The following is a 53,090-nucleotide window of genomic DNA, read 5'->3' as shown; positions in this document are numbered from 1 at the left end:
TTCGGAGTTTCTGCTTCTTGAGGCGGGCCAGTTCCAGGGAATCCGCCGACGGGTGCTTCTTGACCTCGTCGATTTGTGTATCCAGACGCGTATGTTTGGCGTCGAGCTCACGGATGCGGGCTTCGATGGGCATGGAGACGTCTCCTCTTGTGAAGTGGAACATTCGATTGAAACAGGTTCCTGCATTATGTCTACTCACGAAACGTTTCGAGGATAAGATATGATGAAACCGGACCGGATGATTGTCGGCGTCTCGGGCGCCTCCGGGATCATCTACGGGATCCGAGCGCTGGAGGCGTTGAAGACGCTGGGCATCGAGTCCCATCTGGTCGCCTCGAAAGCGGCCGAAATGACGCTTGGTTATGAAACAGACGTTTCGATCAAGGATTTCCGGGCCCGGGCGGACCATGTCTACAAGATGCCCGATGTCGGCGCCCCGATCGCGTCCGGCTCGTTCGCCACGCGCGGCATGCTGATTGCGCCGTGCTCGGTGAAGACCATGTCCGAGATCGCCACCGGCGTGACCTCCAGCTTGTTGACCCGCGCCGCAGACGTGGTGCTCAAGGAGCGTCGGCGCCTGGTGTTGATGGTGCGCGAGACACCGTTTCATCTCGGCCATCTGCGCACAATGGAGGCGTTGACCGAAATGGGCGCCGTCATCTGTCCGCCCCTGCCGGCCTTCTACGCCAAGCCGAAATCCATCGATGACCTGGTCGACCAGTCGGTCGGGCGGGCGCTCGACCTGTTCGACCTGGACTGGGACGGCACCCGGCGCTGGGGTGAAGACCTGGAAGGCGGGCGACGCTAGCGGGGCGGCTATTCGCACCTGCAGCGTGATCGGCAATTTATTTGACCGGCGAATGCCGCTACTCTATGCGCAGCGCCACGCAGATTTGTGCGCGGACCTGGAAGGCGACACCAGACCGGTTTCGGCCCGGATGATCGGCGCGAGTGGGTCCCGGTCACAACAGGACCAGATCAGAAAGAGACGGCTGAGGAATGGACGGAGAATTCCTGGACCAGCAGACGCTGACCGAAACGATCGAGGGTCTGCGCGAGCAGCATGTGGCCCTCAATCACGAGGTTGACGCGCTGACCGAAAACGGGGTGATCGACCAACTCAAATATGCGCGTCTGAAAAAGGAAAAGTTGCGGATCAAGGATGCGATCTCGCATCTGGAAGACCAGCTGACACCCGACATCATCGCCTGAACGGCCTCCGGCCGGGCAACAGGTCGTCAGGCCTGTTTGCGCTCGGCGTCGGACCTTTGCGCCTGCTTGCATGCATACATCGCCGCGTCGGCACTCGCCATCACATCCTCGGCCTTGCCGCCAGCCTGAAGGGGCTGACAGCCCCAGGCCGTGCCGACCGTCAGTTGGCGTCCGGCATAGTCGAAGGGTGTCGTCGAAATCCGGTCCGCCAACTCCTGGGCTTTCACTTGAGCGCCGTCGGGGCCGGTTAGCGTCAGCACAACGGCAAATTCATCGCCCCCCAGGCGCCCGACCGCGTCGGTCTCGCGGATATGGGCCGTGAGCAGGTTTGAGACATGGTGCAGCGCGGCGTCGCCGGCGGCATGACCGTACTGGTCATTGATCGCCTTGAAGCCGTTGAGGTCGAAATAGACCAGGGCGGACGGTGCGTTGTGGCGTTCGGCCAGCGCCAGCGCGCGGCTGACTTCGCGCAGGAAGGCGCGGCGGTTCAGCACCGGCAGCATGACGTCGTGATCGGCCAGGGATTCCAGTTCACGGACGCGGCCGCGCAGGCGTTCGGTTTCCTTGCGGAGCTGGTCGACTTCGCCCATCAGTGACAGCAGGGCGCGTTGGACATTCGGTGTCAGCTCGGCTTCCGGCACGCCCATGATGGAGGCTGCGTCCGACGGCGCGGCACTCGCGCGTGTCTCGCTGCCAGGTCGGGCTTTGTCGGTCTTGCCGGGACGGGAGATGTTCCCGGTCGGGGAGGTCGGTCCGATGCGCATGGCACGTTCCAATTCGATTCTGTTCACGCTCAGGCTCGCCAAGTGTGGTTAAGAAACGGTCAAACCCGGCCCGATTTGCCCCCGATTGGCCCGGTTTCGCGGGATCATCTTGACCTTCACGCGGGCAGAGCTATGGTCGCGCGCTTCCTTTTCCCGCGCAGGAAGCGTCATGAGCGAAGTTTCGCCCCAGTCTCCGAATTCTCCCGCAGCTCCATCCGCAGCCATCGTCGATGTCGCCATCATCATGGGCTCACGCTCGGATTGGCCGACGATGAAGAAGGCTGCCCATGTGCTGGACGATCTGGGGATCGGCTATGAGAAGCAGGTCGTATCCGCCCATCGCACGCCGGACCGGCTGGTCGAATTTTCCAAGGCCGCTCGCGGTCGTGGAATCAAGGTGGTGATTGCTGGCGCCGGCGGCGCGGCGCACTTGCCGGGCATGGTCGCATCGATGACCAGCCTGCCCGTGCTTGGTGTTCCGGTGAAGTCCAAGACCCTGAACGGTCAGGACAGCCTGCTCTCCATCGTCCAGATGCCGGGCGGCGTGCCGGTTGGCACGCTGGCCATCGGCGATGCGGGGGCCAAGAATGCCGGACTTCTGGCCGCCTCCATCCTGTCGCTGATGGATGCCGACGTGGCCGAACGGCTCGACGCCTGGCGCCAGGCCCAGACCGACAGCGTTCCGGTGACGGTCGAGGACTGACATCATGAGCGATGCACCACTGGCCCCGGGCAGTGTGATCGGAATTCTCGGCGGCGGTCAGCTTGGCCGCATGCTGGCCACGGCCGGTGCCGCGCTCGGCTTTGACGTCCACATCTATGATCCCGAGCCAGATTGCCCGGCCAGCCGCGTCGCCGCACGCAGTTATTGCGCGCCGTGGGATGATGCCGGCGCGGTGGCCAATTTCGCCAATCGCTGTGACGCCATCACCTATGAATTCGAGAATGTCCCGGTCGAAACCGTGGCCATCGCTGCTGCGGCCGCACCCCTGCGCCCGGGCGCCAAGTCGCTGGAACTGACCCAGGACCGTTTCATCGAGAAGCACTTCATCAATCAGCAGGGCGTGAAAACAGTCCCCTTCGCCCAGGTCGACGATATCGACGGCCTGGAAGCAGCGATCGAGGATATCGGCCTGCCCGCCCTGCTGAAGACGCGACGCTTCGGCTATGACGGCAAGGGTCAGGCCTGGATCCGCACCGAGGCCGATGCCCGCAGCGCCTGGGAAGCGATCGGCCAGCAGCCGGCCATCCTCGAGGGCGCGGCGGCGTTCCGGCGTGAACTCTCGGTCGTGGCCGCCCGCTCGCTGAGCGGCGAAGTGCGGGCCTATCCGCTGGCCGAGAATGTCCATGGCGATGGCATCCTCAAGACCACCACGGCCCCGGCTCCCGGCATTGACAGAACGACCCAGGACCGCGCTCTGGCGATAGCCCGCGCCCTGGGCGATGGTCTGGGACATGTCGGCGTGTTCGCGGTCGAGCTGTTCGATCTCGGCGGCGGCGAGTTGATCGTCAACGAGATCGCGCCGCGCGTTCACAATACCGGCCACTGGACCATGGATGGCTGTGGCTGCGACCAGTTCGAGCAACACATGCGCGCCGTCGCCGGTTGGCCGCTGGGTGACCCATCGGCCCACTCGGCCTGCGTGATGACCAATCTGATCGGTCATGACGCCGATGCCTGGCCCGAACTCGCCGCCGATCCGCAGGCCCGCCTCCATCTCTATGGCAAGCGCACCACGCGGGATGGCCGAAAGATGGGGCATGTGAACCGGTTGTCGCCGCTCTGACCCCGCTTCCAAAACGCGCCGGGCGCCTTATGTTGGTTGCATGATCCGGACGCCCCCCGACCCGCGCGCCTTCATTGATGATAGCGGCCCGTTCGACTTGATCGGCGATATTCACGGCTGTTTTGACGAGCTGGTGAGCCTTCTCGCACGCTTGGGCTATGACCGGCGGGACGTGCATGACTGGCACCATCCGAAGGGGCGCCGGCTCGTCTTTCTTGGCGACCTGGTTGATCGCGGCCCGGACAGTCCCGCTGTATTGCGCACCGTAATGTCGACGCTGGCAGGTGGGCGCGGCCATTGCGTGGTTGGCAATCATGACGACAAGTTCCGGCGCTGGCTGGCCGGCCGGGATGTGAAGCTGACGCATGGACTGTCGGAAACCGTCGAGCAGGTGCAGGCGGAGCCGGTGGACTTCCGGCGTGAACTGCTCGCCTTCATCGACACATTGCCGCATCACCTCATCCTGGATCAGGGCCGTTTGATTGTTGCCCATGCTGGCGTGCAGGCTGACATGCATGGCGAAGACTCAAAACGCGTTCGGGCCTTTGCCATGTTTGGCGAAGTGACGGGTGAGCGTGATGCGCATGGCCTGCCGGTCCGCCTCGACTGGGCCCGCAATTATGCCGGCGAGGCGACGGTCGTCCACGGCCATATCGCCGAGCCGGATGTGCGCGAGCGTAACAATGTCATCTGTGTGGATACCGGCTGCGTCTTCGGTGGCCACCTGACCGCCCTGCGCTGGCCTGAACGCGAGCGCGTGCAGGTTCCGGCACAGCAGACCTATTACCATTCGCCCCGCTGGGCGGATGATGTGGCTGACGACTAGGCCGTCTGGGCGCGCGGCTTGCGGCCGAGCTGGTCGGCGAAGTCGTGATTGACATCGCGGTGCCCGGCCTCGTCGGCGCGGACGGCGATGACGACTTCGCGCAAGCGGGCATTGGCCGGCAGATTCCAGTAATCGATGGCGATCTGCGGCGCGGCGACATTCTCGTGGCGGCCCGCGTCGATGCCTTCCAGATACTGCGTGTAGCTGATCACCGCCTCCTCCTCGAAATAGCCGACCACGCGGTGCGCCGTGCGAGGGGCGAAGAGGTAGAGGAAGAAATAGCAATTATAGAAGATCGCCTGCACGACCATGATCACGATCCGCTCGAACAGGGTCGGTTTTGCGATTTCGATGAAGGTCATCAGGTGCATGCGCTCATTCTCCGCCTCGTCCAGCAGGGTGCGGATCCAGCCTTCGTCATCGCGGATACGTCGGATCGCCTTGAGGTGCTGCAGCAGTCCGCCGACCATTCCGGGCACGGCGGCGACGGTTTCCAGCACGACGGCCCGGTGCCCATAACGCTTGGCAAAGAAGGTGTCGGCGATGAAGCGCAGGAATTTCACAAAGCCGAAGGCAATGTGATCGCCCAGGCCTTCCGGCTTGCGGTGCTGGTCAAGGATGATGTGGTCCGTCGTCGGCATGTCGGTCTCCCGTAAAGGACGGTGCATGCCGGTGACGATGCGCCCGTAAGAGGGGCAACGGAAGGTGGCACGGCGCCGCGCGTCGAAAAATCTCGCAATCGGGATATGGGTATTGACGCGGCCGTATGTAACCAGCCGTTCGGATCAGACCCGCGGGCCCGGCCCGTGGCGCAGCTTGCCGAGCAGGCCGGCGAGGTCGGGCAGGTCGGCGGTGAGCTTGGCGATATTGGCCTTGGTTTTCTCGAAATCCATCACATTCTGGATGCGGCGGTCGAGGAAGGCCTGGGCTTCCGTCTTTTCCAGATCGGCCTCGTTCAGCCAGCTCGACAGGGTCGACCCATAGACGCCGGCCAGTATCGTGCGCTTGGAGTAGAAGTTCACATCGGTCGAGGTGTCGCCGATGGCGCGCCAGATCGTGTCGGCGGTGGCCCACAGGAGTTGCGGCGCCTCGCTGGCGGCATCCGGCAGCATCAGGCGAGAACGGGCGCGACGGGCGGCTTCCTCGTGCGGGCCGATGGCTTCCAGCCGAGCCATCACACCGAATCGGACCCGTTCGCGGATCTTCATCGCCTTGATGTCGGCCTCGCGGACAGCGGCGACAATGGCGAGGTCCAGCTGGCGCGACCAGCGCACGATCAGATCGAGCGCGCCACGCGGGCAGGCCAGCAGGGCCTGACCCCGATCGATGCCGGAATCGGTGACAGCCTGGTCGAAACTGTCATTGGTCCAGCCATCAAAGGCCGCCAACGGTAGAATCGACTCTAAAAGCGCGTCGCGTGTGCTATCCTTCACGGAGCGGGGCAGGGTTTCGGCTTCCATCATGTCGAACTGTCTAGACCAGTGCAGTGACTTCGTCACCTCGCCCGTGTGTGCTGACAGTGTGGACACGTGGTCGCAGGCCTGCTAGTAGCCCCGCCTCTGGCGAACTAGTGGCGTGAGGAATGGCCCTCGCGTCCAACCTAATGGAGAGAGAGCCATCGTACAGATCGTTGTGCGCGACAATAACGTGGAGCAAGCGCTCCGTGCGCTGAAAAAGAAGATGCAGCGGGAAGGTACTTTCCGCGAAATGAAGCGTCGTAATCATTACGAGAAGCCCTCGGAGAAAAAGGCTCGCCAGAAGGCTGAAGCCATTCGCCGGGCGCGCAAGCTGGCCCGCAAGCGGGCGCAGCGCGAAGGGCTTATCGCCAAGCGTGGTGGTACCACCCGCCGCTAGGGTCGCCAGGCCTCATTGCGAGTAAAGTGAAACCGTCGTGTCCGCTCGGGCACGGCGGTTTCCTTTTGCCCGGGATTCAGATGAGTTCCGGATCCGGCTTGCCCGGAAATCAGGGCGCGGCGATGACGCGTTCAATCTCGTCCAGCGTGTTCTTGCCGAAATAGAGCTCGCCCTTGACGAAGAAGGACGGAATGCCGAAGGCACCGCGGGCCACGGCGTCCTCCGTGTTGGCGATCAGCTTCGATTTGACGTCCGGCGTTCCGGCCGCGGCCAGCAGTGCTTCGACATCCAGGCCGCTGTCCGCCAGTGCATCGGCAATGATCGTGGCATCGGTCATGTTTTTCGGGTCTTCCCACATGTGATGGAAACCGGCCTCGATGAAGGCGGGCAGCACACCGTCCTGTTCGGCGGCGACCGCCATGCGCATCAACAAGAGCGTGTTGACCGGGAAGTGCGGATTGAACTGGAAGCCGGTGATGCCGTGCCGCTCGATGAAGCGTTCGAATTCACGGCCCTCATAGGCCAGCTTGTTGGGGATGTCGGCATAGGCAATCATCGGTGCCTGGTTGCCGGTCAGCTTGAACAGGCCGCCCAGCAGGACCGGCGTGTAGCGGACGGTGGCCCCGGTCCGCTCCAGAAGCCCGGGCAGGGCCTTGTGGGCCAGCCAGGCGTTGGGGCTGGCAAAGTCGATCAGGTATTCGATTTCGGCCATCACCAGGTCTCTCCATGGGGTCGAAGGTCCATCTCGAATGTCCAGGCATCCGGGGTCTGTTGATGCAGGGCCCAATAGGCGTTCGCGATGGAGGCGGGTTGGGTCAGGGCACCCTCGGGCAGGTTGGCCTCTGCCTCGGCGCCATGCGCCTCACGGATGCGCTCGCGGACAAAGGCGGTATCGACGCCGGCATCGATCACCAAATGGGCGACATGGATGTTTTTCGGACCCAGCTCGCGCGCCATCGCCTGGGCCATCATGCGCAGGCCGGCCTTGGCGCTGGCAAAGGCAGCATAGCCGGACCCGCCGCGCAGGCTGGCGGTCGCGCCGGTGAAGAAGATCGATCCGCCACGGCCGTTCTCCAGCATGATCCGCGCCGCCTCGCGACCGCTCAGGAAGCCGGCCTTGCAGGCCAGTTCCCAGACCTTGGTGAAGATGCGGTCGGTGGTTTCCAGGAGCGGGACATTGACATTGGCACCCGGGTTGGAAATCACCACTTCCAGCGGGGCATCGGCATTGGCGGCCTCGAGGAAGGCCTTCACGCTGTCTTCCTGGCGGGCGTCGAGTTGGTGAGGCACGCAGCGCCCACCGGCTGCGGCGATCTCGGCGCATAGCGGCTCCAGCCTGTCGGCATTTCGCCGCCCGACATGGACCGTATAGCCCTCGCCGGCGAACTTCCGGGCGATCGCGGCCCCGATATAGTCGCCGGCCCCGATGATCGCGCAACTTGCGTTCCGTGTGGCCATCTTGGTCTCCACCCCTGTTCCATGTCACCTAAGTCTTGAAACAAGACTGAGTCAATGGCATAGCATCGGCATGCGCTGGAACGAATTGTCAGACGAGACATGTTCACTGGCCCGCACCCTGGCGGTGATCGGCGATCGCTGGACCTTGATGGTTCTGCGGGAGGCTTTCCTGAAAGTGCGCCGCTTTGACGATTTCCAGAGCCGCCTGGGAATTGCCCGGCGGGTTCTGACCGAGCGTCTCTCGCATCTGGTCGAACACGGTGTTCTGGAAAAGCAGGCCTATCAGACACGGCCGCTGCGGCACGAATACCGGCTGACGGCAAAAGGGCGGGATCTCTATCCCGCCCTCCTGTCGCTGGTGCATTGGGGTGACCGGCACTATGCCGGCTCGGATGGCCCGCCGGTCGTCCACACCCACATCAGCTGTGGCCACGACTTCCGCAGCGTCTTGAGCTGTTCCGAGTGCGGTGAGCCGGTCGAGGCCCGGGCGGTTACCGTCCGACCCGGGCCCGGAGCCCGCTAGCTCAGCCCTCCGCCGGCTTCTTCTTGCCGCCAAGGCTGAACCAGCCCTTCACCGTGTCCTGGTTGGCCTGGTTGAGCGCACCCATGCGGAACAGCACGCCAGAGCCCCAGATCACGAAGGCGGCAAAGGCGAACATTGCGGCCGTGGTGCCCAGGATTTCGACCATGCCGACCTCATGCGGCAGGCGCGCCAGCATGATGAAGGGCGTCCACAGCGGCACCCAGCTGGCAATCGCCACGACCGGTGAGTCCGGGGACTCGAAGGCCATCATGACCAGGAAGATCGGGACCATCATGATCAGCATCATCGGGGTCATCAGGGTCTGGGCGTCCTGTAGCGTTTCGCACAGCGAGCCGATGGCCAGGAAAAGCGCGCCATACATCAAATAGCCGATGATGAAATAACCCAGGGCCGGCAACAGCAGGCCCGGATTGAGCACGGCCGCCAGAATTTCCGCAATCGGCATGTCGGCCGAGGCTGCGACCTGTTGCATGCCGACCGTTCCCAGCAGGCCCATCCCGCCCCAGACAACCAGCAGGGTTGCTGAAACCGCAGCCACGCCAAGCAGCTTGCCGGTGAGGATTTCATGATGCCGGGTCGACGCCAGCATCATTTCCAGGATCTTGTTGCCCTTCTCCTCGATCATGGCGCTCAGCAGCATGTTGACCACCGAGAAGATGATGACCCAGAGGCCAAGAGCCGTGAACAAGCTCACGAACAGCGGGATCTTGTCCGCGTCGGTCACTTCAGCCGTGTCGCCGGTACGCCCGGCATTGAGTTCGCGCACCGTGGGCGAGAGATCATTGGCGGTCTCGATCAATTGCGGGTTCACACCGGCATCGACGAGAAACTGGGTCCGCATATGGCCGCGCAGGGAGTTACGTATCTGGGACCGCAGATTACTGTCCGAGAGGTTGGTGCTCCAGTAATCGACCTCAATCGCCCCATCCGCGCCCTGGCGCAGGAAGATGGCAGCGAACAGGCCGTGCTCGCCATCGGCCGCTGTAAAGCTGGCGCCGCCGGTCAGATAGGGCCGAAGCGCCTCCAGCTCGGTCTCGCCGACATCGACCCGCAGATAGCGTTCGTCAGAAAATTGCGGCTGGGAGGCCAAGGCGGCTTCGATCTGCGGGTTGTTCCCGAACATCTCCCGGGCCGCCTCGCGCGCCCTCTCCAGCGCTTCGGCCCGACTGGCCTCGGCCTGGGCTTCCAGCGCCGCTTCCAGCGTGCCGCCGGTCTCGTCGACGAGGACGTAATAGCGGGTGGGTTGGGAATTCTCGATCAGGATCGGCATGCCGATGCCCAGCGCCATGAACATCGGCACAGAGGCGAGCGACAGCCAGAAGCCCCAGGTGGCGACATAGGAGAGGAATTCGCGGCGGGCGATGAGATAGATGGCGCGCATCACACGGTCTCCGTTTCGGCGTTGGCAGTGGCGCTGGCGCCGACAAGATGGACAAAGGCGTCGTGCAGATGGGCCCGAACCGGCTCGAAGCGGGCCAGCTTCACACCGCTGTCGACGCAGGCCTTGAGCACGTCCTGGGCGTCGGTGCCGCTGGCGAGATCGACCGTCCAGACGGCATTTCCGTCCACGGGTTCGCCGCGGGCAATCTCGCCCTTGCCGGCAAGAAGTTGAGACAGGTCGTGTTCCGACGTGACCTCTACGGTCACCCGTCGCGGCACTTCGCCCAATGCGTCCTTGACGCTGCCGTCAAAGACCTTGCGGCCCTTGGCGACCAGCACGATCTGGTCACACAGCCGCTCGGCATGCTCCATGACATGGGTCGAGAACAGTACGGTCCGCCCGGCTTCGGCCTGGCGGCGGACGATCTGTTCCAGGGCGTTCTGGTTGACCGGGTCGAGACCGGAGAAGGGTTCATCGAGGATGATGAATTCCGGCTCGTGGACCAGGGTCGAAATGATCTGGACCTTCTGGGCCATGCCCTTGGACAGGGTCTTCACCTTGCTTTCGGCGACACCGGGGAGCTCAAACTCCTCCAACATGGCAAGGCCGCGCTTTCGGGCCTCGGCCGCACCGACACCCTTGAGACGGGCGAAGAAGGTGATCACGTCGATAACCTTCATCTTGCGGTAAATGCCGCGTTCTTCCGGCAGGAAGCCGACCCTGTCCAGAGCCGCCGGTCGCGGCTTGCCGCCAAACAGGCTGACCGAGCCGCTGTCGGGCGTCAGGATGCCCAGCGACATGCGCAGGCTGGTCGTCTTTCCGGCGCCATTGGGACCGAGAAAGCCGGTGATCCTGCCGCGCTGGACGCCAAAACTGACATCGCGCACTGCAGGCTTGCCGGCGAAGGTCTTCGATACGTTGGAAAGTTCGAGAATGGTCTCGGACATGATGCCCCCTATCATATATTCCGCGGAGCCTAGTCAGGCCGGTGGCAACAGGCCACCGGCATTGGGCAGTTCAGCGTCCCCCCTTCAAGAAACCGGATCAGTCAGACTAGATCCAGGGCGAAATAGGGCAGGTCCAGTGGTGGCGGCTCCGCCATGCCCAGCTGGCCCAGCTGGTGATGCGCCTGCCCGCGATGATGGGTAGCGTGGTTGAACATGTGGGTGAGAATGATCCGGCGCGGCAGGGTGCGCGCTGTGCCGGACATGTCCTTGTAATCGAAGTTCTCGGCGATCGCCGCATCGGTCAGGCCGGCGATGAAGCCGCGTGTGGCGTCGTCCTGCTCCTGCCGCGCTGTCCACAGGGCGTCAAAATCCGCTGTCGGCGTCTCGTCCAGCCGCTTGTGCGGCGCGGGCTGTGACCTCAGGCGGGCCAGCCACAAATGGTCAGCGACGAGGATATGGGTCAGCGTGCCCTGCAGGGAACCGAAATAGGCGCCAATGTCGCGGTTTCTGGCATCTTCGCCCACCTCCCGCGCGGCACCATAGATCCGCCGATTGGCCCAGGCGTTGTAGTCGGCAAGCTGGAGAAAATGGTCGCGCATCGTTCAGGCTCCGCTGGCTGCAGGACTGGTGTTCAATCGGCTGGTCGCCGGTCAGGTTCAGGCAGATACTGCCCGGGATGCAAAAGCACACAAGGGTGAACACGCATGAGCAGTGAAGACGCCCGAACCAAGCTGATGGCCCTGCGCCAGGAATTGCTTGATCTGTCAGATGCCGCGCGTGACGACCGCAAGCCCGTTGAACTCGATCAGCAATCGGTGGGTCGCCTGTCGCGGCTCGATTCGATGCAGGTGCAGGAGATGGCCAAGGCGGCCAATGCCCGCCGCACGGTCGAGGTCCGCCGCATTGAAGCGGCGCTGGCCCGGGTCGATGAGGATGATTATGGCTGGTGCGTGGAGTGCGGCGAGGTCATCGAGCCCGCTCGTCTGGCGCTGGACCCTGCCGTTCCACGCTGCGCCGGCTGCGCCTGATACGGGCAATTGCTGATCGGTCACTTCAATCCGGCGCCACCTTCTGGGACACTGCTCGCGAGGGAGAGGCCGTGAATGTTTGATCTGTCCGCACAATCGCTCGCTGATGCGCATGAGGCGCTGGGGCAGTCCACGCGCTGCCAACTGCCTCAGGCCCTGGCTGCCAACGCCCATGCAGACGTGCTGCAGGCGGTCAAATTCGTGCCACGCTGGACACTCGTCACCCGCCTCGGCGACCGACATCTAGATCTTGATGCCGCGGCGATGGACGCCATGCCGGCCGCTCAGAGAATCGAGTTTGACCGCCGCGTGAAAGCGGGCGCGGCGGACGGTTTTCAATATCTCTACGAGACCTATCCGCTCTACGACAAATGGCATGGCGGTGTGCTGACCGACGAGGCGCCTGTGTTGGCAGACCTTTACGCAGCGCTCAACAGTCCGGGCTTTCTCGATCCGATGCGGGAAATCCTGAACGCGCCGGAGATCAGTTTCGCCGACGCCCAGTTGACGCGGTACCGGGCCGGACATTTCCTGACCACCCATGATGATGGCAATCCGGGCAAGAACCGGGTCGCGGCCTTCGTCCTGACGCTGAGCGAGGACTGGCAGGACGATTGGGGCGGTGTGCTGCAGTTCGAGACTGCCCTGGGTGATGTCACCGGACGCTTTGTCCCGCGCGGCAATACACTGTCCCTGTTCAAGGTTCCGCAACCGCACCAGGTCACGCCGGTGGCGGCTGGCGTGCAGGCTCACCGCGTGTCGGTGACCGGATGGTTGCGCACAGGCGATGATCCCGGACCGGTCAGTCGCCCGGGTTAGCGCAGTGCGTAGCCAGCCTGGCTGATCAGGGTTCGCAAGGCCGAGTCGCCGGGTGAGGCGAGCTTGAGCAGTTCGACAAAGGGGTCACCACCCAGGCTGAGACAGCGGGCAAAGGCCTGCTCGGTCTTCAACCCATCCGCTTTGGCCTGGCGCACATCCAGACGCAGCCTTTCCTCCGCGAGACCGAGCAGGCGGTGTTCGGCCAGCCAGTGGACATAGCTCTCATGGGTCTCGACCGGGCGTTCGCGGCCGAAAATCTCCACCGGGACACTTTCGATCTCCAGCCTGGCGATGATCGAGGCTTCACCGGCATGCTGGTTGTCGCTGACAGTCGCGCCCGGCCAGGCGGCGGCAAATCCGGTCAGCGCAGCCTTGAATGCCGGCAGTCCGTCCGTCGCACAGCAGGCGATGTCGATATCGGCGCCCGGTCCGTGAATATTGAGCGGGATCGAGCCGACCCAGCGCGGTGTGAAGGCCGCCAGCCGACGCAGCAGCCCGTGGCGGGCGATGATCTGGCGGGCTTGCGAACAGGGCAGGACGGTCTCGGTCATGCCTCGCCCTTTCGCGCACGGCCAAGCGACTGTCAATGTGGCCCGTGACGGTCTGACAACTTCGTGCATGGACAGGATCGGGTGTTGGGGTGAGTGTCGGGTCCAGTCCGAGGGAGGTCCCGCATGGGGTTTTACAGCGAGCGCATCCTGCCCAATCTCATCGCCTGTGCCTGCGGCAGCAAACCGGTCGCCAACCACCGCAAGATCATGGTGCCGGAAGCCAGTGGCCGGGTGCTGGAAGTCGGTATGGGGTCGGGACCAAACCTACCTTACTACGACGCGAGCCGGGTCAGCCAGATCATCGGGGTCGAGCCGTCAAAGGGCATGCGGATCAAGGCGCGGCGGGCGATTGATGCCCAGTCGATCCCGGTCGAGCTGGTCGACGCGCCCGGCGAGGCCCTTCCGGTCGAAGACCATTCGATCGATACGGTCCTGCTGGCCTTCACCCTGTGCACAATCCCCGACTATGAGGCCGCTCTCGCCGAGATGCGGCGCGTGCTCAAGCCGGACGGACGCCTTGTCTTCATGGAGCATGGCCTGGCGCCGGACGAAAGCGTGGTGAAATGGCAGCGGCGACTGGAACCGGTCTGGAAGATCACCGGCGGCGGCTGTCACCTGACCCGCCCGATGGACCGCCTGATCGGCGAGGGCGGCTTCCGGATCGACCGGCTGGAGGCGGATTACGAGCCGCGCACGCCGAAATTTGCGGGCTATATCTATCGCGGGCTGGCGGGGGTGCGGTGAGGGCCGCTGGGACCTTGCCTTTACCCATGTAACGTCTCAACCAATCAACATCGTCATCCCACGGTGACCGCGAAGCGGGCATCCGGGGGACCTTTGCGTCTCTGTCGACAGGGTGGACGAGGTCCCCCGGATCGCGGCGGTGCCGCGACCGTGGGATGACGGGTAAATGGAGAGTGCTCGACCCATCCCCTCACGGCATCCCGGGAAAACTCGACACGTATTCGATCTTGATGTCCGGGAAGCTGGTCACGAACTGGATGGTGAAATCCGGGAAGCTGTCGACGAATTCCCACTCCCCGCAATCATCCGCGAAGGATGTGACGGTCTTGACCTTGAGATCGGGGAAGCTGGTAACAAGCTGCACCCGTATGTCCGGAAAACTCTCCACGATCCCGACACGACCGTGCAGCGGGATGCCGTTGAAAGTGCAATCTTCGGCGACCGGGCCGGACAGGGCGGCGGCGGTGAGGGCGAGTGTGGCCAGCATGGGGGCCATCCTGTCTCAGCAAGGCTGAACAGGAGCTGACCGCGTTGCGGTCAACGGCGGCTGCCTGCCAGATAGGCGAAAGCCATCGCCAGGACCAGGATTCCCGGTGAATACGCATAGGCATTCAGCTGCGCAAAGGGCTCTGTCGCGCCCGCCAGCGGTCCGGGCAGATAGGCCATGATGCCCCGCACCGCAAAAATCAGGGCCAGCCCGGCAAGGGGCAGGCGGACCCAAAGCCCCGACTGCCAGCCAAGGACGCCGCGGACGAAAGCGAAACCGCTGGCGACGAGGAGCGCGGCCGCGACCGCCAGAGTCAGATCGCGTGGCGGCATGGCCTGGGCATGCGTTATACCGACCACCGTGTTGACGAGAGCTGGCTCGGACTGCGCCGGCCACAGCCCGCCAAACGCCCAGTAGGCATGGATCAAGGCGAGGGCGACCAAGGCAAGGGCGGTGACGACCCCGACGGTAAGCGGTCTCAATATCGACAGCACCCGTAGTCCACCCTAGTCCAGCGCCTTCAAAATGCTCTCCGTCATCTTCTTCGCATCGCCCAGCAGCATCATCGTGTTGTCACGGAAGAAGAGCGGGTTCTCGACGCCGGCATAGCCGGAGCCCAGCGAGCGCTTGATGAAGAAGACGGTGCGCGCCTTCCAGACCTGCAGCACCGGCATGCCATAGATCGGCGAAGCGGGATCATCCTCGGCGGCCGGGTTGGTGACGTCATTGGCGCCGATCACGAAGGCCACGTCGGCATTGGAGAAGTCGGAATTGATGTCTTCCAGCTCGAAGACCTCGTCATAGGGGACATTGGCTTCGGCCAGCAGGACATTCATGTGGCCCGGCATCCGTCCGGCGACCGGGTGGATGGCATAGGCGACGTCGACGCCCTCGGCTTTGAGCATGTCGCCCATCTCGCGCAGCGCATGCTGGGCCTGGGCGACGGCCATGCCATAGCCCGGCACGATGATGACCTTGCCGGCATTCTTCATCACGAAGGCGGCGTCCTCGGCCGAGCCCTGCTTGGCATTGCCCTGCGGACCGGCGGCCGCCGCGGCGTCACCGCTCTCGCCAAACCCGCCCAGGATGACCGAGATGAAGGAGCGGTTCATGCCCTTGCACATGATGTAGGACAGGATCGCCCCGGACGAGCCGACCAGTGCGCCGGTGACCAGCAGGGCGGTGTTCTCCAGCGTGAAGCCGAGCGCAGCCGCGGCCCAGCCGGAATAGGAGTTCAGCATCGACACCACGACCGGCATGTCGGCGCCGCCGATCGGGATGATCAGGGTCACGCCGAGCATGAAGGCGGCCAGGGTGATCAGCCAGAAGGCCGTCTTGGCGTCGCCGCCCGACGCCATCAGGAAGGCCACCATGACGACGATGAAGGCGCCGATGACGATATTGATCAGGTGCCGGGCCGGCAGCAGGATCGGCGCGCCGGACATGTTGCCGTTCAGCTTGGCAAAGGCGATCACCGAGCCGGAGAAGGTGATGGCACCGATGGCGGACCCGATCGACAGCTCGAACAGGGAGAGCGGTTTCAACCCACCCATGGCGTCGGCAATGTGGAAGGCTTCCGGGGCAAACAGCGCCGCGGCGGCGACCAGCACGGCAGCCAGTCCGACCAGCGAGTGGAAGGCGGCGACCAGCTGCGGCATGGCGGTCATCGGGATGCGGCGGGCGATGATCGCGCCGATCCCGCCACCGATCATGACCCCGCCAATGATCAGGGCAATCGAGGCCCCGTCCAGATTGACGGCCAGAAGGGTGGTGACAATGGCAATCGCCATGCCGGCCATGCCGAAGAAATTGCCCTGGCGTGCGGTTTCCGGATTGGACAGGCCCCGCAGCGCGAAGATGAACAGGATCCCCGAGGCGAGGTAGAGAAGGGCTGCAAGATTCGCGGACATGCCTAGCGCTCCTTCTTCTTGTACATGGCGAGCATGCGCTGGGTGACCAGGAAGCCGCCGAATATGTTCACGCTGGCGAGGATGATGGCGACAAAGCCCAGCCCGCGCGAGAAGCCGGCACCGCCGGCGGCCTCGGCCGTCGCTGCGGCATCACCACCACCGGTCGCGGTCGCCGTGGCGGCCAGAAGGGCGCCCACGATGATGACCGAGGAAATGGCATTGGTAACGGCCATCAGCGGCGTGTGCAGGGCCGGGGTCACCGACCAGACGACGTAATAGCCCACGAAGACCGCCAGCACGAAAATCGCCAGGCGGAAAATGACGGGATCAACGGCTTCCATGATCAGGATTCCTTCTTCGTCAGGGTCGGATGCACGACGGCACCATCCTTGGTCAGCGCCATGCCCTGGATGACTTCATCATCCCAGTGCGGGGCGAGGCCGCCTTCCTCATTGACGAGGAGCGGCAGGAGATTGGCGAGATTCTTGGCGTAGAGCGCCGAGGCGTCGGCGGCGAGGCGGCCGGCGAGATTGCCATAGCCGGCGATCTTGACGCCCTTGTGCTCGACGACTTCATCGACCTTGGTCAGTTCGCAATTGCCGCCATTGGGGGCGGCGAGGTCAATGATCACCGAGCCCGGCTTCATGCTTTCGACCATGGCCTTGGAGACCAGGGTCGGGGCCGGGCGGCCCGGGATGAGGGCGGTGGTGATGACAATGTCCTGCTTGGCGATATGGCTGGCCACCAGCTCGGCCTGTTTGGCCTGGTATTCCGGCGACATCTGCTTGGCATATCCGCCCGCAGTCTCGGCCTGCTTGAACTCGTCATCCTCGACAGCAACGAATTTCGCGCCCAGGGACGCGACCTGTTCCTTCACCGCGGGACGGACATCGGTGGCGGTGACGATGGCGCCGAGGCGGCGCGCGGTGGCAATCGCCTGCAGGCCGGCGACACCAACCCCCATCACGAAGGTCTTCGCGGGTGCGACCGTGCCGGCGGCGGTCATCATCATCGGGAAAGCGCGGCCATAAAGTTCGGCGCTTTCAATCACGGCGCGATAGCCGGCGAGATTGGCTTGGGAGGACAGGGCGTCCATGGCCTGGGCCCGGGTGATGCGCGGCACGAATTCCATGGCGAGGGCGTCGATACCGGCCTTGGCCAGGCCTTCCGCCATCTTGGTATTGCCGTGCGGGCTGAGATGGGAGACCAGCAGGACGCCCTTCAGCTTGGCCAGGGTCGCCTCGTCGGGGCTGCGCACAGCGAACAGCGCATCGGCGCCCTTCAGTGTTGCAGCTGCGGTGCCGATCTTCGCACCTGCGTCAGCGAAAGCCTCATCGGTCACGGCGGCGGTCAGGCCCGCGCCCTTCTCGATGGCGACGTCATGGCCGGCGGCCACGAATTTCTTGACGGTTTCAGGGGTGGCTGCCACGCGGGTCTCGCCCGCATGTCGTTCTTTCAGAATGGCAATTCGCATTTCGTCCCGCCGCTCATGGCTCGAAGCGGCGAGGATGCGCGAATTCTCCCGCAAGGGGAAGACCCCACCGGGAAATTTCTAGACCGAAATCGGGAAAAATTGTGCAGTGCGAAGTTCCGGCGAGGAAATCAGCCGCCGAAAGCCATACCGAACAATTGAACAAGGCCGCCACAGACAAGGCCGAAGACGAAAAGTCCGCCCAGGGTGACATACCATGACGTCTTCATGCCGAGCGCCAGGCCGAGCACGCCGCCGACAATTGCAGTGGCAATCAGTGACACCAGCCAGTCCATGCCCACGGCAAAGGCGAGGGTGAGGTAGAGCACGCTGACGACGGTCAGCAGGCTGCCCCACACGGAGACCGCGATGAAACCGTCAAACGTGGATTTCTGGTGGGCGATGTCCATTTCGCCGCGAACATAATCAGACGCCATCGGTTGCGTGCCTCCGTCAATTTGGATTTTGAGCGGATAGCACGCGTTGAATGTCCCGCCAAGATGCCAGCGCCATATGCCGCAGGTGACACCTGTCATGTCCGATCGGTGACGCCTGCCACTGCCGCCGCTGTCGGGGTCGGGGGAATGTGCTGGCAGACAAGACAGGCAAGGAGCCAGGGCATGACCGATCTTTCAACGCAATTCCTCAATGAGCGCCGCCGCTATAGTGCGGCTGCCGGCGGCGGCGTGTCGCTGCCCGTTGCAGGCGCCGTCTACTGGGCTGGGCTCGCTATTGCCGGCCTTTATATGGACCCGACCCAATGGGCGTACATGGCGGCCATGTTCTCCGGTGCGATCTTCCCGCTCGGCATCCTTTTGCAGGGCGTGTTCAAATCGCCCTTCATGAAGGCCAAGTCGCCGGTATCGGGTGTGACGACGGCCGCAATCGTCGCCATCAACCTGCTCTGGCCAATCCACATGATTGTCATCTGGACGGCGCCGCAGGCCGCGCCCCTGACCCTTGCCATCGGCATGGCGCTGCATTGGCCGATCATTGGCTGGGGCTATGCCAGCCGGGTCTGCATGATCCATGCGATCGTACGGGTTGCGGCGGTGACGGCGATCTTTTTCGGCCTGCCCGAGATCAGCCTGGTCGCCATCCCGGTAGTGGTCAGCGGACTTTACCTTCTGGCGGCTGCCGGGCTTTCTTGGGAATCGAACCGCTTCCGCCGCATGCTGGCGATGCCGGGCCAGGTCCCGGGCTGAGGAAGGTGACGACCGTGATTTCCCTACGCGAGCTGACATCGCCGAACCGGCCCTGGATCCATCTCCTCTATCTGGGCATGTTCTTCTTCGGGTGGTTTTACGCGCCACCCGAGCCGGTCGAGGCGGCGGTCTCGCTGGCGGCGATGGCGGGCTTCATCGCGGTCTACATCTTCGCCATGCGGCGGCTGGACTGGACCATCTACCCCGCCGCCCTGGTGGCCGTGCTGCTCGGCCTGGTTCTCCTGCCGCAGACCCCGGGGGCCGGCGTCTACCTGGTCTTCGCCGGAGCCATGCTGGGGCGGTTGCGTTTCACGCCGCTGGTCTGGTTGGCCCTCGTGGCGGTATCGGCATCCGGCGCCACAGCCATGATGATGTTCGCCCCGACACCGCTGATGACGCTCGGATTTCTGGGCCTTGTCGCGATGGCGACCGGGGGCTCGGTCATAGCCTCGCGCAATGAAAGACAGGCGGCGCAGGCCAGCCAGACCCAGGCGCGAGCCGCCCATGTCGCCGCCGAGGCCGAGCGTCAACGGATCGCCCGTGACCTGCATGACCTGCTCGGGCACACCCTGTCCGTGGTCACGCTGAAGGCGGAGATTGCCGAGAAACTCATCGATCAGGACCGCGATCGGGCGCGGAGGGAATTGCGGGCCATCCAGTCCATCTCCCGCGAAGCCATGGCCGAAGTCCGTGAAGCCGTGATCGGCTTGCGCGGCCGGTCACTGGCGGATGCCCTTGCTGACGCTGTCCAGCGCCTGCGCGATGCCGGCATCGCTGCGCGCGTCGGTCGTGCGGAAGAAACGGAGGGGCTGTCGGCCGAAGCCTCGACCGCCCTGGCGATGGCGGTGCGCGAAGGGGTCACCAACATCCTGCGGCATGCCGAGGCCGGATCGGTGTCGCTGACTTTCCGCCGTGATGGTGACCACGCCCGTCTTGAAATAGTGGATGACGGCGTCGGTGGGGCCGACGCTGCTGGCGGCGGGCTATCGGGACTGGCTTCACGTTTGGCTGCCCTGGATGGCACGCTGTCTGTCGGGGCCGGCCCGTCGGGTTCGGGGACCCGCCTCGAGGCGTCCCTGCCCTGGACGGGAGGTGGTCATGATTGAGGTGGTGATCGCGGAAGACCAGACGCTGTTGCGGGACGCGCTGGCGACCCTTTTGGGTCTGGAAAGCGACATCGCGGTGGTCGGTCTCGCCGCCGATGGCCGTGAGGCCCATGCGCTGGTGCGCCGCCACAAGCCCGATGTGTTGCTGACCGATATCGAAATGCCGGACATGACCGGTCTCGAACTGGCGGCGCTGATGCGGCGCGAGGACATGGCTACCCGCGTCCTGATCGTCACCACCTTCGACCGACCCGGATATCTGCGTCGGGCGATGGAGGCGGGAGTGGCCGGATTTGTACTCAAGGATGGACCGTCAGCCGATCTGGCGGGGGCCATCCGCCGCATTGCTGGCGGCGAGCGGGTGATCGCGCCGGAACTGGCGGCCCGTGCCTGGGACGAGGCTGATCCGCTCAGCGATGCCGAGCGTCGCCTTTTGCGCCTGGCTGAAGCCGGTCTCGACAGCAATGCCATCGCCGAGGCGTCCGGCCTCGCCCGCGGCACGGTGCGCAATTATCTGCACAGCGCCATCGGCAAGCTGGGCGCGACAAACCGGATCGAGGCGGCCCGGATCGCGCGACAAAAGGGGTGGTTGTAGGAATCCACCTGTCCTAGACTGGCTGCGCTGCAACGAGTTCGGAGTGTCGCATGCGGATCCCCTTCGCCCTTTGGTCAGGCGCCATCGCCCTCATGGTCTTTGCCGGCCTTGCTGCGCGGGAATATCTCAATTTCGGCGCTCTGGAATTCGCGCATCTATGGCCGACCGGGCTGAAAGTGGCCGGTGTCTGGATCATTCTGGTCGTATTGGCAGCAATCGTCTCCGGCTTTCGCAAGGCGACCACGCCGCCGCCGGACGAGCTGCCTGACGATGTAGCGCGGGAAATCCGGCGCCACCCCGAGAGCTGAAGCATCAGCCTTGTCGGTCGGGATGCCGGCTCAGCCCCAACCCGGACCGGTCAGCACTTCCAGCGCCGCGGCGACCGCGATCGGTTGATCGAGGATCAGGTGATGCTCGGCCTGCGGGATCGAGACCATGGTCGTCTCCGGCCCGAATGTCTCGCGCATGAAAGTCCAGACTTCATCCGTCACCAGGCGTGAATTGGCGCCGCGGAACAGCGCGATCCGCGTCTTCAGCGCGCCGACAATATCGGCCGGTGGCGGGCGGTTATAGTCCAGCTTGTCCCAGAGTTTCGGGTCAAACTTCCAGGTCCAGCCGGGCGTGCCGTCGGGCCGGGCGATCTGTTTCAGCGACTGCCGTGCGATGTGGTCCAGCAGGAAGGCGTTGTCGCAATCCTGTTCCGGCAGCAGGCGGAAGCGGGCCAGCGCGGCCTCGAAGGAGTTGTAGATCATGCCACCGCGCGAGGGCGGGGAGGAGCGGCGCTGTTCGTCACTCGGCCGGATCGGGCTGTCGAGGACGGCAATGCCGGCAAGGCGTTCGCCATGCTCCATGGCCGTCGCGAGCGACACAAAACCGCCGAAGGAATGGCCAACCACAAAAGGTTTACCGGCCTCGAAGGCACCGCCGGCCTCGCCTGCCGCGAGGACTTCCAGTGCATAGGTCTCCATGCGGTAGCGGTCGCGATGATCGCTGTCGCCCATGCCCGACAGGTCCAGTGCGACGACACGGCGAGTATCGGCGAGGAAGGGCGCGATACTGTCCCACCAGTCCTTGTGGGCGACACCGCCATGCACAAGGATCAGCCCGGGCGCCCCGCGTGTGCCCCAGGCTTTCCAGCAGATGGTCGCGTTCTCGACGGATACGGTGCCGGTTTCGGTGGGCACGGCGAGGGCCTTGGCAAACCAGTCCGGTGCCGGCGGGCGGTCACCATTGAACTGGACAAGCGGGGCAGGCGGGCGGGGGGAGGACGCGGCTTTTTGGCTCATCAACTAGCGCTAGCCCCGGGGCGGGGCGCCGTCAATTGCCACCGGCCGCCGGAGCCAGCGAGATCAGGTAGGGAACGGCGAATACGGCCCATGCATTATTGGCGACATGGCCGAGGATCGGTGCCGCCAGACGGCCGGTCCACACCCGGGCTGCGCCCAGTGCCAGCGCCAGAAAGAAAGTCGAGGTCATGACCAACAGGCCTTGGGTAATGTGGACGAGACCGAAGGCCAGGGCCGAAATGATGATCGCGAAGATGGGCGGGACGCCGCGGGCCATCATCATGGGCAGCATCCAGCCGCGAAACAGGATCTCCTCGACGATCGGCGCGGCAATCAGCGTCAGGCCGATGACCAGCCACAGGCTGGCACCCGCGCCGGCGAAGTCATCCACATTGGACAGATCGTCCCGCGACGCACCACCGGACAGGGTCATGTCGGGGTTGCTCATGGCGAATTCGTGGAAGCTGAGGGTAAGCGGGCTGGCGATCAGCACCATGAAGACAATGGTCAGCGCCGCTGCGACAAAATCGGTGAGACGCAGGGGAAAGATGCTGAAAACCGGCCTGTGCACCTTGTAGCGCTTCATCCAGACCCACATGACAATGGCCAGACCGGCATAGCCAAGGATGATGCCGAGGAATGTGGCACCGCCTTCACTCAGGCCGGTTGCCGGTCCACCGGCCATGGCCCAGCCGATAATGATGGCCAGCTGCGCACCATAGATCAGGGCGAACATCAAAGCCGGCCAGACAATCATGCCCGGCAGCGAACGGATCACGCGCATGCGATGGGGTTCCGCCAGTCCGGCGAAGACGTCATGGCGGGCAAATGGCCAGCGGGTCTGTGATCCTTGCGAGACAGCCATGTCGTTGGCGAATGCCACTCCCGTTCCGAAGGTTAAGCAGGTCTTGAGCCTTATGCTTAACCGCTCGTTGCCGTCTCTTAAACGTCAAATTTAGACAAGTGTCCCATAACGGTTCGCATAGACGCCCCGCTCGCAAGGGTGGTGAGGCCAAAAGGTCCGGCGGAATAACAAGGCGACCGAAAAGGCGTGGGTGATGGTGAAATCAGTTCTGATCGTGGATGACGATCCGACGCAACGCCGCCTCCTTCAGGCGGTGATCGAGAAGCAGGGGTACCGGGCCGAGACCGCGGAAAGCGGCGAGGCGGCACTTGATCGCGTGGCCGAGCCGGGGATCGACGTCATGCTCCTCGACCTGATCATGCCGGGCATGGACGGGATGGAAACGCTGGAAGCGCTGAAGCGCAAACAGCCGGACCTCCCGGTTATCGTCCTGACGGCCAGCGGTGGAATCGAAACGGTTGTGGCCGCAATGCGCGCCGGAGCCGTCGATTTCTTTGTAAAGCCGGCCAGCCCGGAACGCATCACGGTGTCGATCCGCAATGCGCTCAAGGTCCAGAACCTGTCGGGTGAAGTGAAGCGTCTCAGCCGCAAGGCCGAAGGCACGCTGGGCTTTGCCGACATGATTGCCGGCGCGCCGACCATGCGTCAGGTGGTGCGACTGGGTGAGCGCGCCGCCCAATCCGACATTCCGATCCTGATCACGGGTGAAAGCGGCGTCGGCAAGGAGCTGGTGGCCGGATCGATCATGGCCGCGTCCAAGCGCGCCGGTGGTCCTTTCGTTGCCGTGAACTGCGGTGCCATCCCGGAAAATCTCGTAGAATCGACCCTGTTCGGTCACGAGAAGGGCGCCTTCACCGGTGCCGTCGGCAAGCATATGGGCAAGTTCCAGGAGGCCGATGGCGGCACCCTGTTCCTGGACGAGATCGGCGAACTGCCACTGGACATGCAGGTCAAGCTGCTGCGTGCGCTCCAGGAAGGCGAAGTCGACCCGGTCGGTGGCAAGCGCCCCGTGAAGGTCAATGTCCGCATCATTTCGGCGACCAATCGTGATCTCGCCGAACAGGTCGCTGCCGGAGCTTTCCGCGAAGACTTGTTCTATCGCCTCAACGTGTTTCCGATCGAGGTCCCGTCCCTGCGCTCGCGCAAGGATGACATTCCGGCCCTGGTCCGCCATTTCATCGGCCGGTTCAATGCCCAGGAGAACAAGTCGATCCAGGACGCGGCTCCGGAAACGCATGCGCTCCTCTCGACCTATGACTGGCCGGGCAATGTGCGTCAGCTCGAGAATGCGGTCTTCCGTGCCGTGGTGCTGTCAGATGATGACCATCTGAAGCCGGAGGATTTCCCGCAGATTTCGGGCCTGACGCCGCAGATCGGCGAGATGCCCGATACCGGTGCGCTTGCGGAGATCGCCAATTCGGTCGCGGCCCGGGACAGTTCGGCTGCCGAGGATCTGGGTCCCGTCGACATCATGGACGAGGGCGGACATCTGCGCTCGCTCGAGGAGATCGAACGCGACCTGATCGAGTTTGCGATCGAGACCTATGCCGGTCGGATGAGCGAAGTGGCACGCCGTCTCGGTGTCGGCCGTTCGACGCTTTACCGCAAGGTTCGTGAATACGAGCTCGATGTGGACGGCGTCCGCGCCGCCGGCTGATCAAACGAAAAAAGCCTCCCCGCCACGGGAGGAGGCCTGCCCTGCGGGGCGGGGGACGGAACGGGCCGGCGCTGCCATGCGTGTCGGCCCGTTTTCATGACCGGATCCGGAATTGGCCCTCAGGGCCAGATGCGGTCGAAGCGGTGGAAGATGGCGTCCTGTCCGGTGTTGAAAGCATAGCCTTCGCGAGCGGCTTCGCGGGTCCAGTAGGTGATGTGGGCGTCCATCCACCAGGACAGGCTGCGATCCCCTTCGCCCTCAGCCCAGGCAAATTCTTCGGTGGTGTCCTTGATGGGATGGCGATCAACCCGGCTTGTCCTGATGATGCAAGCCGGTTTACCGCGGCCGTCGAGCACCAGGGCGAGGTCGCCGGGCCTGGGCAGCGGTTCCTCGCCGAGTTCATGCCACCGGCTGTGCGAGGCCGTCGCCTTCTTGCGGTCAGCCAGGACGAGCGCCAGCAACTCATCGGCAAGCCCGGGGCTGTCGCCGAAGGCAAACACATCCTCGGGCGGACGATCATGACCGGTCGCCTCGCAGAATGCCTGCCAGTAGCTGGATTGTTCGGGTGTCATGTCCGGCCTCGTTTCTGAAGCCGGGTCTGGTGCGCGATGGAACCGGTCAGGTCAAGACCGGACCGGTCAGGTCAAGACCGGACCGGTCAGGTCAAGACCGGACCGGGCCGATCAGAGCGCGGCTTCAGTCAGGTTGGCCGAGCGATCAAGCCAGCCCGCATAGACGGGAATGAGGACCGCCTCGCGCCGGAACCGGGCCCGCAGCTGGCGGACCAGTCGCAAAAGCGAGGCGTCGAGATCCGCGTGATTTTCGCTGGCAGACATCAAACCGAGTTCGATATGGGTCCGCAGGATATCGATCCGTCCCGAGACCCCGTGGATCTGCCCGTCCAGCCGCGAAATGTAGTCGCGGGTCAGTGGATCGGCGGCGAGTGGTGAATAGAGGCGTTCTTCGCGATCCTCGACCAATTGGTCGAGTGCGGCCATGGCGCGATGATAGGCACTGCGCCCGGTCGGGCTGGCGAGCCCGTCCTGGAGGGCTGTATCGAGGGCCGAGAACAAGGCCTGCTCATCGTGATCGAACGCGTCTACATCCTGGAACATCGTATCCATCCTGTTCACTCAAGATGCACACGATAGCCGGTGGCCTCGCCGAACGCGCGTGGAAGCCGGGTTAATCCTGAACGAATTACTAATCTTCGCCGTCGGCGGCACCGCCCTCGATCACCCGGAAACCGGCGCGTCGCGCTTCCGCAGCGGCGGTCGGGGGCGAAGTGTCAGGTGGCGGAGTGTCGGACGTTTCACCCGGTGTTTCGAGGTCGTCATGGATGTCGCGGCTGCGCGGTGCTGCCTTGCCGGCCTTGCGCTTGAACCCGTTGCCACGGGACATCGGCTTGCGCGCCTTGCCCTTGGCCTTTTTTTCGATTTCCCGGAGTTTCAGGGCCTGGCGGGCCGACAGGGCATCGTCGGTATTGCCCTTGTCGGGGTCATTGAAGGCCGAGCCGAATTTCTCGAGACGTTCTTCCAGGGAGCCGAGAAACTCGCCCTCCCATTCCGACAGGTCTGGCGTGTCGGCACCGGAATCGACAGCGGCCTTGCGGGCTCTTTCGAGCCGTCGCAGGGCACGCCGTGTCTTCTTCTCGTCGATCTTGCGAACCAAGCGAGCCTCCGGTTGAGGCCGGCAGTCTAGCTCTCGACGGCGCCGAGATACAGTTCCAGCAGCGCTTCGGTTTCCTGACGCTCATGGCGGTCGATCTTGCGCAGTGCGATCACCTTGCGGAGAATCTTGGTGTCATAGCCGGAGGACTTGGCCTCGGCATAGACTTCCTTCATGTCGGCCATGACGTTGGCCTTGTCTTCCTCGAGGCGTTCGATGCGGGCCACGAAGGCTTTCAGTTGCTCGCGGGCCGCGCCGCCTATGGCGTCGGACTGGTCATTGTGGGTCTCGTTCGCAGGATCGATGAATGCCATGGGGAAAGCCTTTCAGGTGGACGGAGCGGGAGACTAGTTCCAGCCCCGGCCAGCCTCAAGCGGCGGGGCCAGTCATTGCGGCATTTGGTGAAGCTTGTGCGGCCAGGCGGCGGACCTCGGTTACGGCGTCATGCACGGCGGCGGGGTGATGGTGGTGCAGATTGTGCCCGGCGCCGGATATCCAGCGCATGGTGGCGCGCGGCATCCGCTCTGCCACCATGCCGCCATGGCGGTGCGACCAAAGGACCGTATCCGCCTTTCCGGCGAGGACAATGGTCGGCTGGGTGATGTCTTCGTAACGGTCTTCCTGCGCCTCGAGGTGGTAATTCACCTGCATCATGTCGCGGGAATTGGCCTTCCAGTTGTCGGGGCGCAGCAGCAGGGGCAGGGCCGAGGCCTCGACATAGCCATCGGGCAAGGGTTCGGGGTGGAAGGCCTTCGCCGCGCCGCTGCTGGCCTGACGCTCGCCGGACAGGGGCACGACCAGCCGGGTGATGAGCGGGCCGAGAACCGGCCAGAAGCTGGCGGCATTGAACCAGGCGGCATCCCCGATCCAGGCGGACAGGGCCGGCGCTATCAGCACAATCCCGTCCACATGGTCCGGGTGGTCCATCGCGAGGCGCATCGTGATTGCGCCGCCCCAGGAGTGACCGATCACGGTAACAGGCCCTGTTTCCAGGGTTTCGAGAAGTCGGGCGATCAGGCGGGCTTCGCGTTCCGGGTCCCAGTCGCCGGCTGGGCGGGCGCTCCACCCAAGTCCCGGACGGTCCAGCCAGATGACACGGTCGTCGGCCAGGGCGTTCGAAAGTGCGAGGAAGGGTTCTTCCAGATTCGATGCGGCCCCGTGCAGGACCAGAACGGCCGGGCCGCTTGCCGGACCCGTCTGGCGCACATGGAGTCGGTTGCCCTCCACCGTGACGAATTCGGCGCGTGGTGGAAAGCGGGCCTCTATCCGGGCGACAGCCTGGCGCGCCCTCCACAATGCAAATCCGATCAGTCCGAGCAGGCCGATAGCCGCGATGCCGAGAAATGCGAGGACAGGCGACACCGGCTAGAGCGCCCGGCCAGCCTGCAGGGCAAGCAACCGGTCCCGTGCCTCGATGGCGCCGGAGTGGGCCGGGAAGATCTCCAGGGCGTCCTGATAGGCCTCCAGAGCGGCATCCAGCTCGTTGGCCCGTTCCAGAAGGCGGGCAATGGTCAGATAGGCGTCATAGCGACGCGGCTCCAGGGTCAGTGCGGTGTTCAGCGTTTCCAGGGCATAGGCCCAATCCTCGACCTGGGCTGCCATCCGGCCTGCGGCGAGCCATCCTTCCGCGAAGTCAGGCGCGAGCTGGGTGACATGGTCATACATGCGAGCCGCGATCTCGGCGCTCTCGGCCTGTTCCGCAATTCGTCCGCGATCCATCAACAGGGAAACGGTATCACTGCCGGAATGCGCCCAAAGGGCGTGGATTTCATCGATCAGCTGTGGCGCTTCGCGTGGCCCGGCACTGGCCAGCGCATCGAGACGCTCAGCGAGGCGAACTTCCGGGGTCTGGAATTCGACCTGCGGGGCCAGTTGCACATCGGCAGGCGGTGCGTCTTGCACGCCAGCCAGCAGAAGGATTCCGGAGAAGAGAAAAGCTGTCATGCCTGAACAATAGACGGCCTCCCGGCCGCGTCCAGATGGTCGGTCCACAAAGTGGACGAGAATTAAGCCGTGATCAGTGTGGCGCTGGATTTTGCGACGGCAGGACGGCGGTCGCAAACCAGAAATTTTCGACCGCCTCGACGATTTCCTCATACCCGAGCGCGTCGAACGGCTTTGTCAGATAGGCGTTCGCGTGCAGCGAATAGCAACCTGTGACGTCCGATTGCGCCGAGGACGTGGTCAGGACGAGCACCGGAATACTGGCGAGGGCCTTGTCGGTCTTGACGGATTTCAGGACATCACGTCCGTCAATCTTGGGCAGGTTGAGGTCCAGCAGGATGAGATCCGGTGCCTGTTTTTCAGAATGTTCGCCCAGCCCCCGCAAGCGGTCCAGAGCCGCCTCGCCGTCTCGGACGACTTCAAGCTGGTGCCGCGCGCGTCCGCGTTCAAAGGCATCACGCACCAGAAATTCGTCGCCGGAATTGTCTTCCACAAGCAAAATTCTGGCAGGTCGGGGCATGTTCATGGGTCTACTGTTTCCGATGGGGTTCCGACCTCGCCCGACTCTGTCGGGAGGGCTTTTGGCAGAGTGAAACGGAAGATGCTTCCGGTCGGGATATTGTCGACTATCGTTAGCATGCCTCCATGGGATTGGACAATTTTTCGACAGATCGCCAGGCCCATTCCGCTGCCGGGATAGGTGTCGGGTGAATGCAAGCGTTTGAAGGGTTTGAAAATCTGTTCGCGGTAGTCAGGTTTGATGCCGATCCCGTTGTCGGCGACCTCGATCTCCCAGCTCTTTCCCAGATCTCGCGCCGAAATACGAACCTCGGCTTGTTGGCCGGCCCGCTGGAATTTGACGGCATTGCCGATCAGGTTTTGCATCAGCTGGCCCAGGCGTGCCGGATTGCCCCGAACGACCGGTAACGATCCAATCTCGATATGATCCCGCGCCGCTTGAACAGCCGGTCCCAGCGTGTCGAGGGTGCTGGACACCAGAGCGGTGAGGTCGACATCGGTATTCATGGCGTCAGCATCGGAATTCAGTCGGCCATAAGCGAGCAGGTCAGTGATCAGCGTCTGCATACGGGCCGTCGCATCGAGCGTGTGACGCAAATAGGTAAGGCCGCTTTCATCAAGCTTGTCGCCATGCCGGCTGGCCAACAGGCCGGTGAAATTGGAAATCAGGCGCAAGGGTTCCTGCAAGTCATGGCTGGCCGCGAAGGCAAATCGCTCAAGCTCTTCATTGGCCCGGGTCAGTTGTTCGATGAAGCGCTCGCGATCGGCCTCCTCCTCCATCCGGGCCGTGATGTCACGCAGGATGGTAACAGCGCCGACAGTGGTCCCGTCGGGCGAAATGATGATTTCCGTCGAGAATTCGGCGAAGAAATCGCTGCCGTCCTTGCGGCGGAACCGCTCGATGCCGCTATGTCGGGACTGGTCTGGGCTTCCCTGGAAGACCGGGCATTCGGTACGGTTGTGCGGTCGTCCCTGCAGGTCGACCGGATGGATGAGTTCGTGGATCATTTCGCCGGTGAGTGCGTCCAGCTCATAGCCCAGCATGTGTGCCGCAGCCGGATTGACCAGTACACCACGGCCATTGCCATCAACACTCAAGATCGCGTCAGCCGCGTGTTCCAGCACCAGGGACAGATTGTTCGACAGGGCGAGGGCTTCCGCGGACTTCTCGTCAACTAGGCGCTGGACGAGATCGGTCCGGGCTGTCGACATCAGGGCCAGTGCATTGAGCATGGTGATGAAAATCAGGCCGATCACGATCACCGCCCAGGACAGCCAGTCCTGTTTCTCTGCCAGAAACCTGTCAGTCGCGGCGAATTCGATCAGCCAGGTCTCGTCGCCGATGGCCAGGGGAAGCGATGTCGTCAGCCGACTGTCAGCGTCGAGCGTTCCAAAACTCCAGGGCGCTACGCCGTCGGATCCAATGCCGCTCACCCGGAAACTATAATCGTCACCTTCGTGTGTGAAGGCTCTGGATATGATCGTGCTGATGTCGAATGTCCCGACAGCGATGCCGCGAAAATCCCTGCGCCTGTCGTTCACCGTGGCCGGAATTGTGTTGCCGGCGAAGGCGGGCAAGGCCAAACCGATCCACGCTTCATCGCCCTCGCCGAACAGGGGGGTGCCTGACAGCATGCCGGTCAGCAGGGTCGTTTCGACGAGGTTGGGCAGGCCTTCGAAATAATGGTCTGTCACAACGCGGCGGTCTGAGGTGACGAGGATCGCGCGCGCCTGGGTCGCGACCAATTCTGCCGGCGGATCCAGCAAGGCATGCTGTGAAAGTTGCCCGCCGTCTTCCGTGACCAGCCAGTGGACAGATGTTGCGCTGTCGAACTGCCCGAAGGCGATGGCGACATAGGTCGCGAATTCCTGGTCGGTGACGGTTTCCGATGCCGCGAACAGGGCGTGTAGCGATTCCAGGCGACGGCGGGCGCCATTGATCCGCTCCTGCAAGGCGATGTGATCTTCGGTGATCAGCGTTGCGAAGGCCTCCCGGCGTTGTTCGATGGCATTGAAACGCGTCGTCGCAAACGTCGCGAGGCCGATCACGGAGAGAATGGCGAACACCAGGGCGACATTGCGCTTGCGCCGCCGGCTGACCCGCTCTTTCGCGAACAATAGGAGGATGACCGGGCTGACTGCGGCCGCGCCGACGGCATTGCCTGCCCAGTTCCTGGCGAAGGCTGTCCAGAAGTCCAGGTCGGGTGGCGCGAAGCCGCCGATTGTCAGCCAGGCTGATGCCAGGGCAGCTCCGCACAGGCTTGCGAAGATCGCGCCGACGGCAATCAGTCGGGCAAGTTGCGGCCCGGTTTCGAGTGACATCGCACTGACCGTGCCGGGATGGATGAGGCGTTTCGCGATTACAGCCTGCAGGGCCGCCGCGAGCGCCAGTCCGGCACTGCCTGCCAGGGAGGAGACCGGTCCCGCTTCAAGGACGAACAGCCCATACGGGAGGGTGAGCAGTATCGCTCCGATGACAATAGCGGGCAGGGCGCGATATCCGACCAGCAGGACGGCGGCGAGGCCGATGGCGCCTGGCAACCAGACCGGCGCAATGAAGCCAGGCGGTATGGCCATCAGGAAGGACCCGATGCCCGCCAGCAAATATGCAATCAGGATGATCGCGTTCGCCTTGAGGTCACGCATGCGCGCTAATACCCCGCCCATCGACGCCGGGAGAGCTGTCCCGAACGTCGATTGAAGCGCAATTCTGTCGCTACGACAATTGTTTGCGTGGAGGGGGTGACGGGCCGACCCTTTCGCCGGCCCGTCACTTGTCCGCTCAGGCCGGTTCGGAAATATCCGACAGGGCCATGGCCGTGCGCAGCTGGTCCTCGGTGTCTCCCAACTGGTGGTCAATCATGATCAGGCGTTTGGCATAATGGGAACCGGCATATTCCCAGGTCATGCCGATGCCGCCATGCATCTGCACGGCTTCCTCGGCGACCAGCTTGCTGGCGCGGCCGATCAGGTTTTTGGCCTGGGCAACGGCCAGGGCGCGGGCCTTGGCATCCTCGGAGTCCAGCCTGGCCGCTGCATGGATAGTGATCGACCGGGCTTGTTCGATCTCGATAGAGAAATCGACCAAACGGTGCTGCAGGGCCTGAAAGAGCGCAATCGGTCGACCGAATTGCTGGCGCTGCATGAGGTAGTCCTTGGTCATCACCTTGAGGACATCCATTGCGCCAACCGCTTCGGCACACAGCGCAACGCGACCAGCGTCGAGAGCGGCCTCGATCGCCGCGCGGGCATCCTCGGCCAGGCAGCGCGCCTTGGCCTTGTCGAGAATGATTTCGGCAGCGCCGGCCCCGTCAATCATGGCGTAGGGCAGGACTTCCGCATCGCTGGCGGCGACCTCGTAAAGGCCCAGCGCACCGCTTGCCGACTTGGCGGCGATGAGCAGGAAATCAGCACTATTGCCGCCATAGACAACGGTCTTGCGGCCGGTCAGCGTGTCGCCGTCTGCGGTGGTGGTGATTTCGTCGAGATCGCCATAGGCGTCACTTTCGTCGAAGCCGAAAGCAGCGCGTTCGGCACCGGCGATGATCGCCTCGACGCGTTCGGATTCGCCAAGGGCGGCATAGAGGCGCAGGGCCATGAGATTGCCCAGCATGGGCTCGGCACAGATTGCCCGGCCCATCTCCTCGAACACGGTCGTGATGTCGAACCCGGCTCCGCCGAATCCGCCATCATCCTCGGTGACCAGCGCCCCCAGAATGCCCAGCTCGGCCAGCTCGGCCCATTTGGCCGGGTCGTGGAAGACGCCCTCATAGGCGACCTTGTTGCGGTGCTCGATCGGATATTGTTCGGCCAGATAGCGACGCAGGCTATCGCCGATCATGCGGCGGTCTTCAGTCGGCGTGAAATCCATGATCAGGCTCCGAAGGTTTCTTTGGCGATGATATTGCGCTGGATCTCGTTCGATCCGCCAAAGATCGAGAGTTTGCGATTGTTGAAGTAGTTGGCCGCGTTGGAGGCCGCTTCCGCCGGTGCGATGGCGTAATTGCCGATCACATCTTCCGACGGGAAGGGAGCTGCCGTGGCGCCCAGCGCGCGGCGAGACAGGTCATTGATGGCCTGCCGGATCACCGTGCCCTTGATCTTCAACATCGACGATACCGAGCCCTGGGCATCGGCGACGCCGGACAGCATGCGCAGATTGGTCATCCGCATGGCTTCCAGATCAATTTCGACTTCGGCGATCTTGGCCGCGAAGATCGGATCCTGGGCCAGTGGCTTGCCCTTGCGTTTGACTTTGCGGGCCAGGGCCTTGAGCTGGCTGAGCGCCTCGCTGGAAGCGCCGACACCGGCAATATTGGTGCGCTCGTGGCCCAGCAGGTATTTGGCGATGGTCCAGCCCATGTTTTCTTCGCCAACCATGTTGGCGGCGGGCACGCGGACATCTGTGAAGAAGACTTCGTTCACCTCAAACCCGCCTTCGATCAGCTTGATCGGCCGCATTTCAATGCCCGGCGTGTCGAGATCGACGAGGATAAAGGAAATGCCTTCCTGGCGCTTGCCCTCGGTCGAGGTGCGCACCAGGCAGAAGATCTTGTCAGCGAACTGACCGAGCGTGGTCCAGGTTTTCTGGCCATTGATGATGTAATCATCGCCATCGCGGATGGCGCGGGTCTTCAGACTGGCCAGGTCGGAACCGGCACCCGGTTCGGAATAGCCCTGGCACCACCAATCCTCGCCCGACAGGATGCGCGGCAGGATCGTGGCCTTTTGTTCTTCGGTGCCGAACTTGATCAATACCGGACCCAGCATGCCGAGGCCGAAGGGAACGGTGCGTGGCGCATTGGCGCGGGCACACTCTTCTTCGAAGATGTGCATGTGGACCGCGTCCCAGGTCGTGCCGCCATGCTCGACGGGCCAGCCCGGTGCCAGCCAGCCGCGACTGTTCAGGGTCGCGTGCCAGCCTTCCAGATCGGCCTTGTTCAGGTCGCGACCATTGCGCACCTTGGTGGCCAGTTCCTCGGACAGGTTGTCCTTGAGAAAGGCTTGGACTTCTTCGCGGAAGGCCTCTTCCTCGGGGGTGTAATTCAGATCCATGACTGTCTCTCCTCGCGCCCTTTTTTCGACCGTATTGGTGACGAAGACGGGGCCCGATCTTGCGCCGGGCCTGTCCGCTTTCGATGACTGGGTATGTATGTAATTCAAAACCTGCCCACATGAATAGTGCGCACCTGCAACATTTGGTGCGGCGCTGCGGCGCAGGTCGGGTTGACGTAAGGGGAAGTTCGGGATGTGCGGGCCGGTGCGGCCGGCAGGGTCAGGCGGAGACCAGAAGTCCGCGGTTCGCCAGAGCCGAATGAAGTGCAGCCTTGCCGGTGAACAGTTCAGCATCGAATCCGTATGCCCGGGCGGCACTCACATTCGCCTCACGATCATCGAAGAACAAGACTTCGGACGGGGCGAAGGGCAGGCGGGCGTCGGCGATACGGTAAATTTTCGGATCAGGCTTGATCACGCCTTCCTGCGCCGAGACTATGATGTCGCGCATGTGGGCCATCTGGGGGTAGAGCCGTTTGACCGGCTCGACCCACTCGGCCGGCAGGTTGGTCAGGGCGTATTGCGGAATGCCGCTGGCGGCCAGGGCGTCCATGGCCTGGGGCGTGCCGTCGATGGCGCCATTGAGCATCTGCTCGAAGCCGGTCTCCCAGGCACGGATCGCATCTTCGAGATGCGGGTGGGCTTCGATCAGGGCGACGCGATTGTCGGCCATCGATACGCCGCGGTCATGCGCGGCATGCCATTCCATGGTGCAGACATTGTCGAGGAAATGGCGGCACTCTTCGTCAGTGGCGAAAAGCTTGGAGTAGAGATAGGCGGGCGACCAGTCCAACAGGACATTGCCGAGATCCCACAGAACGGCTTTCGTCGTCATGCCATCTCTCCAACGCAAAACCCGCGCACCTTGTCGATGCACGGGGCAAGCGGCCTAAAAGCTGAATAGCGGGCGGGCCTGCGGACAGGCGCTGCCGACGCGTCGACTAGCCGGCGCGCGCTTTGAAGCGCGGGTCGGTCTTGTTGATCACGTAAACACGGCCACGGCGCTTCACGACCTGGCAATCGCGGTGGCGGTTTTTCAGCGATTTGATCGAGCTGCGGACTTTCATCGTATGGCCTTCGCGTTACAAGCGTAATTCAACGGAGCGCGGGAGATACTGGACGGCAGACGGCCTGTCAACGTGTCGGGTGCGCGATTTCCGCATGACATACAGCCGGCCTCGCCGGCAGATTGCCGCCCCGGCCGGATGCCCTAGTCTTCACCCTTGGGCAAGGGAGGGCGCGAAATGACCCGCAAGACCGCAGCAGACTTCGATCCGAGAATTCTCGACCTCTTCGACGGTTATGTGCACGGCCAGATGAGCAAGCGCGATTTCCTGCGCCGGGCTGGCCGTTTCACGCTCGCCGGTGTCAGTGCGGCGGCCTTGCTGGAAGCCCTTCAGCCCGATTACGCGCTCGCCCTGCAGGTGCCGATTGATGATCCGGACATACGCTCTGAACGGGTGCGCTATGCGTCGCCTGACGGGCATGGGGAGGCCGAGGCTCTGATGGCCCGCCCGCGCGGTGAGGGGCCCTTCGGCGCCGTCCTCGTGGTGCACGAGAATCGCGGCCTGAACCCCTATATCGAGGATGTCGTCCGCCGCTGCGCCAAGGCCGGCTATCTGGCGCTGGGGCCAGACGGCCTGACTTCGCTTGGCGGGTATCCCGGCAATGATGATGACGGTCGCGTCCTGCAGCGTCAGCTCGACCCGCAGCGCTTGCTGGCAGACTTCTTCGCCGGTTTCGAGCACCTCGCAGGACACCCGCTTTCAACCGGACGCGTCGGTGCTGTCGGGTTTTGTTATGGCGGCGGCGTCTGCAATGCTCTCGCCGTGGCCTATCCGGATATGGCCTGTTCGGTGCCCTATTACGGCCGACAGGCGGCTGTTGAAGATGTGCCGGCCATCGAAGCGCCCCTGCAGCTTCACTATGCCGGCAATGATGACCGCATCAATTCCGGCTGGCCGGGCTACCAGGCCGCGCTCGAAGCGGGCGGGAAGACCTTTGAGGCGCATGTCTACCCGGCCGTGAATCACGGCTTTCACAATGACACGACGCCCCGATACGATGACGCGGCGGCAACCTTGGCGTGGTCGCGTACCCTCGACTGGTTCAGCCGCCACATCGGCTGATTGCGAATTGCCGGAGCTGTCATGACGCATTCCCTGGTGCTGCCCCGCCTGATCCGCACCGGCTCGGGTTCGCTTGCCGAGATCGGCAAGCTCCTGGCCTGTTGCGGCGTATCCCGGCCACTAATCGTGACGGACCCGACCATGGTGTCGCTGGGTTATGTCGGGCGACTGACCGCTGCCCTGGCGGAGGCGGGTCTGCCTTGCGGCCTGTTTTCGGAGACCGAGCCGGAACCAACGGAGACGTCGGTGGTCGCGGCGGAAGCCATCCTGCGGGCCGGCCTGGACGGGCAGGCCTTTGACGGTCTGGTGGCACTTGGCGGTGGCAGCGCCATCGACACGGCCAAGGCGCTGGCCGTGCTGGGGCCGCATGGTGGCCGGATGCGGGACTACAAGGTGCCGCGCCTTGTCGATGAGCCCGGTATGCCCGTGATCGCCATTCCGACCACGGCCGGCACCGGGTCTGAGGCGACTCGGGTGACGGTGATCACCGATCCGGAGAATGACGAGAAAATGCTGTGCATGGGCCTCGCCTTCATGCCGGTTGCCGCCATTCTGGACCCGGACCTGACCCTTTCCCTGCCGTCGCGTGTGACGGCAGATACGGGCATTGACGCGCTGACCCATGCCATCGAGGCCTATGTCAGCCGCAAGGCCTCGCCTTTTTCCGACCAGCAGGCTCTGGCCGCAATGCGGCTGATCGCGCCCAATCTGCGCCGGGCCTTCCATGACGGCCAGGACGCGGCGGCTCGGGAGGCCCTGCTTGTCGGCGCCTGTTTCGGCGGCATCGCCTTTTCCAACGCCTCGGTGGCGCTGGTTCATGGCATGAGCCGCCCGATCGGGGCTTTCTTTCACGTTCCGCACGGGCTTTCCAACGCCATGCTTCTGCCTGCCGTGACGGCCTGGTCGATCCCGGCCGCTCCGACACGCTATGCCGATTGCGCACGGGCAATGGGGCTGGTCGGTGAGGGGGCGGGTGACGAGCTTGCCAATGGCGCGCTGCTGGAGGAGTTGCGGGGGTTGAACGCGGAATTGGGTGTCCCCACGCCGACCGGCTTCGGTATCGAGCCCGCTCGCTGGCAGCAATTGCGTCCCTTGATGGCCGAGCAGGCGCTGGCCTCCGGTTCACCGGGCAACAACCCTCGCATACCGACCGCAGACGAGATCATCGCGCTCTATGATGAGGTTTGGGGGTAACACTCGGGCGCTGACAACTGCGTCTTACAACTTCGAAAGTTGCTCCTGCCCGGCACGCTCCATAGTGTGCGCGCCATGACAGGTTTGGGTAAAATGGGTGCCGCCGTTCTGGCGGCCTTTTTCGTGGCTGCGTCGGCTGTATCGGCGGTCCAGCCCGGTTCGATCGACGTTGATGTCGAGCTCGTCCTCGCGGTCGATATCTCTTATTCGGTCGATGAAGAAGAGGCCCGGCGTCAACGTGAGGGCTATGTCGCGGCGCTGGCATCGGAAGATGTGATCCGCTCGATCCAGGGCGGGCCCCTGGGTCGTATCGCGGTGACCTATGTTGAATGGGCTGACAGCGGCTTCCAGCGAGCGGCGGCTGACTGGACCGTGGTCGCCTCCGAGGAAGACGCGCTGGCATTCGCGTCCCAGGTCGCCGCCGCGCCCCTGGAGCGGGGCCATTATACGGCTATCGGGGCGGCCTTGGCAGACGCGGTCAATCGCATAGAAAGCAATGACTACACCGCCCCGCGCCTGATCATCGATATCTCCGGCGATGGACCGCAGAACCAGGGCCTGCCGCTGGATCAGGCCCGAGCCCTGGCCGACAATGCACACGTGGTCGTCAACGGCCTGCCAGTGATTTCTGCCGACTCCGGCCGGTGGGTGCGTCCTGTTGAGGTCAATCTGGACGACTATTTTCGCGATAACGTGATCACCGGGCCGGGAGCCTTTGTGCTGCCCGCGCGGACCGAAGCCGAGTTCCGCGAAGCCATCCTGCGCAAGCTGATCATCGAGATCGCCGGGGCGTTGCCGTCTCCCGGCGAAGTTGACCCTTTTCTTGCGCAACGGACAGGACGGGCGCCGTGAAGCGGACCCGGACCATTATCGGCGCTGCTTGTCTGGCACTTCTTCTGGGTGCGGGCACGGTGCCGGGAGATGCCGACCCGTCTGCCTGGGCACCGGAACCGAGGCCGCATGAATACACTGAGGACGGCCGTGAACGGGTCGATCTGGAATTGGTCCTGGCGGTCGACGTATCGTCCTCGATCGACGAGGCCGAGGCCCGCCGTCAGCGCGAGGGACATGTGGCGGCGCTCGCCGATCCGGACATCATCTCGGCCATCCAGAGCGGCGGCTATGGTCGCATTGCGGTGGTTTACCTGGAATGGGCCGATGCCGACTTCCAGCGCATTGTCGCGCCCTGGACGGTGATCGAGACCGAGGAGGACGCGCAGATCTTTGCCGCGACCCTTGCCACCGCCCCCTTCATTTCCGGTCGCCGGACCGCGATCGGTGCCGCCATCGATACCTCCCTGACCCTGATGGAAGACAATGCCTTCGAGGGTGTGCGCCAGGTGATCGATATTTCCGGTGACGGCCCACAGAATGCCGGGCCCAGCCTGAACGTGGCCCGCGAGCGTGCAGAGGCCGGTCAGGTCACCGTCAACGGCCTGCCGATCGCCGGTGGCCGTCAGCACCCGTTCCGCCCGTCGGTCTCGATTGATGTCAGCGCCTATTTCGAAAATCAGGTGATTGCCGGGCCGGGTGCCTTTATTTCGCCCAGCAATGAGCATGATGATTTCGTGGACGCGCTGCGGCGCAAGCTTATTATCGAAATTGCCGGGCTCGACCCTCTCCGTGTCCTCGAGCCGGCTGTGCTCGTGAGGAATGGATGATCCGTCGACTGCTTCTGCTCGCCGCCAGTTTTTCCCTGATCGCTGCCGATGCTGCAGCCCAGCCCGAAGGCGAGTCTTTCGCCGATTGGCGCGGCGGCTTTCGTGAGCGTTTGATCGCGTCAGGCGCCGAGGAGGCGACTGCGGCCGCTATGCTGGACGGGTTGCAGCCGGAAATGAGGATCATCGAGCGTGATCGCAGCCAGCCGGAATTCGTGCGGCCGCTCTGGTCCTATCTTGATATTGCGGCATCCGATCTGCGTATCCGCAACGGCCGCGATGCATTCGCGGGAAATCGGGATGACGTTGATGCGGTCGCGGCGCATTTCGGTGTGCGGGCGGAAATCCTGATCGCGATCTGGGGCCTTGAGAGCTCTTACGGGGCAATCCCGGGCAATAACGACATCGTCCAGGCGCTGGCGACCCTGGCCTGGGAAGGCCGCCGCCGCGACTGGGCCGAGGCGCAATTGATCGCCGTCGCGGAGATGCTGGAGTCGGGCTATGCGACGCGGCAACAGCTCACCGGTTCCTGGGCCGGAGCGATGGGCCAGATGCAATTCATCCCGACCACCTATCTGGAGCGGGCCCATGACTGGGATGGCGACGGGCGCCGTGATATCTGGACCAATCCTGCCGACGCGCTTGCCTCTGCTGCCAACCTGTTGTCGCGCGCCGGATGGCGTGACGGTGAGCCGGCGATCCGGGAAGTCCGCGTGCCGGTCGGCTTCGACTTTGCCGCCTGGGATCCCGACCAGTCGCGGCTGGTCAGTGACTGGGCCATGCGTGGCCTGCGACCGGCGAGTGGCGAATGGCAGGCAGACGATCTGATGCGCGCGGCGCGGCTGGAGCTTCCGGCCGGTGGCCAGGCGCCGGGCTTTCTCACCTTCCCCAATTTCCGGGTGATCAAGCGCTATAACAATTCGACATCCTACGCGATCGGGGTCGCCCATCTGGCCGACCGCATTGCTGGTGACCCGGCCCTGGTCGGTCCCTGGCCGGAAAACAACCCGCCACTGACCCGCAGCCAGACCCGCGAGGTCCAGGCGACGCTCAATGCCCTGGGTTTTGACAGCGGAACCCCTGACGGGCTTGCAGGCCCGAACACGCGGGCTGCCCTGCGTGATTTCCAGCGGGCGAATGGTCATCTGGCCGACGGCTATCTGGGACGGGCGATGTATGACGCCGTCCTGGCCAGCCGCAGCTCGGATCAGGCCGACTGACGCATGCGGTCATTGCCGTCGAGGCGCTCACGAATTGCCGCCAACATGGTTGTGAGCTGACGCGGATCAATTGGCTTGGCCAGATGGAGGTCCATGCCGGCCTGCTTGTATTCGGCGATCTGATTGGACAGGACATTCGCGGTGACCGCCGCGATTGGCACAGGCGGTCTTCCGAAACCCGCCTCCAGCGCCCGGATGCGGCGCGTTGCCTCGACCCCATCCATGTCCGGCATCTGGATGTCCATAAGGACCGCGTCGATATCACCCCGCAACTCCACTGCGGCGAGGGCTTCCAGACCACTCGCTGCGGGAATGACGTCAACATTGTGCTTTGCCAGCATGGTTTGCAGCACCAGGCGATTGGTCGACACGTCGTCCACGATCAAGACCGTAAAGGGAGTTTCGGACTGTTTGGTCGCCGACTGGGCGATCTCGATCAGCGGAGCTTCAGTTCGCGGCATGCGCAGAGCGACGGTGAAAATGGAGCCGCATCCCGGCCGCGAGCGCACACTGATTTCACCACCCATCAAGGTCGCCAGCTTCCTGCAGATCGGCAGGCCGAGCCCGGTGCCGCCGTAGGCGCGTGTGGTGGAACTGTCCGCCTGTGAGAAAGCCTGGAAAATGGTCTGCAACTTGTGCGCAGGGACCCCGATACCGGTATCAGCAACACAGATTTCCACGCGGTCGGTGCCGTCACCTGGGCTGGTTGAGCATCGAACGGATATCGAAACTGTGCCGATCTGGGTAAATTTGATCGCGTTGCTGACCAGGTTGCTCAGGATCTGCCGGACCCGGGTGGGGTCGCCGCGATACCAGCCCTCGGCGCCTGGATCGATTGAGCTTTCAATCGTGATGCGTTTCTCGACGCAAGCCGGGCGGAAAGCCGAAACGGTCCAGTCAACGATCTGCACCAGGGACATGTCGACGGTTTCCAGCTCGATCTCGCCGGCTTCGATCTTGGACAGGTCCAGCACGTCATTGACGACGGACAGAAGCAAATCCCCGGACGAACAGATGGTGGAAACCATTTCGACTTGCCCCTCGTCGAGGGGCGTGTCGCGCAGGCCGCGGGCCATGCCCAGCACCCCATTGAGCGGTGTTCGGATTTCATGGCTCATCTGGGCCAGGAAATCGGTCTTGGCCGCATTGGCGCGATCGGCTGCCTCGCGTGCGTCCTTGAGGCGTTTCATCGCTCGCTCGATCGAATTGGCTGCAGGACGGAATATGAGGACGGCTTCGGCGATCAGCGTCAGGATGGTCAGGCCGAAGGCGATCCACTCCATGCGCTGGAAACCGGCGACGCGAGCCTGGGCCGCCTGTTCGAAGCCATAGGTCGCAGTATTCAGCCTGGGCAGCAAATTCTGTGATGCAACGAAGAGGGCATTGACCGTTCCGGGTCCGAACTCATCCTGACGCGCTGCATGGGCGGCTGCTATGAAGGCACGACTGGTCCAGTCGACATCCCAGGGGCCTTGATCATAGATGGTGGCAAGTGTCGGGCGTGTCCGGGCCCGGACGACCAGGCGTTCGTGGGATCGGGAAAACAGGTTCAGCGCGCGATCAAATTCGGTAACGGCCTCCCCGTGAAAGGCTTCCGGTTGTGTTGCCAGCAGGGCGAGGCGCTGGCTGAGCATGCGCTGGCGTCCGGCCTCGTTGATCAGCTGGCTGTCGCTGCCGGCATCATGGGCGCTGAACTGCGCGAGAGCGAGAAGGGCACCGGCCAGCACGGCGACCAGGCTCAACGCAAAAATATAGCGCAGGGTCAGCTGTGATCCGGTCATGGGTTGGATTGCCATTTGAGATGCTCGAACTGCGGCGGGTATCCAACCTGTCATAATCAGTCTTGACTAACGCAGTATTGACGCGCCCTGGGCTCAGGGATCCGGCTCGACCTCAACCACCTCGCCCGCGCGGCGGATGCCGGGGTGATACCAGGCGATGGCGGCGGCGATGATGCTCAGCACGACGGCGACATAATAAGGCACCAGGTGTCCGAGCTGGTTGTACATGAACAGCCCGCCGACCGGACCGATGATGAAGCCGAGACCGGCCGTCGCGGTGGTCAGTCCGGCGACGCGGCCCTGTTCTTCCGGCTTCACAGCAATCGAGGCGCCGCCGACAAAGCCCGAGCGCGACAGGCCGAAGGCAAAGCTGATCAGGATGTAGGCAGTGACTATACCGGCATAGTTCGGCGCGATGATCATCAGGCCGAAACCGGCAATCGTGATCACCGCGCCCCAGGCCATCAACACGCGGGCGCTGGCCTTCATGGCGGGGATCACCACCAATTGCGCGACGATCAGGGCACCGGCACCGGCGGCGAGGGCGATCGCCGACATCTGCAGTCCCTCGGCTTCGTCCAGGCCCAGTGAATCCATAATGAAGAAGGCCAGGGTCGACAGGCTCAGCGACTGGACGATCCAGGTCACACAGCCATAGCCGACAAAGGGAGCGATGCGCGGGTCGGCGGCAAAGGCGAATTGCTTGAACGGGTTGATCGGGCGGCTCTGCTGTTTCGGCGGCGATTGTTCCGGCAGCTTGAACCAGACTGCGACGGCCCCGGCCGCCACGGTTGCCGAGATGATGACCATGAAGATTGGCACGCCCACCAGCTCGACCAGGGTCGCCGCCAGGGTCGGACCGATGACGGCGCCCATGCCGAAGGCAGCGGTCATTCCGGCCAATGCCTCCGTGCGTTCGGCCGGTGAGGTCCGGTCCGCGACATAGGCCTGGGCTGCCGGATTGGTTGCCGAGCCGAGGGAGCCGAACAGGGTGCGGGCCAGCGCCATGGCAAAGATTGCGGCCAGCGGTGGTACCCAACCGCTCTCGCCGGCCCAGGCGGCGCCGGCAAAGATCAGGGTGGAGCAGGCAAAGGCCGACAGGCCGAAGACAATGAAGGGCTTGCGCCCGCGCCGGTCGGACAGGGCGCCCCAGATCGGCGTCATGGTCATGAAAAGGACCGCCGACACGGTATAGATCGCACCGACCCAGTATTCCGGCACGGCCAGCCCGCGCGCCAGCGGCGGCAGGATGGCGAACAGCATGTTGTTGCCGATGCCGGTCGCCATCAGGCACAGGAAGAGCAAGCGAAACGCGCCGCGGCGCTCGGCCTGGCTGGATGGATTGGCCGGATCATAAAACGGTGTCATCCGCGTCATGTAGACCGCGTCCCCGGCCAGCGTCCAATCTCAAAGCCGAAAGGCGGCCATCCGAAATTGCGCCGGCCTCGGGTAAACAGCCATCTAACGCCCGTTCAACCGGACATTAAGCTTAACCCGTCATAGTGCCCTCAACTCGGGTGGAACAACCGCCCGGCAAATGTGGTGGACGGGTAGATGTTTCAGATTATCGGCATAGTCGTCGTTTTCGTGATGGTGTTTGGCGGCTTTTCGCTCGCTGGCGGCCATTTCGACGTGATCATGAAGGCCTTGCCCTTCGAAATGATGATGATCGGCGGCGCCGCCGTCGGCGCTTTCCTGATCGGCAACAAGCCTAAAACGGTGTTCAAGACGCTGGGGGACCTCTCCAAGGTCTTCACCGGTCCCAAATGGAAGGGGCAGGACTATACCGACCTGTTGTCCTTGTTGTTTTTGCTAACGAAAACAATGAAGACCAAAGGGGTGATTGCGCTGGAAAGCCATATCGAAAACCCCACTGAAAGCACCATCTTCACCCGCTTCCCGCGCATCATGAAGGACCATTTCGCGGTCGACTTCATCTGCGACACGCTGCGTATGATGACGATGAACCTGGAAGATCCGCACCAGGTCGAGGACGCGATGGAAAAACAGCTGGAAAAGCACCATCACGAAGCCGCCGACCCGGCCCACGCCATGCAGACCATGGCCGATGGCCTGCCGGCCCTGGGTATCGTCGCGGCCGTGCTCGGCGTCATCAAGACCATGGGTGCGATCGAGAGCCCGCCGGCCGTGCTGGGTGGCTATATCGGTGGCGCGCTGGTCGGGACCTTCCTCGGCGTGTTCATCGCCTACGGTTTTGTCGGCCCCTTTGCTGCCTACATGCAGGCCGTCTATGACGAGGAGCATTCCTTCTACAAGATCATCCAGGATGTGCTCGTCGCACACCTGCACGGCAATGCCGCCCAGATCTCGGTCGAGATCGGTCGCGGTGGTGTTCCCTCCAAGATGCAGCCCAGCTTCTCGGAGCTGGAGACCGCACTGGACGCAATTCCCGCCGAAGCGGCCTGATCCAAAAAGGCAGCAACCGGGTTCCTGGCGCGGGGTCGAAAGACCTCGCGCCTTTGTTTTTGTGCAATCGCTCACTATCTCGGGGCTGGCAGTTCCGGAAATTGGGTCTAGAAGAGCGGCATGAAAATCAAGGACAGCGAAATTCTGATCGTGCCGGGGCTGGGCAATGCCTCGCCCTTTCACTGGCAGAGCCGTTGGGCGGACAAGATGTCTACGGCCCGTCGTGTCGAACAGGATGACTGGGACCGTCCCGAGCGTGATGCCTGGACAGCACGGCTGATCGAAGAGGTCCAGCGCGCCGAAAAACCGGTCATTCTGGTCGCCCATTCGGTGGGTGTCCTTACCGTCGCCCATGCCGCCCCGGACATGGTCGGCAAGGTGGCGGGCGCCTTTCTGGTCGGCGCGTCCGATTGGGAACGGCCGGAGCTCAAGGAGAAGTTTGGCGTTCACGGGTTCGATCCGGTGCCGCGCAAGCCGCTCGGCTTTCCGGCCTTGGTGCTGGCAAGTTCCAACGACCCGACCTGCGATCTCGACAAGGCGGAAGGCTGGGCCCGCGACTGGGATGTCCGCTTTGGCAATGCCGGCGAGGCCGGGCATTTCGAGGCCGAAAGCGGTCATGGTCCCTGGCCGGAAGGCCTGATGGCCTTCGCCAAATTCACCCAGTCCCTGCAACCTCCCGCGGCATGACCCCGGACGGGCTTTATTGCGATCCGGCCGAACTCGACTGGTCGCAACCGAGCGGCCCGCGTGCCAGAGCCTATGGGGATGTTTATTTCTCGGCCGAGGACGGGCTGGAGGAGGCGCGCGCGGTTTTCCTGCGCGGTTGCGGGCTGCCTGAGGCCTGGACCGGACGCCGCCATTATGTTGTTGGCGAGTTGGGGTTCGGCACCGGGCTCAACGCTCTGGCCCTTTGGCAGCTCTGGCGCCAGACGCGCCCGACCGATGGTTGGCTCGACTTCGTCACAGTGGAAAAGCATCCGCTTGATCGGGATGCCGCGGCCCGGGCCTTCGCCGCCTGGCCCGAACTGTCAGACCTCGCCTCGCGCCTGCTGACGCAATGGCCGAGCCGATTGCGTGGGCCGCAAAGGCTGGTCTTTCCCGAGGACGGCTTCGCTATCACCATCTTCCAGGACGAGGTCGAGGCGGCGCTGTCGCAAATGACCCGTCCGGTTGATGCCTGGTTCCTCGACGGGTTCGCACCCGACCGGAATGCGGCGATGTGGTCGCAGGCAGTTTTCAACCGGCTCGGCGAGCTGTCGGTGCCCGGTACTCGGGTCGGGACGTTCACCGTTGCCGGCTTCGTTCGGCGCGGACTGGCGGAAGCCGGCTTTGACGTCGCCAAACGCCCCGGCTTCGGCCGCAAGCGCGAGCGACTGGAGGCGGTCTGGCCGGGCGAGGCGGTGGATGGAAGTCTGGCCAATGTGGATGGACCCGTGGCGGTTCTTGGCGCGGGGATTGCGGGCGCGAGCCTTGTTCATGCCCTGCGCCGTCGCGGCATCGAGACTGTGCTGATTGACGCCCATGGAGTTGCCAGTGGTGCGTCCGGTGCGCCCGCCGGCTTGCTGACGCCGCGTCTCGAAAAGGCAGACCGGCCGCATGTCCGGGCGACGCTGGCCGCCTTTGATTTCGCCCGCCGCCTGTATGACGGGCGGCCGGGCTTTCATGCCGAGCCGGTCCGCCGCCTGCCCAAGGATGAGCGCGAAGCCGAACGTTTCGCGATTCTCGCCGACTGGATGCCGGATCATCTCGACTGGACCGGCGAGGCACTGGTCATGCCCGGCGCGGGACGCTTCGAGCCGGCGAGGCTGGTCGCTGATCTTGTCGCAGATGCGCAGTGTCACCGCGCTCGGATAGGCCGGGTCGAGCCGCTTGGGAGCGGTATCGGACTGTATGACGACGCGGGGGAGTGCCGGTTCGAGGTTGCCCATCTGGTGATCGCAGCCGGTGCCGGTGCGCGGCGATTCTATCCCGATCTCCAGCCCAGTGCCGGACAACTGGCCGTGTTTGACGGTGCCCCACCGGACATGCCGACAGCCTGGGGGAATTATGCCTGCGCGGCGCCGGGCGGTGTGCTCGTCGGCGCGACCCACGACCGCGGCGACCAGGTGGGGCCGGAAGACGTGGCGGAAGCCGGTTTTCGCGCCTCGGTCGCCGAGCGCATGCCGGGTCTGGCTTTGGGTCCGGTTCAGGGGCGTTGGCAGGGCGTGCGGGCTGCCACGCCGGACCGGCTGCCGGTCGCAGGTAGATTGAGTGAACGTGTCTCGATACTGGCCGGCCTGGGTTCACGCGGCTTTGCGCACGCCCCCTTGCTGGCCGAGGACCTGGCCAGTGAGCTTATGGGCGGGGTTCCGGCATTGGCCCAAACTGGTCGCGAGGCCATGGCTCCCGGTCGATTCGCAGAACGCCGGTCACGGCGCGCCGGTCAGGGCGCTGCCGGATAGGTCGGCCATGTAGGTGGGTCTGTCGATGATTGCGATGCGCAGCGATGCGATCGGGCAATCGGTTCCAAGGCAGGCCGGATCGACCCGGATTGCCATCCCCTCAGCCCTCGATGCCTCGAGCGCGACCGGGCCAACAGTGACCGCGACAGCGGCACCCGAGGCATAGGGCAGGGTCAGCGGCAAGGCGATCCCGATCGCCAGGAGTGCCGCGATAAATACCGGTCTGGTCGCCATGTCCTGCCTCCTGCTGCACATGCTCCTTGAAAGGGTGCGCTCCAATGATGCCGCTGCATGGCCCTTTGGATGCAAACCGTGCCGACAAAAACGGTGCGGGATTTGCACGGGACGCGGGCAAGCGCGCGTTCTGACGCGTATCGAGACAAGGTGGTGCAACATGGTCCTGGCTACGGGTGAAGGTTTTGTCGATCGGCGTTCCGGTTCGCGACATGTGTGGTTCCTGAATTCTGCTTTCGACAGGATCGGCATGGATGTCGCCATGCGCCGGATCACCGAGCGCCCGGCCACAAGCCCGTTTGCCTTTGTCGTCACACCCAATGTCGACCATCTGGTGCGTCTGGAAACCGATACGGTCCTGGCGACGCTCTACGCCCAGGCCTGGCTGACGGTTTGTGACAGCCGGGTCCTGGAGCTGATTGGTCGTATTTCCGGGGAAGCCATCGACGTCACGCCGGGCTCGGATCTCACTGAGCGTCTGTTCGACACGGCCATCGATCCTGACCAACCCCTGACTGTTATCGGTGGCACCAAAGCCGTCATCGATGCCGTGACAGCACGTTACAATCTGACCGATGTGCGTTGGCATGAACCGCCCATGGGGTTACGCGACAACCGCGAGGCGGTTGAAGCCTGTGCCCGTTTTGTTGCCGAAAACCCGTCGCGCTTCACGCTGTTCTGTGTTGGCTCGCCGCAGCAGGAAATGATCGCGGAAGCCTGCCTCGACCGTGGCGATTGTACCGGTGTCGGCCTGTGCGTCGGAGCGTCTCTGGATTTCCTGGCCGGAACGGCGCGGCGAGCTCCGGGCTGGGTGCAGAAACTGCGTCTGGAATGGTTGCACCGTCTGGTCCAGGAGCCGTCCCGCATGTGGCGTCGCTATCTGGTCGAGGGACCGAAAATCCTGCTGTTGTGGCAGCGCTGGCGCAAGACTCGCCGTTCCATGCGCAAGCTGGAAATGACGTTGGGATCACCGGAACGGGTCAAGGAGCGCAATCTCCATATTCGCATCCGCAATCTGGAACGTCAGCTCGCCGACCGCGACTGACCCTGCCTGATTGCCTTTTGCGGCGGTGCGACATAGCTTTCGCGCCGCGATGGTTCCCTCACGGGAATAATAGGGAAGCTGCTCAGGCCTTCGGGCCAAGTCCAGCGCTGTTCCCGCAGCCGTAGGCGGCGAGCGGTGAGGCACAAAGCCACTGGGGGTGACCCTGGGAAGGCGCTTCATCCGCATTGACCCGCAAGCCGGAAGACCTGCCGTCGCTGTCGTCTGTCCGCTCGTGCGGGAGCTCACGAGACCGGCGCGGTATTTCCGTTTCTGACGACTCCTCTGCAACCAGCCGGAGGCCGCCCTGGCCCCCGGCCCCAATGCTATGGAGACGTGGCACATGCGTATCAAAACCTGGCACCAGCTTTGTCTGGCGACCACCTGTCTTGCTTTTTCATCTCCGCTTCATGCCCAAACAGACAGCGACGAGGACGTCGTTTATGTGACGGCGGCGCGGATTGCCCTCCCGGCCGAACAGGTCACTTCGAGCATCACGCTTCTGGATGCCGACATGCTGGAGGCCCGAGGCGCCAGCTTTGCGGCCGACGCGCTGCGCGCCGTACCCGGCCTGGCGGTGTCCCGCTCGGGTGCGCCCGGCGCCCTGACCCAGATCCGGGCCCGCGGCTCGGAAGCCAACCATGTGCTGGTGCTGATCGATGGGGTCGAGGCCTCCAACCCGTTCACCGGAGAAGCGGACTTTTCCCACTATGTGTTTGACGATCTCGCCTCGATCGAGGTCGCGCGGGGCGAGCAATCGGCGCTTTGGGGGGCTGATGCGATCGGAGGTGTGATCCGGCTCAATTCGGTCAGGCCCGAGGCCGGTGTCAGTGCCGGCGCCCGTGTCGAGGCAGGCAGTTTCGGTACGCAGCGTGCCACCTTGCGCGCCGGCGTCTCGTCGGATGATCACTGGGTGTCTGCCAGCGTCAGCAACTATCGCAGCGACGGCATTGATGTCTCCGGTCTTGGCGCTGAACAGGACGGGTATGAAAACACCTCGCTGGCGGTCTCCGGCGGCCTGCCGATCACGCCCGAGCTGCGCCTTGAAGCATCGGCCCGGCGGATCGAAAGCCGCAACGATTATGACAGCGATACGGATTATGACGGGCGGCTCGACAATGCAGATCTGAGCGCGGACGGTGACACGGTCCTCGCCCGCGTAGCGCTGCTGGGTGAGCATCAGTGGCAGGCCCTGCGCCTTGATCATGAAGCCGCTGTGCAGCTGACCGATGACACGTCGCAGACATTCTCCGCTGGAAACCGCACCGCGCGGTCGCTCGGGCAAAGGCTGCAGGCGCACTACGAGATCACCGGGCACTGGGAGATGGGGGCTGTCCAGCATCGCCTGACCGGGCTGATCGAGCATGATCGGGACCGGCTCAAGTCTGATGCCGGTCCGGGGGCGGGGGCCAACCAGTCCCGCGAGCTGTCCACGGATGCGCTGGCCCTCGACTACGGCCTGTCCCGCGGGGCTTTTGACCTGACTCTTTCGGTCCGCCGGGAAGCCCACAGCCTGTTTGATGATTCCACAACGTGGCGCCTTGGTGCCGGCTGGGATGTCGAAGCTGTTGGCGGCCGTCTGCGCGGCAATGTCGGCGAGGCCGTCAAGAATCCCGGTGTCTATGAGCTGTTCGGCTTTTTTCCGGACTTTTTCGTCGGCAATCCGGCTCTGACGCCGGAGCGCTCGCTCGGTTGGGAAATGGCCTGGGACCAAAACCTGCTGGATGGCGCGGCCCTGGTCTCGGTCAGCTATTTCGAGTCTGAACTGGAAGACGAAATCTACACGGATTTTTCGGTCTTTCCGGCGACCGCGCTCAATGCGACGACGCAATCCACCCGCCGGGGTGTGGAGGTGTTCGGCCATTGGGAGATTGACCCGGACTGGTCGCTGCTTGGATCACTGACCGTCCTTGAGAGTGAGGAAAACGGTGCCGCCGAGATTCGCCGTCCGGAGCGATTGGCGTCCTTGACACTGGCCTGGACCCCGGTCGACGGACCCTTCTCGGCCTCCGCCACGCTCGACCACACCGGTGACCAGACCGATACGGATTTCGGGACTTTCCAGCCGGTGACGCTGGACGCCTATACACTGCTCGGTGGCCAGGTCGGCTGGGATGTCCGGCCCGGTATCGAGGTTTATGCGCGCGGGGATAACCTGCTCGACGAGGAGTATCAGGATGTCTTCGGCTATCACACGCCGGGCCGCGGGCTTTATTTCGGCCTGCGTCTCAGCCACGGCTAGTCTGGCGTTTGCCGGGATTGCGCAGGCTCAGGAGGCGGCACCGGAAAACGGTGTCGCCTCGGCCTCCCTGTGCGCCGATGCCTATGTTCTCGCGCTCGTTGATGACGACACGATCACGGCGCTTTCCTGGCAGGTCGACCAACCGGTCTCGTCAGCGCCGCCTTGGTCGAGATCGCGTCCCAAGGCCTGGCCTGATGCAGCTCGCATCCTCGCCCTGTCGCCGGCGCTCTCCGTGTTCGGATCGGGTGAGGGAGGCCGCACGGCGCGATTGCTGGATCGGGCAGGCTATCGGACATTCGAGCTCGCCTGGGCGGATGATTTCGACGGTGTGCGGGACAATCTGCGTGCCCTGGCAGCGGCGGTGCAAACCGATCATCGGGTCGACGAGGTTATCGCGGATCTTGATCAGCGTCTGGCCGCCTTGGCCGGGCGCACCGCGGCGCGTTCGCGGGCACCGCGGATCGCCTATCTCAGCGTATCCGGCGGATCGGCCGGCGACGGGAGCTATGTCGATGCGGCCATCACGGCTGCGGGCGGGATCAATGCCGTCGCGGAGCAAGGGGCGTCGGGCTGGACGAGGTCGGACCCGGAATTCGCGCTGCGGCTGGATGTCGATATCGTGCTGACAAGCTTCTTCATCGATGGCTATGCGAGCACCTTCAACCGGGCCAGTCGGCATCGTGTCTACCGGCACCTGCTGGAGCACCCGGCGCGGGCCGATATTCCGGCCGGCCTGTGGCCGTGCGCCGGTCCACGCCTGATCGACGCGGCGGAGATCATCGCCGATGCCATCGACACCTGGGAGCGCAGTCAGTGAGCCATTTGCGACTGAACCTTGTCCTGCTCGCCGGCCTGCTGCTTTGCGGGTCTGCGAGCGTATTCTCGGGCAGTGGCGGGGCCGGCCTGTCGGATCTGCTCGCCGGGGATGATGGCCTGGCAGGTCTGGTGCTGTGGGAGTTGCGCCTGCCCCGGGTCCTGCTCGGCGCTCTGGTCGGCGCGGGCCTGGGCGCGTCCGGCGCGGTCCTGCAGGGCTTTTTGCGCAACCCGCTGGCGGATCCTGGCGTGATCGGCGTCTCGGCGAGTGCCGGTCTGGGCGCGGTGATTGCCCTTTATTTCGGTCTTTCGGCTGCCTTCGCCCTGGCCCTTCCGCTGGCGGGTGTGATTGGAGCGGCCGCGGGTGTCGCTGCCCTGTTCGCGATTGCCGGTCGCGATGCCAGTGCCACCACGCTTATCCTGGCCGGCATTGCCGTGAATGCAACGGCGGGCGCCTTCACCGCGTTGTTGATGAATCTTGCGCCCAATCCCTGGGCGCTGGCCGAGATCGCCTATTGGCTGATGGGGTCGCTCAATGATGCCAGCTGGACCGAGGTCGGCTTTGCGGCACCGGTCATTCTTCCGGGCCTGATCATATTGGCACCGCTGGCGCGCGGTCTCGATGCGCTGGGGCTGGGTGAGGATACCGCCCGGTCGCTGGGAATATCGCTGGGGCGCATGCGGCTGGCGGTTGTCTGCGGCACCGCGCTGGCGGTCGGCGGTGGTGTCGCCGTAGCGGGAGCAATCGGGTTTGTGGGACTGGTTGTGCCGCACCTTCTGCGACCTCTGGTCCGGCATCAGCCCGGCGCCCTCATCCTGCCCTCGGCACTGGGTGGCGCGTTGCTGATCGTGCTGGCAGACCTCGCCACCCGCCTGCTTTCCGGGCCCGGCATCCCGCTCTATCTCGGCGTGTTGACGGCACTGATCGGTGCGCCCTTCTTCCTTTGGCTGGTTCGTCAAACCCAGAAGGTGGCGCCATGACCCGCATCAATGTCGACCAGCTCAGCTACCGGCCCGGAGCAACCGAGCTGTTCTCCAAACTGTCACTGACCCTGGACGGGCCGGGCCTTGTAGCACTGGTGGGGCCGAATGGTGCCGGCAAGTCCAGCCTGCTCCGATTGCTCGCCGGACTGGCCACACCGGACGCCGGCGACGTCCGGCTCGAAGGCCGTTCGCTGGCAAGCATGGAGGATGCCGCGCGGGCGCGGACACTGGCCTATTTGCCGCCGGATGGGCGCGCCAGCTGGCCCCTGACCGTCCACCGTCTGGTCGCCTTGGGGCGAATTCCGCATCTCAAACCCCTGCGCAAGCTGGGAGCGGACGATGACAGTGCGATCAATGCCGCGTTGGCGCGGACCGCCACCGGGCATCTTGCTGACCGCCGCTTTGATACATTGTCGTCTGGCGAGAAGGCCCGGGTCCTGTTGGCTCGGGCACTGTCGGTCGGAGCCGGGACTCTCCTGCTCGACGAGCCCATGGCGGCGCTCGATGTGCGGCACCAGCTGGCGGTGATGGGCATTCTGGCCGCGGAGGCGCGCAGCGGGACGCTGGTCGTGGTGTCCTTGCACGCGCTCGACCTGGCCGCGCGCCATGCCGACCGAGTGATCGTGCTCGATGCCGGGCGGGTTGTGGCCGATGGCACGCCCGAGCGTGCACTGGAACCTTCCGTTCTGGCCGGGACATTCGGTGTCGAAGCGCCCGACGGGCTGACCCGTGGCGGCTTGCGCCTGCCTAGCTGACCGTGATCATCGGCGCCGGCTTGCCCGCCATGTCCGCCGCTTCCAGTGCTGCCAGCGCGGCCTTGCGGAAGGCCTTGCCGACCGGGCCGTCGTCCAGGGCCGCCGGTTCGCCGGCATCGGAGCGTGATCGCAATTCCGGATGGAGCGGGATGTCGCCGAGATAGGTCAGACCGGCCCGTTCGGCCTCGGCGCGCACGCCCCCTTCACCGAAGATGTGACTGCTTTCGCCGCAATGCGGGCACAGGAAGACGCTCATGTTTTCGATCATGCCCAAAAGCGGCACATGGGTCTGCTCGAACAGGCTCATCGCCTTGCGGGCATCATCCAGCGCCAGGTCCTGCGGGGTCGAGACGATAACGGCGCCGTCGACCGGCAGGTCCTGGGCAATCGCCAGCTGGGCGTCGCCGGTACCGGGCGGCATGTCGATGATGAGGACGTCGGGCTCGCCCCATTCTGTTTCCAGCATGAACTGACGGATCGCGCCTTG

The 53,090-nt window shown here is 64.0% G+C and carries 62 protein-coding genes and 1 riboswitch (2 of these 63 only partly in view); of the genes, 28 read left to right on the top strand and 34 right to left on the bottom strand.

The genetic code is table 11. The features are described from left to right. A protein-coding gene (locus MMAR10_RS13280) for a YdcH family protein (RefSeq protein WP_011644501.1) crosses the window boundary here: on the bottom strand, positions 1-133 show its 5' portion. It extends 56 nt beyond the left edge of the window; only the first 133 of its 189 coding nucleotides appear in the window; the start codon lies at positions 131-133; its stop codon lies beyond the left edge, outside the window. A gap of 87 nt (positions 134-220) precedes the next feature. Here MMAR10_RS13280 and MMAR10_RS13275 point away from each other — a divergent pair, with 87 nt between their 5' ends. Together MMAR10_RS13275 and MMAR10_RS13270 are read left to right on the top strand one after the other, a co-directional pair. After that, positions 221-808 (top strand): UbiX family flavin prenyltransferase, encoded by a 588-nt coding sequence (locus MMAR10_RS13275; protein WP_011644500.1) that lies wholly within the window; start codon positions 221-223, stop codon positions 806-808. 191 nt (positions 809-999) lie between these two features. After that, positions 1,000-1,212 carry a YdcH family protein gene (locus MMAR10_RS13270; RefSeq protein WP_011644499.1) on the top strand — a complete coding sequence of 71 codons (213 nt, stop codon included), beginning with the start codon at positions 1,000-1,002 and terminating at the stop codon, positions 1,210-1,212. Between the two features lie 26 nt (positions 1,213-1,238). Here the strand turns inward: MMAR10_RS13270 and MMAR10_RS13265 are convergent, their stop codons facing one another. Then, complete coding sequence (locus MMAR10_RS13265; protein WP_011644498.1) at positions 1,239-2,003, bottom strand: GGDEF domain-containing protein; 765 nt, start codon at positions 2,001-2,003, stop codon at positions 1,239-1,241. Between the two features lie 142 nt (positions 2,004-2,145). On the opposite strand from MMAR10_RS13265, the gene purE reads away from it, so the two are divergent. From purE to MMAR10_RS13245, 3 genes are read left to right on the top strand one after another with little or no spacing between them, the layout of a single operon-like run. After that, a complete protein-coding gene (gene purE / locus MMAR10_RS13255; RefSeq protein ID WP_011644497.1) occupies positions 2,146-2,679 on the top strand; it encodes a 5-(carboxyamino)imidazole ribonucleotide mutase in 534 nt (177 codons plus the stop codon). 4 nt (positions 2,680-2,683) lie between these two features. Then, on the top strand, positions 2,684-3,763 hold the full coding sequence (locus MMAR10_RS13250) for a 5-(carboxyamino)imidazole ribonucleotide synthase (protein ID WP_011644496.1): 1,080 nt from the start codon (positions 2,684-2,686) through the stop codon (positions 3,761-3,763). Positions 3,764-3,803: 40 nt separating this feature from the next. Next, positions 3,804-4,589 (top strand): metallophosphoesterase, encoded by a 786-nt coding sequence (locus MMAR10_RS13245; protein ID WP_011644495.1) that lies wholly within the window; start codon positions 3,804-3,806, stop codon positions 4,587-4,589. Here the strand turns inward: MMAR10_RS13245 and MMAR10_RS13240 are convergent. Together MMAR10_RS13240 and MMAR10_RS13235 are read right to left on the bottom strand one after the other, a co-directional pair. After that, entirely contained in the window at positions 4,586-5,230 is a 645-nt protein-coding gene (locus MMAR10_RS13240; RefSeq protein ID WP_011644494.1) for an alternative oxidase, read from the bottom strand. The genes MMAR10_RS13245 and MMAR10_RS13240 overlap by 4 nt on opposite strands. Positions 5,231-5,374: 144 nt before the next feature. Then, positions 5,375-6,088, bottom strand: a complete 714-nt coding sequence (locus tag MMAR10_RS13235) for a COQ9 family protein (RefSeq protein WP_233353835.1) — start codon at positions 6,086-6,088, stop codon at positions 5,375-5,377. 76 nt (positions 6,089-6,164) lie between these two features. On the opposite strand from MMAR10_RS13235, the gene rpsU reads away from it, so the two are divergent. Further along, positions 6,165-6,443 carry a 30S ribosomal protein S21 gene (rpsU, locus tag MMAR10_RS16780; protein ID WP_011644492.1) on the top strand — a complete coding sequence of 93 codons (279 nt, stop codon included), beginning with the start codon at positions 6,165-6,167 and terminating at the stop codon, positions 6,441-6,443. Between the two features lie 109 nt (positions 6,444-6,552). Here the strand turns inward: rpsU and MMAR10_RS13225 are convergent, their stop codons facing one another. Both MMAR10_RS13225 and MMAR10_RS13220 read right to left on the bottom strand, forming a co-directional pair. Further along, on the bottom strand, positions 6,553-7,155 hold the full coding sequence (locus MMAR10_RS13225) for a 2-hydroxychromene-2-carboxylate isomerase (protein WP_011644491.1): 603 nt from the start codon (positions 7,153-7,155) through the stop codon (positions 6,553-6,555). Continuing rightward, complete coding sequence (locus MMAR10_RS13220) at positions 7,155-7,901, bottom strand: SDR family NAD(P)-dependent oxidoreductase (RefSeq protein ID WP_011644490.1); 747 nt, start codon at positions 7,899-7,901, stop codon at positions 7,155-7,157. Before MMAR10_RS13220 ends, MMAR10_RS13225 begins: the two co-directional genes overlap by 1 nt. A gap of 70 nt (positions 7,902-7,971) precedes the next feature. On the opposite strand from MMAR10_RS13220, the gene MMAR10_RS13215 reads away from it, so the two are divergent. Next, the gene (locus MMAR10_RS13215) at positions 7,972-8,424 is read left to right on the top strand and encodes a winged helix-turn-helix transcriptional regulator (RefSeq protein ID WP_011644489.1); all 453 of its coding nucleotides are present in this window, start codon (positions 7,972-7,974) and stop codon (positions 8,422-8,424) included. A 1-nt stretch (position 8,425) separates the two neighbouring features. Here MMAR10_RS13215 and MMAR10_RS13210 read toward each other — a convergent pair whose 3' ends face one another. The 3 genes from MMAR10_RS13210 to MMAR10_RS13200 all read right to left on the bottom strand — a co-directional run bounded on the left by MMAR10_RS13210 (position 8,426) and on the right by MMAR10_RS13200 (position 11,372). Next, positions 8,426-9,826, bottom strand: a complete 1,401-nt coding sequence (locus MMAR10_RS13210; RefSeq protein ID WP_011644488.1) for an ABC transporter permease — start codon at positions 9,824-9,826, stop codon at positions 8,426-8,428. After that, positions 9,826-10,773: an ABC transporter ATP-binding protein gene (locus tag MMAR10_RS13205; RefSeq protein WP_011644487.1), complete on the bottom strand. Its 948-nt coding sequence runs from the start codon at positions 10,771-10,773 to the stop codon at positions 9,826-9,828. Before MMAR10_RS13205 ends, MMAR10_RS13210 begins: the two co-directional genes overlap by 1 nt. A 101-nt stretch (positions 10,774-10,874) precedes the next feature. Next, entirely contained in the window at positions 10,875-11,372 is a 498-nt protein-coding gene (locus MMAR10_RS13200; protein ID WP_011644486.1) for a DinB family protein, read from the bottom strand. 105 nt (positions 11,373-11,477) lie between these two features. Between MMAR10_RS13200 and MMAR10_RS13195 the strand changes: the two genes are divergently transcribed. Continuing rightward, positions 11,478-11,801, top strand: a complete 324-nt coding sequence (locus tag MMAR10_RS13195) for a TraR/DksA family transcriptional regulator (RefSeq protein ID WP_011644485.1) — start codon at positions 11,478-11,480, stop codon at positions 11,799-11,801. Between the two features lie 75 nt (positions 11,802-11,876). Further along, on the top strand, positions 11,877-12,620 hold the full coding sequence (locus MMAR10_RS13190; protein ID WP_011644484.1) for a 2OG-Fe(II) oxygenase: 744 nt from the start codon (positions 11,877-11,879) through the stop codon (positions 12,618-12,620). On the opposite strand, the gene MMAR10_RS13185 is transcribed toward MMAR10_RS13190, so the two are convergent. After that, positions 12,617-13,171 (bottom strand): DUF4269 domain-containing protein, encoded by a 555-nt coding sequence (locus MMAR10_RS13185; protein ID WP_011644483.1) that lies wholly within the window; start codon positions 13,169-13,171, stop codon positions 12,617-12,619. The genes MMAR10_RS13190 and MMAR10_RS13185 overlap by 4 nt on opposite strands. A 123-nt stretch (positions 13,172-13,294) precedes the next feature. Here MMAR10_RS13185 and MMAR10_RS13180 point away from each other — a divergent pair, with 123 nt between their 5' ends. Further along, the gene (locus MMAR10_RS13180; protein WP_011644482.1) at positions 13,295-13,915 is read left to right on the top strand and encodes a class I SAM-dependent methyltransferase; all 621 of its coding nucleotides are present in this window, start codon (positions 13,295-13,297) and stop codon (positions 13,913-13,915) included. Between the two features lie 190 nt (positions 13,916-14,105). Here the strand turns inward: MMAR10_RS13180 and MMAR10_RS13175 are convergent, their stop codons facing one another. The 6 genes from MMAR10_RS13175 to MMAR10_RS13150 all read right to left on the bottom strand — a co-directional run bounded on the left by MMAR10_RS13175 (position 14,106) and on the right by MMAR10_RS13150 (position 18,220). Then, the gene (locus tag MMAR10_RS13175; RefSeq protein ID WP_011644481.1) at positions 14,106-14,402 is read right to left on the bottom strand and encodes a hypothetical protein; all 297 of its coding nucleotides are present in this window, start codon (positions 14,400-14,402) and stop codon (positions 14,106-14,108) included. A 50-nt stretch (positions 14,403-14,452) separates the two neighbouring features. Beyond that, positions 14,453-14,884 (bottom strand): DUF3995 domain-containing protein, encoded by a 432-nt coding sequence (locus MMAR10_RS13170; protein WP_190273928.1) that lies wholly within the window; start codon positions 14,882-14,884, stop codon positions 14,453-14,455. A 24-nt stretch (positions 14,885-14,908) separates the two neighbouring features. Beyond that, a complete protein-coding gene (locus tag MMAR10_RS13165; protein ID WP_011644479.1) occupies positions 14,909-16,312 on the bottom strand; it encodes an NAD(P)(+) transhydrogenase (Re/Si-specific) subunit beta in 1,404 nt (467 codons plus the stop codon). A gap of 2 nt (positions 16,313-16,314) precedes the next feature. Further along, positions 16,315-16,653, bottom strand: a complete 339-nt coding sequence (locus MMAR10_RS13160) for a proton-translocating transhydrogenase family protein (protein WP_011644478.1) — start codon at positions 16,651-16,653, stop codon at positions 16,315-16,317. A 2-nt stretch (positions 16,654-16,655) separates the two neighbouring features. Further along, positions 16,656-17,786 carry a Re/Si-specific NAD(P)(+) transhydrogenase subunit alpha gene (locus MMAR10_RS13155; RefSeq protein ID WP_011644477.1) on the bottom strand — a complete coding sequence of 377 codons (1,131 nt, stop codon included), beginning with the start codon at positions 17,784-17,786 and terminating at the stop codon, positions 16,656-16,658. A 128-nt stretch (positions 17,787-17,914) separates the two neighbouring features. Beyond that, a complete protein-coding gene (locus tag MMAR10_RS13150; protein WP_011644476.1) occupies positions 17,915-18,220 on the bottom strand; it encodes an aa3-type cytochrome c oxidase subunit IV in 306 nt (101 codons plus the stop codon). Positions 18,221-18,403: 183 nt separating this feature from the next. On the opposite strand from MMAR10_RS13150, the gene MMAR10_RS16955 reads away from it, so the two are divergent. Genes MMAR10_RS16955 through MMAR10_RS13130 form a run of 4 tightly spaced genes read left to right on the top strand, consistent with a single transcriptional unit; the run spans position 18,404 to position 20,997 of the window. Further along, entirely contained in the window at positions 18,404-18,988 is a 585-nt protein-coding gene (locus MMAR10_RS16955) for a DUF7010 family protein (protein WP_041637011.1), read from the top strand. A gap of 14 nt (positions 18,989-19,002) precedes the next feature. Then, positions 19,003-20,094 carry a sensor histidine kinase gene (locus MMAR10_RS16450; protein WP_011644474.1) on the top strand — a complete coding sequence of 364 codons (1,092 nt, stop codon included), beginning with the start codon at positions 19,003-19,005 and terminating at the stop codon, positions 20,092-20,094. After that, positions 20,087-20,689, top strand: a complete 603-nt coding sequence (locus tag MMAR10_RS13135) for a response regulator transcription factor (protein WP_041637010.1) — start codon at positions 20,087-20,089, stop codon at positions 20,687-20,689. Before MMAR10_RS16450 ends, MMAR10_RS13135 begins: the two co-directional genes overlap by 8 nt. Before the next feature lie 50 nt (positions 20,690-20,739). Further along, positions 20,740-20,997 carry a hypothetical protein gene (locus MMAR10_RS13130; RefSeq protein WP_011644472.1) on the top strand — a complete coding sequence of 86 codons (258 nt, stop codon included), beginning with the start codon at positions 20,740-20,742 and terminating at the stop codon, positions 20,995-20,997. A 30-nt stretch (positions 20,998-21,027) separates the two neighbouring features. Here the strand turns inward: MMAR10_RS13130 and MMAR10_RS13125 are convergent, their stop codons facing one another. After that, the gene (locus tag MMAR10_RS13125) at positions 21,028-21,975 is read right to left on the bottom strand and encodes an alpha/beta fold hydrolase (RefSeq protein ID WP_011644471.1); all 948 of its coding nucleotides are present in this window, start codon (positions 21,973-21,975) and stop codon (positions 21,028-21,030) included. A gap of 31 nt (positions 21,976-22,006) precedes the next feature. Next, entirely contained in the window at positions 22,007-22,858 is an 852-nt protein-coding gene (locus MMAR10_RS13120) for a CPBP family intramembrane glutamic endopeptidase (protein ID WP_150099783.1), read from the bottom strand. 175 nt (positions 22,859-23,033) lie between these two features. Between MMAR10_RS13120 and MMAR10_RS13115 the strand changes: the two genes are divergently transcribed. Next, positions 23,034-24,497 carry a sigma-54-dependent transcriptional regulator gene (locus MMAR10_RS13115; protein ID WP_011644469.1) on the top strand — a complete coding sequence of 488 codons (1,464 nt, stop codon included), beginning with the start codon at positions 23,034-23,036 and terminating at the stop codon, positions 24,495-24,497. A gap of 119 nt (positions 24,498-24,616) precedes the next feature. Here MMAR10_RS13115 and MMAR10_RS13110 read toward each other — a convergent pair whose 3' ends face one another. The 12 genes from MMAR10_RS13110 to ykgO all read right to left on the bottom strand — a co-directional run bounded on the left by MMAR10_RS13110 (position 24,617) and on the right by ykgO (position 34,750). Next, positions 24,617-25,069, bottom strand: a complete 453-nt coding sequence (locus MMAR10_RS13110; RefSeq protein WP_011644468.1) for an ASCH domain-containing protein — start codon at positions 25,067-25,069, stop codon at positions 24,617-24,619. A gap of 111 nt (positions 25,070-25,180) precedes the next feature. After that, entirely contained in the window at positions 25,181-25,612 is a 432-nt protein-coding gene (locus MMAR10_RS13105) for a hypothetical protein (RefSeq protein WP_011644467.1), read from the bottom strand. An 88-nt stretch (positions 25,613-25,700) separates the two neighbouring features. Continuing rightward, entirely contained in the window at positions 25,701-26,168 is a 468-nt protein-coding gene (locus MMAR10_RS13100) for a hypothetical protein (RefSeq protein WP_011644466.1), read from the bottom strand. Between the two features lie 26 nt (positions 26,169-26,194). Continuing rightward, on the bottom strand, positions 26,195-26,479 hold the full coding sequence (locus MMAR10_RS13095; protein ID WP_011644465.1) for a DUF2312 domain-containing protein: 285 nt from the start codon (positions 26,477-26,479) through the stop codon (positions 26,195-26,197). Positions 26,480-26,534: 55 nt separating this feature from the next. Continuing rightward, entirely contained in the window at positions 26,535-27,527 is a 993-nt protein-coding gene (locus MMAR10_RS13090) for an alpha/beta fold hydrolase (RefSeq protein WP_011644464.1), read from the bottom strand. 3 nt (positions 27,528-27,530) lie between these two features. After that, entirely contained in the window at positions 27,531-28,109 is a 579-nt protein-coding gene (locus MMAR10_RS16445) for a hypothetical protein (protein WP_011644463.1), read from the bottom strand. Positions 28,110-28,182: 73 nt separating this feature from the next. Then, the gene (locus tag MMAR10_RS13080) at positions 28,183-28,635 is read right to left on the bottom strand and encodes a response regulator (RefSeq protein ID WP_011644462.1); all 453 of its coding nucleotides are present in this window, start codon (positions 28,633-28,635) and stop codon (positions 28,183-28,185) included. Next, positions 28,632-31,274, bottom strand: a complete 2,643-nt coding sequence (locus tag MMAR10_RS16440) for an ATP-binding protein (RefSeq protein WP_011644461.1) — start codon at positions 31,272-31,274, stop codon at positions 28,632-28,634. Before MMAR10_RS16440 ends, MMAR10_RS13080 begins: the two co-directional genes overlap by 4 nt. A gap of 136 nt (positions 31,275-31,410) precedes the next feature. Then, on the bottom strand, positions 31,411-32,499 hold the full coding sequence (locus MMAR10_RS13070) for an acyl-CoA dehydrogenase family protein (protein ID WP_011644460.1): 1,089 nt from the start codon (positions 32,497-32,499) through the stop codon (positions 31,411-31,413). Positions 32,500-32,501: 2 nt separating this feature from the next. Continuing rightward, positions 32,502-33,683, bottom strand: coding sequence for an acyl-CoA dehydrogenase family protein (locus tag MMAR10_RS13065; protein WP_011644459.1), 1,182 nt, complete (start codon positions 33,681-33,683; stop codon positions 32,502-32,504). A gap of 220 nt (positions 33,684-33,903) precedes the next feature. After that, positions 33,904-34,518: an HAD family hydrolase gene (locus MMAR10_RS13060; RefSeq protein ID WP_011644458.1), complete on the bottom strand. Its 615-nt coding sequence runs from the start codon at positions 34,516-34,518 to the stop codon at positions 33,904-33,906. Between the two features lie 106 nt (positions 34,519-34,624). Further along, positions 34,625-34,750, bottom strand: coding sequence for a type B 50S ribosomal protein L36 (ykgO, locus tag MMAR10_RS13055; protein WP_011644457.1), 126 nt, complete (start codon positions 34,748-34,750; stop codon positions 34,625-34,627). A 177-nt stretch (positions 34,751-34,927) separates the two neighbouring features. On the opposite strand from ykgO, the gene yghX reads away from it, so the two are divergent. The 5 genes from yghX to MMAR10_RS13030 all read left to right on the top strand — a co-directional run bounded on the left by yghX (position 34,928) and on the right by MMAR10_RS13030 (position 39,884). Beyond that, positions 34,928-35,812, top strand: coding sequence for a YghX family hydrolase (yghX, locus tag MMAR10_RS13050; RefSeq protein WP_011644456.1), 885 nt, complete (start codon positions 34,928-34,930; stop codon positions 35,810-35,812). A 21-nt stretch (positions 35,813-35,833) separates the two neighbouring features. Then, positions 35,834-37,006: an iron-containing alcohol dehydrogenase gene (locus MMAR10_RS13045; RefSeq protein WP_011644455.1), complete on the top strand. Its 1,173-nt coding sequence runs from the start codon at positions 35,834-35,836 to the stop codon at positions 37,004-37,006. Positions 37,007-37,081: 75 nt separating this feature from the next. After that, complete coding sequence (locus tag MMAR10_RS13040) at positions 37,082-37,858, top strand: DUF1194 domain-containing protein (RefSeq protein ID WP_083759582.1); 777 nt, start codon at positions 37,082-37,084, stop codon at positions 37,856-37,858. Further along, a complete protein-coding gene (locus MMAR10_RS13035; RefSeq protein ID WP_011644453.1) occupies positions 37,855-38,667 on the top strand; it encodes a DUF1194 domain-containing protein in 813 nt (270 codons plus the stop codon). Before MMAR10_RS13040 ends, MMAR10_RS13035 begins: the two co-directional genes overlap by 4 nt. After that, the gene (locus MMAR10_RS13030) at positions 38,664-39,884 is read left to right on the top strand and encodes a lytic murein transglycosylase (protein WP_011644452.1); all 1,221 of its coding nucleotides are present in this window, start codon (positions 38,664-38,666) and stop codon (positions 39,882-39,884) included. The genes MMAR10_RS13035 and MMAR10_RS13030 overlap by 4 nt, the downstream gene beginning before the upstream one ends. On the opposite strand, the gene MMAR10_RS13025 is transcribed toward MMAR10_RS13030, so the two are convergent. Together MMAR10_RS13025 and MMAR10_RS13020 are read right to left on the bottom strand one after the other, a co-directional pair. After that, positions 39,872-41,665, bottom strand: a complete 1,794-nt coding sequence (locus tag MMAR10_RS13025; protein ID WP_011644451.1) for an ATP-binding protein — start codon at positions 41,663-41,665, stop codon at positions 39,872-39,874. The two genes, MMAR10_RS13030 and MMAR10_RS13025, sit on opposite strands and share 13 nt — an antisense overlap. 93 nt (positions 41,666-41,758) lie before the next feature. Continuing rightward, complete coding sequence (locus MMAR10_RS13020; protein WP_011644450.1) at positions 41,759-43,042, bottom strand: MFS transporter; 1,284 nt, start codon at positions 43,040-43,042, stop codon at positions 41,759-41,761. 177 nt (positions 43,043-43,219) lie between these two features. Between MMAR10_RS13020 and motA the strand changes: the two genes are divergently transcribed. The 3 genes from motA (at position 43,220) to mnmD (ending at position 46,533) form a co-directional block, all read left to right on the top strand. Continuing rightward, positions 43,220-44,092 (top strand): flagellar motor stator protein MotA, encoded by an 873-nt coding sequence (gene motA, locus MMAR10_RS13015; protein ID WP_011644449.1) that lies wholly within the window; start codon positions 43,220-43,222, stop codon positions 44,090-44,092. Between the two features lie 120 nt (positions 44,093-44,212). After that, positions 44,213-44,779, top strand: a complete 567-nt coding sequence (locus MMAR10_RS13010) for an RBBP9/YdeN family alpha/beta hydrolase (protein ID WP_011644448.1) — start codon at positions 44,213-44,215, stop codon at positions 44,777-44,779. Then, a complete protein-coding gene (gene mnmD, locus MMAR10_RS13005) occupies positions 44,776-46,533 on the top strand; it encodes a tRNA (5-methylaminomethyl-2-thiouridine)(34)-methyltransferase MnmD (RefSeq protein WP_011644447.1) in 1,758 nt (585 codons plus the stop codon). Before MMAR10_RS13010 ends, mnmD begins: the two co-directional genes overlap by 4 nt. Here mnmD and MMAR10_RS13000 read toward each other — a convergent pair. Further along, complete coding sequence (locus tag MMAR10_RS13000; protein ID WP_011644446.1) at positions 46,501-46,767, bottom strand: hypothetical protein; 267 nt, start codon at positions 46,765-46,767, stop codon at positions 46,501-46,503. The two genes, mnmD and MMAR10_RS13000, sit on opposite strands and share 33 nt — an antisense overlap. A gap of 160 nt (positions 46,768-46,927) precedes the next feature. Between MMAR10_RS13000 and MMAR10_RS12995 the strand changes: the two genes are divergently transcribed. The 5 genes from MMAR10_RS12995 to MMAR10_RS12975 all read left to right on the top strand — a co-directional run bounded on the left by MMAR10_RS12995 (position 46,928) and on the right by MMAR10_RS12975 (position 52,603). Continuing rightward, positions 46,928-47,812 (top strand): WecB/TagA/CpsF family glycosyltransferase, encoded by an 885-nt coding sequence (locus tag MMAR10_RS12995; protein ID WP_011644445.1) that lies wholly within the window; start codon positions 46,928-46,930, stop codon positions 47,810-47,812. A gap of 33 nt (positions 47,813-47,845) precedes the next feature. After that, positions 47,846-48,041: riboswitch (cobalamin riboswitch) on the top strand. A 111-nt stretch (positions 48,042-48,152) separates the two neighbouring features. Further along, positions 48,153-50,051 (top strand): TonB-dependent receptor plug domain-containing protein, encoded by a 1,899-nt coding sequence (locus tag MMAR10_RS12990; RefSeq protein ID WP_011644444.1) that lies wholly within the window; start codon positions 48,153-48,155, stop codon positions 50,049-50,051. Then, complete coding sequence (locus MMAR10_RS12985) at positions 49,987-50,868, top strand: ABC transporter substrate-binding protein (protein WP_011644443.1); 882 nt, start codon at positions 49,987-49,989, stop codon at positions 50,866-50,868. The genes MMAR10_RS12990 and MMAR10_RS12985 overlap by 65 nt, the downstream gene beginning before the upstream one ends. Next, the gene (locus MMAR10_RS12980) at positions 50,865-51,845 is read left to right on the top strand and encodes a FecCD family ABC transporter permease (RefSeq protein ID WP_011644442.1); all 981 of its coding nucleotides are present in this window, start codon (positions 50,865-50,867) and stop codon (positions 51,843-51,845) included. Before MMAR10_RS12985 ends, MMAR10_RS12980 begins: the two co-directional genes overlap by 4 nt. Further along, positions 51,842-52,603: an ABC transporter ATP-binding protein gene (locus tag MMAR10_RS12975; RefSeq protein WP_011644441.1), complete on the top strand. Its 762-nt coding sequence runs from the start codon at positions 51,842-51,844 to the stop codon at positions 52,601-52,603. The genes MMAR10_RS12980 and MMAR10_RS12975 overlap by 4 nt, the downstream gene beginning before the upstream one ends. Here MMAR10_RS12975 and MMAR10_RS12970 read toward each other — a convergent pair. Then, positions 52,596-53,090 carry the final stretch of an Mrp/NBP35 family ATP-binding protein gene (locus tag MMAR10_RS12970; protein ID WP_011644440.1) on the bottom strand. 588 nt of this gene lie beyond the right edge of the window, so 495 of the gene's 1,083 nt are visible here — the last part of the coding sequence; its start codon lies beyond the right edge, outside the window; it ends in the stop codon at positions 52,596-52,598. The two genes, MMAR10_RS12975 and MMAR10_RS12970, sit on opposite strands and share 8 nt — an antisense overlap.

Source organism: Maricaulis maris MCS10 (genome assembly GCF_000014745.1).
GTDB lineage: Bacteria > Pseudomonadota > Alphaproteobacteria > Caulobacterales > Maricaulaceae > Maricaulis > Maricaulis maris_A.
The sequence above is the reverse complement of the archived record's forward strand: the minus strand, read 5'-3'. Positions and strand labels throughout refer to the sequence as shown.

What these genes read in the sequence shown, in the direction of transcription:
- ykgO (WP_011644457.1), bottom strand. Translation starts at nt 34,750, where the DNA reads ATGAAAGTCCGCAGCTCGATCAAATCGCTGAAAAACCGCCACCGCGAT.
- MMAR10_RS13040 (WP_083759582.1), top strand. Translation starts at nt 37,082, where the DNA reads ATGACAGGTTTGGGTAAAATGGGTGCCGCCGTTCTGGCGGCCTTTTTC.
- MMAR10_RS13270 (WP_011644499.1), top strand. Translation starts at nt 1,000, where the DNA reads ATGGACGGAGAATTCCTGGACCAGCAGACGCTGACCGAAACGATCGAG.
- MMAR10_RS13225 (WP_011644491.1), bottom strand. Translation starts at nt 7,155, where the DNA reads ATGGCCGAAATCGAATACCTGATCGACTTTGCCAGCCCCAACGCCTGG.
- MMAR10_RS13010 (WP_011644448.1), top strand. Translation starts at nt 44,213, where the DNA reads ATGAAAATCAAGGACAGCGAAATTCTGATCGTGCCGGGGCTGGGCAAT.
- MMAR10_RS13070 (WP_011644460.1), bottom strand. Translation starts at nt 32,499, where the DNA reads ATGGATTTCACGCCGACTGAAGACCGCCGCATGATCGGCGATAGCCTG.
- MMAR10_RS16440 (WP_011644461.1), bottom strand. Translation starts at nt 31,274, where the DNA reads ATGCGTGACCTCAAGGCGAACGCGATCATCCTGATTGCATATTTGCTG.
- MMAR10_RS13020 (WP_011644450.1), bottom strand. Translation starts at nt 43,042, where the DNA reads ATGACGCGGATGACACCGTTTTATGATCCGGCCAATCCATCCAGCCAG.
- MMAR10_RS13000 (WP_011644446.1), bottom strand. Translation starts at nt 46,767, where the DNA reads ATGGCGACCAGACCGGTATTTATCGCGGCACTCCTGGCGATCGGGATC.
- MMAR10_RS13190 (WP_011644484.1), top strand. Translation starts at nt 11,877, where the DNA reads ATGTTTGATCTGTCCGCACAATCGCTCGCTGATGCGCATGAGGCGCTG.
- MMAR10_RS13275 (WP_011644500.1), top strand. Translation starts at nt 221, where the DNA reads ATGATGAAACCGGACCGGATGATTGTCGGCGTCTCGGGCGCCTCCGGG.
- MMAR10_RS13155 (WP_011644477.1), bottom strand. Translation starts at nt 17,786, where the DNA reads ATGCGAATTGCCATTCTGAAAGAACGACATGCGGGCGAGACCCGCGTG.
- MMAR10_RS13095 (WP_011644465.1), bottom strand. Translation starts at nt 26,479, where the DNA reads ATGGCATTCATCGATCCTGCGAACGAGACCCACAATGACCAGTCCGAC.
- MMAR10_RS13125 (WP_011644471.1), bottom strand. Translation starts at nt 21,975, where the DNA reads ATGAGCCAAAAAGCCGCGTCCTCCCCCCGCCCGCCTGCCCCGCTTGTC.
- MMAR10_RS13210 (WP_011644488.1), bottom strand. Translation starts at nt 9,826, where the DNA reads ATGCGCGCCATCTATCTCATCGCCCGCCGCGAATTCCTCTCCTATGTC.
- MMAR10_RS13245 (WP_011644495.1), top strand. Translation starts at nt 3,804, where the DNA reads ATGATCCGGACGCCCCCCGACCCGCGCGCCTTCATTGATGATAGCGGC.
- MMAR10_RS13030 (WP_011644452.1), top strand. Translation starts at nt 38,664, where the DNA reads ATGATCCGTCGACTGCTTCTGCTCGCCGCCAGTTTTTCCCTGATCGCT.
- MMAR10_RS13205 (WP_011644487.1), bottom strand. Translation starts at nt 10,773, where the DNA reads ATGTCCGAGACCATTCTCGAACTTTCCAACGTATCGAAGACCTTCGCC.
- MMAR10_RS12995 (WP_011644445.1), top strand. Translation starts at nt 46,928, where the DNA reads ATGGTCCTGGCTACGGGTGAAGGTTTTGTCGATCGGCGTTCCGGTTCG.
- MMAR10_RS13135 (WP_041637010.1), top strand. Translation starts at nt 20,087, where the DNA reads ATGATTGAGGTGGTGATCGCGGAAGACCAGACGCTGTTGCGGGACGCG.
- purE (WP_011644497.1), top strand. Translation starts at nt 2,146, where the DNA reads ATGAGCGAAGTTTCGCCCCAGTCTCCGAATTCTCCCGCAGCTCCATCC.
- MMAR10_RS12990 (WP_011644444.1), top strand. Translation starts at nt 48,153, where the DNA reads ATGCGTATCAAAACCTGGCACCAGCTTTGTCTGGCGACCACCTGTCTT.
- MMAR10_RS13110 (WP_011644468.1), bottom strand. Translation starts at nt 25,069, where the DNA reads ATGACACCCGAACAATCCAGCTACTGGCAGGCATTCTGCGAGGCGACC.
- mnmD (WP_011644447.1), top strand. Translation starts at nt 44,776, where the DNA reads ATGACCCCGGACGGGCTTTATTGCGATCCGGCCGAACTCGACTGGTCG.
- MMAR10_RS13105 (WP_011644467.1), bottom strand. Translation starts at nt 25,612, where the DNA reads ATGTTCCAGGATGTAGACGCGTTCGATCACGATGAGCAGGCCTTGTTC.
- MMAR10_RS16445 (WP_011644463.1), bottom strand. Translation starts at nt 28,109, where the DNA reads ATGACAGCTTTTCTCTTCTCCGGAATCCTTCTGCTGGCTGGCGTGCAA.
- MMAR10_RS13160 (WP_011644478.1), bottom strand. Translation starts at nt 16,653, where the DNA reads ATGGAAGCCGTTGATCCCGTCATTTTCCGCCTGGCGATTTTCGTGCTG.
- MMAR10_RS13060 (WP_011644458.1), bottom strand. Translation starts at nt 34,518, where the DNA reads ATGACGACGAAAGCCGTTCTGTGGGATCTCGGCAATGTCCTGTTGGAC.
- MMAR10_RS13180 (WP_011644482.1), top strand. Translation starts at nt 13,295, where the DNA reads ATGGGGTTTTACAGCGAGCGCATCCTGCCCAATCTCATCGCCTGTGCC.
- MMAR10_RS13115 (WP_011644469.1), top strand. Translation starts at nt 23,034, where the DNA reads ATGGTGAAATCAGTTCTGATCGTGGATGACGATCCGACGCAACGCCGC.
- motA (WP_011644449.1), top strand. Translation starts at nt 43,220, where the DNA reads ATGTTTCAGATTATCGGCATAGTCGTCGTTTTCGTGATGGTGTTTGGC.
- MMAR10_RS13080 (WP_011644462.1), bottom strand. Translation starts at nt 28,635, where the DNA reads ATGAACATGCCCCGACCTGCCAGAATTTTGCTTGTGGAAGACAATTCC.
- MMAR10_RS12975 (WP_011644441.1), top strand. Translation starts at nt 51,842, where the DNA reads ATGACCCGCATCAATGTCGACCAGCTCAGCTACCGGCCCGGAGCAACC.
- yghX (WP_011644456.1), top strand. Translation starts at nt 34,928, where the DNA reads ATGACCCGCAAGACCGCAGCAGACTTCGATCCGAGAATTCTCGACCTC.
- MMAR10_RS13240 (WP_011644494.1), bottom strand. Translation starts at nt 5,230, where the DNA reads ATGCCGACGACGGACCACATCATCCTTGACCAGCACCGCAAGCCGGAA.
- MMAR10_RS13165 (WP_011644479.1), bottom strand. Translation starts at nt 16,312, where the DNA reads ATGTCCGCGAATCTTGCAGCCCTTCTCTACCTCGCCTCGGGGATCCTG.
- MMAR10_RS13130 (WP_011644472.1), top strand. Translation starts at nt 20,740, where the DNA reads ATGCGGATCCCCTTCGCCCTTTGGTCAGGCGCCATCGCCCTCATGGTC.
- MMAR10_RS13025 (WP_011644451.1), bottom strand. Translation starts at nt 41,665, where the DNA reads ATGACCGGATCACAGCTGACCCTGCGCTATATTTTTGCGTTGAGCCTG.
- MMAR10_RS13250 (WP_011644496.1), top strand. Translation starts at nt 2,684, where the DNA reads ATGAGCGATGCACCACTGGCCCCGGGCAGTGTGATCGGAATTCTCGGC.
- MMAR10_RS13195 (WP_011644485.1), top strand. Translation starts at nt 11,478, where the DNA reads ATGAGCAGTGAAGACGCCCGAACCAAGCTGATGGCCCTGCGCCAGGAA.
- MMAR10_RS13185 (WP_011644483.1), bottom strand. Translation starts at nt 13,171, where the DNA reads ATGACCGAGACCGTCCTGCCCTGTTCGCAAGCCCGCCAGATCATCGCC.
- MMAR10_RS12985 (WP_011644443.1), top strand. Translation starts at nt 49,987, where the DNA reads ATGTCTTCGGCTATCACACGCCGGGCCGCGGGCTTTATTTCGGCCTGC.
- MMAR10_RS13045 (WP_011644455.1), top strand. Translation starts at nt 35,834, where the DNA reads ATGACGCATTCCCTGGTGCTGCCCCGCCTGATCCGCACCGGCTCGGGT.
- MMAR10_RS13200 (WP_011644486.1), bottom strand. Translation starts at nt 11,372, where the DNA reads ATGCGCGACCATTTTCTCCAGCTTGCCGACTACAACGCCTGGGCCAAT.
- MMAR10_RS13150 (WP_011644476.1), bottom strand. Translation starts at nt 18,220, where the DNA reads ATGGCGTCTGATTATGTTCGCGGCGAAATGGACATCGCCCACCAGAAA.
- MMAR10_RS16955 (WP_041637011.1), top strand. Translation starts at nt 18,404, where the DNA reads ATGACCGATCTTTCAACGCAATTCCTCAATGAGCGCCGCCGCTATAGT.
- MMAR10_RS13215 (WP_011644489.1), top strand. Translation starts at nt 7,972, where the DNA reads ATGCGCTGGAACGAATTGTCAGACGAGACATGTTCACTGGCCCGCACC.
- MMAR10_RS13175 (WP_011644481.1), bottom strand. Translation starts at nt 14,402, where the DNA reads ATGCTGGCCACACTCGCCCTCACCGCCGCCGCCCTGTCCGGCCCGGTC.
- MMAR10_RS13220 (WP_011644490.1), bottom strand. Translation starts at nt 7,901, where the DNA reads ATGGCCACACGGAACGCAAGTTGCGCGATCATCGGGGCCGGCGACTAT.
- MMAR10_RS13065 (WP_011644459.1), bottom strand. Translation starts at nt 33,683, where the DNA reads ATGGATCTGAATTACACCCCCGAGGAAGAGGCCTTCCGCGAAGAAGTC.